At 60.4% G+C, this 57,671-nt stretch carries 46 protein-coding genes and 2 tRNA genes (2 of these 48 cut by a window edge); 26 read left to right on the top strand and 22 right to left on the bottom strand.

The window, feature by feature from the left end; genetic code table 11:
• Positions 1 to 6, top strand: partial view of a ubiquinone biosynthesis regulatory protein kinase UbiB gene (gene ubiB / locus F7P80_RS01840; RefSeq protein WP_054067408.1) — the 3' end only. The gene continues 1,560 nt to the left of window position 1, outside the view; the window shows 6 of its 1,566 coding nt (coding positions 1,561-1,566); its start codon lies beyond the left edge, outside the window; it ends in the stop codon at positions 4 to 6.
• Between the two features lie 256 nt (positions 7 to 262).
• On the top strand, positions 263 to 1,717 hold the full coding sequence (locus F7P80_RS01835) for a high affinity choline transporter 1 (RefSeq protein WP_054067409.1): 1,455 nt from the start codon (positions 263 to 265) through the stop codon (positions 1,715 to 1,717).
• Between the two features lie 189 nt (positions 1,718 to 1,906).
• Here the strand turns inward: F7P80_RS01835 and F7P80_RS01830 are convergent, their stop codons facing one another.
• Both F7P80_RS01830 and F7P80_RS01825 read right to left on the bottom strand, forming a co-directional pair.
• Positions 1,907 to 2,959: a porin gene (locus F7P80_RS01830; protein WP_151042337.1), complete on the bottom strand. Its 1,053-nt coding sequence runs from the start codon at positions 2,957 to 2,959 to the stop codon at positions 1,907 to 1,909.
• Between the two features lie 208 nt (positions 2,960 to 3,167).
• The gene (locus F7P80_RS01825) at positions 3,168 to 4,145 is read right to left on the bottom strand and encodes a GMP reductase (RefSeq protein ID WP_151042668.1); all 978 of its coding nucleotides are present in this window, start codon (positions 4,143 to 4,145) and stop codon (positions 3,168 to 3,170) included.
• A gap of 280 nt (positions 4,146 to 4,425) precedes the next feature.
• On the opposite strand from F7P80_RS01825, the gene F7P80_RS01820 reads away from it, so the two are divergent.
• Entirely contained in the window at positions 4,426 to 6,855 is a 2,430-nt protein-coding gene (locus tag F7P80_RS01820) for a UvrD-helicase domain-containing protein (protein WP_151042335.1), read from the top strand.
• A gap of 58 nt (positions 6,856 to 6,913) precedes the next feature.
• Here F7P80_RS01820 and F7P80_RS01815 read toward each other — a convergent pair whose 3' ends face one another.
• The 3 genes from F7P80_RS01815 to F7P80_RS01805 all read right to left on the bottom strand — a co-directional run bounded on the left by F7P80_RS01815 (position 6,914) and on the right by F7P80_RS01805 (position 9,318).
• The gene (locus F7P80_RS01815) at positions 6,914 to 7,756 is read right to left on the bottom strand and encodes a BPSS1780 family membrane protein (RefSeq protein WP_151042333.1); all 843 of its coding nucleotides are present in this window, start codon (positions 7,754 to 7,756) and stop codon (positions 6,914 to 6,916) included.
• A 202-nt stretch (positions 7,757 to 7,958) separates the two neighbouring features.
• Complete coding sequence (locus F7P80_RS01810; protein WP_151042331.1) at positions 7,959 to 8,915, bottom strand: homoserine kinase; 957 nt, start codon at positions 8,913 to 8,915, stop codon at positions 7,959 to 7,961.
• A gap of 61 nt (positions 8,916 to 8,976) precedes the next feature.
• Positions 8,977 to 9,318 (bottom strand): hypothetical protein, encoded by a 342-nt coding sequence (locus F7P80_RS01805; protein ID WP_151042329.1) that lies wholly within the window; start codon positions 9,316 to 9,318, stop codon positions 8,977 to 8,979.
• Positions 9,319 to 9,417: 99 nt separating this feature from the next.
• On the opposite strand from F7P80_RS01805, the gene polA reads away from it, so the two are divergent.
• From polA to F7P80_RS01780, 5 genes are all read left to right on the top strand, one after another.
• Positions 9,418 to 12,228 carry a DNA polymerase I gene (gene polA, locus F7P80_RS01800; protein ID WP_151042327.1) on the top strand — a complete coding sequence of 937 codons (2,811 nt, stop codon included), beginning with the start codon at positions 9,418 to 9,420 and terminating at the stop codon, positions 12,226 to 12,228.
• Positions 12,229 to 12,346: 118 nt separating this feature from the next.
• A complete protein-coding gene (locus F7P80_RS01795; RefSeq protein WP_249041348.1) occupies positions 12,347 to 13,036 on the top strand; it encodes an AzlC family ABC transporter permease in 690 nt (229 codons plus the stop codon).
• The gene (locus tag F7P80_RS01790) at positions 13,033 to 13,341 is read left to right on the top strand and encodes an AzlD domain-containing protein (RefSeq protein WP_151042325.1); all 309 of its coding nucleotides are present in this window, start codon (positions 13,033 to 13,035) and stop codon (positions 13,339 to 13,341) included. The genes F7P80_RS01795 and F7P80_RS01790 overlap by 4 nt, the downstream gene beginning before the upstream one ends.
• Before the next feature lie 417 nt (positions 13,342 to 13,758).
• On the top strand, positions 13,759 to 14,454 hold the full coding sequence (locus F7P80_RS01785; protein ID WP_151042323.1) for a type 2 periplasmic-binding domain-containing protein: 696 nt from the start codon (positions 13,759 to 13,761) through the stop codon (positions 14,452 to 14,454).
• A 187-nt stretch (positions 14,455 to 14,641) separates the two neighbouring features.
• Positions 14,642 to 15,463, top strand: coding sequence for a ZIP family metal transporter (locus F7P80_RS01780; RefSeq protein WP_151042321.1), 822 nt, complete (start codon positions 14,642 to 14,644; stop codon positions 15,461 to 15,463).
• 59 nt (positions 15,464 to 15,522) lie between these two features.
• Here the strand turns inward: F7P80_RS01780 and F7P80_RS01775 are convergent, their stop codons facing one another.
• Both F7P80_RS01775 and F7P80_RS01770 read right to left on the bottom strand, forming a co-directional pair.
• Positions 15,523 to 16,305 (bottom strand): LytR/AlgR family response regulator transcription factor, encoded by a 783-nt coding sequence (locus F7P80_RS01775; protein WP_054065478.1) that lies wholly within the window; start codon positions 16,303 to 16,305, stop codon positions 15,523 to 15,525.
• A gap of 21 nt (positions 16,306 to 16,326) precedes the next feature.
• Complete coding sequence (locus F7P80_RS01770; RefSeq protein ID WP_151042319.1) at positions 16,327 to 17,406, bottom strand: sensor histidine kinase; 1,080 nt, start codon at positions 17,404 to 17,406, stop codon at positions 16,327 to 16,329.
• Between the two features lie 52 nt (positions 17,407 to 17,458).
• Here F7P80_RS01770 and argH point away from each other — a divergent pair, with 52 nt between their 5' ends.
• Genes argH through F7P80_RS01760 form a run of 3 tightly spaced genes read left to right on the top strand, consistent with a single transcriptional unit; the run spans position 17,459 to position 20,103 of the window.
• The gene (gene argH / locus F7P80_RS01765) at positions 17,459 to 18,913 is read left to right on the top strand and encodes an argininosuccinate lyase (protein ID WP_054065480.1); all 1,455 of its coding nucleotides are present in this window, start codon (positions 17,459 to 17,461) and stop codon (positions 18,911 to 18,913) included.
• A gap of 17 nt (positions 18,914 to 18,930) precedes the next feature.
• Positions 18,931 to 19,104 carry a hypothetical protein gene (locus tag F7P80_RS16690; RefSeq protein WP_162777370.1) on the top strand — a complete coding sequence of 58 codons (174 nt, stop codon included), beginning with the start codon at positions 18,931 to 18,933 and terminating at the stop codon, positions 19,102 to 19,104.
• Positions 19,105 to 19,107: 3 nt separating this feature from the next.
• Complete coding sequence (locus F7P80_RS01760; protein ID WP_151042317.1) at positions 19,108 to 20,103, top strand: Bug family tripartite tricarboxylate transporter substrate binding protein; 996 nt, start codon at positions 19,108 to 19,110, stop codon at positions 20,101 to 20,103.
• Positions 20,104 to 20,207: 104 nt separating this feature from the next.
• Here F7P80_RS01760 and tenA read toward each other — a convergent pair whose 3' ends face one another.
• Positions 20,208 to 20,885: a thiaminase II gene (tenA, locus tag F7P80_RS01755; RefSeq protein ID WP_151042315.1), complete on the bottom strand. Its 678-nt coding sequence runs from the start codon at positions 20,883 to 20,885 to the stop codon at positions 20,208 to 20,210.
• A 275-nt stretch (positions 20,886 to 21,160) separates the two neighbouring features.
• On the opposite strand from tenA, the gene F7P80_RS01750 reads away from it, so the two are divergent.
• The 3 genes from F7P80_RS01750 to pbpC all read left to right on the top strand — a co-directional run bounded on the left by F7P80_RS01750 (position 21,161) and on the right by pbpC (position 30,438).
• Entirely contained in the window at positions 21,161 to 26,998 is a 5,838-nt protein-coding gene (locus tag F7P80_RS01750; RefSeq protein ID WP_346265180.1) for an alpha-2-macroglobulin family protein, read from the top strand.
• 233 nt (positions 26,999 to 27,231) lie between these two features.
• A complete protein-coding gene (locus F7P80_RS01745) occupies positions 27,232 to 28,116 on the top strand; it encodes an endonuclease/exonuclease/phosphatase family protein (RefSeq protein ID WP_151042313.1) in 885 nt (294 codons plus the stop codon).
• Positions 28,117 to 28,125: 9 nt separating this feature from the next.
• Positions 28,126 to 30,438: a penicillin-binding protein 1C gene (pbpC, locus tag F7P80_RS01740; protein WP_428840845.1), complete on the top strand. Its 2,313-nt coding sequence runs from the start codon at positions 28,126 to 28,128 to the stop codon at positions 30,436 to 30,438.
• Between the two features lie 13 nt (positions 30,439 to 30,451).
• Here pbpC and lldD read toward each other — a convergent pair whose 3' ends face one another.
• The 3 genes from lldD to F7P80_RS01725 form a co-directional block, all read right to left on the bottom strand.
• A complete protein-coding gene (gene lldD, locus F7P80_RS01735) occupies positions 30,452 to 31,591 on the bottom strand; it encodes an FMN-dependent L-lactate dehydrogenase LldD (RefSeq protein WP_054065486.1) in 1,140 nt (379 codons plus the stop codon).
• A 10-nt stretch (positions 31,592 to 31,601) separates the two neighbouring features.
• The gene (locus tag F7P80_RS01730) at positions 31,602 to 32,360 is read right to left on the bottom strand and encodes an FCD domain-containing protein (protein WP_151042309.1); all 759 of its coding nucleotides are present in this window, start codon (positions 32,358 to 32,360) and stop codon (positions 31,602 to 31,604) included.
• A 71-nt stretch (positions 32,361 to 32,431) separates the two neighbouring features.
• Positions 32,432 to 34,144 carry an L-lactate permease gene (locus F7P80_RS01725; protein ID WP_249041357.1) on the bottom strand — a complete coding sequence of 571 codons (1,713 nt, stop codon included), beginning with the start codon at positions 34,142 to 34,144 and terminating at the stop codon, positions 32,432 to 32,434.
• Positions 34,145 to 34,581: 437 nt separating this feature from the next.
• On the opposite strand from F7P80_RS01725, the gene F7P80_RS01720 reads away from it, so the two are divergent.
• Positions 34,582 to 35,760, top strand: a complete 1,179-nt coding sequence (locus F7P80_RS01720; protein WP_151042305.1) for an alpha-hydroxy acid oxidase — start codon at positions 34,582 to 34,584, stop codon at positions 35,758 to 35,760.
• Here the strand turns inward: F7P80_RS01720 and F7P80_RS01715 are convergent.
• Positions 35,757 to 37,172, bottom strand: a complete 1,416-nt coding sequence (locus F7P80_RS01715; RefSeq protein WP_151042303.1) for a sensor histidine kinase — start codon at positions 37,170 to 37,172, stop codon at positions 35,757 to 35,759. The two genes, F7P80_RS01720 and F7P80_RS01715, sit on opposite strands and share 4 nt — an antisense overlap.
• Entirely contained in the window at positions 37,165 to 37,851 is a 687-nt protein-coding gene (locus tag F7P80_RS01710; protein WP_077345517.1) for a response regulator transcription factor, read from the bottom strand. Before F7P80_RS01710 ends, F7P80_RS01715 begins: the two co-directional genes overlap by 8 nt.
• A gap of 213 nt (positions 37,852 to 38,064) precedes the next feature.
• Between F7P80_RS01710 and phnD the strand changes: the two genes are divergently transcribed.
• The 8 genes from phnD to F7P80_RS01670 all read left to right on the top strand — a co-directional run bounded on the left by phnD (position 38,065) and on the right by F7P80_RS01670 (position 48,259).
• The gene (gene phnD, locus F7P80_RS01705) at positions 38,065 to 39,057 is read left to right on the top strand and encodes a phosphate/phosphite/phosphonate ABC transporter substrate-binding protein (RefSeq protein ID WP_054065491.1); all 993 of its coding nucleotides are present in this window, start codon (positions 38,065 to 38,067) and stop codon (positions 39,055 to 39,057) included.
• A gap of 100 nt (positions 39,058 to 39,157) precedes the next feature.
• The gene (phnC, locus tag F7P80_RS01700; protein ID WP_054065492.1) at positions 39,158 to 39,943 is read left to right on the top strand and encodes a phosphonate ABC transporter ATP-binding protein; all 786 of its coding nucleotides are present in this window, start codon (positions 39,158 to 39,160) and stop codon (positions 39,941 to 39,943) included.
• Positions 39,931 to 40,728, top strand: coding sequence for a phosphonate ABC transporter, permease protein PhnE (gene phnE / locus F7P80_RS01695; protein WP_151042301.1), 798 nt, complete (start codon positions 39,931 to 39,933; stop codon positions 40,726 to 40,728). The genes phnC and phnE (F7P80_RS01695) overlap by 13 nt, the downstream gene beginning before the upstream one ends.
• Complete coding sequence (gene phnE / locus F7P80_RS01690; protein WP_054065494.1) at positions 40,721 to 41,542, top strand: phosphonate ABC transporter, permease protein PhnE; 822 nt, start codon at positions 40,721 to 40,723, stop codon at positions 41,540 to 41,542. Before phnE (F7P80_RS01695) ends, phnE (F7P80_RS01690) begins: the two co-directional genes overlap by 8 nt.
• Before the next feature lie 229 nt (positions 41,543 to 41,771).
• Entirely contained in the window at positions 41,772 to 42,707 is a 936-nt protein-coding gene (locus F7P80_RS01685) for a DMT family transporter (RefSeq protein WP_054065499.1), read from the top strand.
• A gap of 60 nt (positions 42,708 to 42,767) precedes the next feature.
• Entirely contained in the window at positions 42,768 to 43,976 is a 1,209-nt protein-coding gene (gene dinB, locus F7P80_RS01680; RefSeq protein ID WP_151042659.1) for a DNA polymerase IV, read from the top strand.
• A 228-nt stretch (positions 43,977 to 44,204) separates the two neighbouring features.
• Entirely contained in the window at positions 44,205 to 45,770 is a 1,566-nt protein-coding gene (locus tag F7P80_RS01675) for a methyl-accepting chemotaxis protein (protein ID WP_151042299.1), read from the top strand.
• Positions 45,771 to 46,123: 353 nt separating this feature from the next.
• Positions 46,124 to 48,259 carry a hypothetical protein gene (locus F7P80_RS01670; RefSeq protein WP_151042297.1) on the top strand — a complete coding sequence of 712 codons (2,136 nt, stop codon included), beginning with the start codon at positions 46,124 to 46,126 and terminating at the stop codon, positions 48,257 to 48,259.
• Between the two features lie 49 nt (positions 48,260 to 48,308).
• Here the strand turns inward: F7P80_RS01670 and F7P80_RS01665 are convergent, their stop codons facing one another.
• The 6 genes from F7P80_RS01665 to F7P80_RS01640 form a co-directional block, all read right to left on the bottom strand.
• Positions 48,309 to 49,211: a hypothetical protein gene (locus F7P80_RS01665; protein ID WP_151042295.1), complete on the bottom strand. Its 903-nt coding sequence runs from the start codon at positions 49,209 to 49,211 to the stop codon at positions 48,309 to 48,311.
• 328 nt (positions 49,212 to 49,539) lie between these two features.
• Complete coding sequence (gene ampD, locus F7P80_RS01660) at positions 49,540 to 50,121, bottom strand: 1,6-anhydro-N-acetylmuramyl-L-alanine amidase AmpD (protein ID WP_211371982.1); 582 nt, start codon at positions 50,119 to 50,121, stop codon at positions 49,540 to 49,542.
• Complete coding sequence (locus tag F7P80_RS01655; RefSeq protein ID WP_151042291.1) at positions 50,105 to 51,556, bottom strand: sigma-54-dependent transcriptional regulator; 1,452 nt, start codon at positions 51,554 to 51,556, stop codon at positions 50,105 to 50,107. The genes ampD and F7P80_RS01655 overlap by 17 nt, the downstream gene beginning before the upstream one ends.
• Before the next feature lie 23 nt (positions 51,557 to 51,579).
• Complete coding sequence (locus F7P80_RS01650; protein ID WP_249041346.1) at positions 51,580 to 53,280, bottom strand: ATP-binding protein; 1,701 nt, start codon at positions 53,278 to 53,280, stop codon at positions 51,580 to 51,582.
• A gap of 27 nt (positions 53,281 to 53,307) precedes the next feature.
• Positions 53,308 to 53,538, bottom strand: coding sequence for a PP0621 family protein (locus tag F7P80_RS01645; protein WP_151042287.1), 231 nt, complete (start codon positions 53,536 to 53,538; stop codon positions 53,308 to 53,310).
• Positions 53,535 to 54,350, bottom strand: coding sequence for a cytochrome C assembly family protein (locus tag F7P80_RS01640; RefSeq protein ID WP_054065113.1), 816 nt, complete (start codon positions 54,348 to 54,350; stop codon positions 53,535 to 53,537). Before F7P80_RS01640 ends, F7P80_RS01645 begins: the two co-directional genes overlap by 4 nt.
• A 258-nt stretch (positions 54,351 to 54,608) precedes the next feature.
• Between F7P80_RS01640 and ffh the strand changes: the two genes are divergently transcribed.
• The 3 genes from ffh to F7P80_RS01625 all read left to right on the top strand — a co-directional run bounded on the left by ffh (position 54,609) and on the right by F7P80_RS01625 (position 57,306).
• A complete protein-coding gene (gene ffh / locus F7P80_RS01635) occupies positions 54,609 to 56,000 on the top strand; it encodes a signal recognition particle protein (protein ID WP_054065061.1) in 1,392 nt (463 codons plus the stop codon).
• A 198-nt stretch (positions 56,001 to 56,198) separates the two neighbouring features.
• Entirely contained in the window at positions 56,199 to 56,798 is a 600-nt protein-coding gene (locus F7P80_RS01630; RefSeq protein WP_054065062.1) for a C40 family peptidase, read from the top strand.
• A 103-nt stretch (positions 56,799 to 56,901) separates the two neighbouring features.
• Positions 56,902 to 57,306 (top strand): hypothetical protein, encoded by a 405-nt coding sequence (locus F7P80_RS01625; protein WP_151042285.1) that lies wholly within the window; start codon positions 56,902 to 56,904, stop codon positions 57,304 to 57,306.
• Positions 57,307 to 57,379: 73 nt separating this feature from the next.
• Here F7P80_RS01625 and F7P80_RS01620 read toward each other — a convergent pair.
• The 3 genes from F7P80_RS01620 to F7P80_RS01610 all read right to left on the bottom strand — a co-directional run.
• A tRNA-Met gene (locus F7P80_RS01620) sits at positions 57,380 to 57,456 on the bottom strand.
• Between the two features lie 6 nt (positions 57,457 to 57,462).
• A tRNA-Met gene (locus F7P80_RS01615) sits at positions 57,463 to 57,539 on the bottom strand.
• Positions 57,540 to 57,566: 27 nt separating this feature from the next.
• Positions 57,567 to 57,671: the 3' portion of an enoyl-CoA hydratase gene (locus F7P80_RS01610; protein WP_151042283.1), read on the bottom strand. 675 nt of this gene lie beyond the right edge of the window; 105 of the gene's 780 nt are visible here — the last part of the coding sequence; the start codon falls outside the window, past its right edge; the stop codon is at positions 57,567 to 57,569.

The raw sequence follows: 57,671 nt of genomic DNA, 5'->3' as shown, positions 1-57,671 counted from the left end.
TTCTGAGGAGTTGGCCTGCAGCCCTGGCGTTCAGCAAGGGGCTGGCGTATCAATAAAGAGAGCGCCTAGCGCTTGTACTTCCTTACTTTGAGTGAGTTTTCGCTTTCAAACTAAGGCAGTGCTTGCGCTAGGTGCTCTGTTTTTTTTGTGGCCTGAAGCAGACAGCGCCGCATTTTTTTCCATGCAGGCGCTGTGACGTGTCCATAATCGCGCCTCAATTTTTTCCATTCACACTTTTTTCATCTCCGGAGGGGCAGCAACCATGCTGATTACCTTTATCGCCGTGTACCTGCTGGTGTCTGTCGCCATTGGGCTGTACGCAGCGCGTCGCGTAAACAATACGGCGGACTACGCCGTGGCAGGCCGTAACCTGCCGCTGTACATCGTGGTGGCGACCACGTTCGCGACCTGGTTCGGTTCGGAGCTGGTGCTGGGGGTGTCTGCGCAGTTTGTGCAGGAAGGGCTGGGCGGTGTGGTGGAAGACCCGTTCGGCGCGGGGTTCTGTCTGATCCTGGTGGGTCTGTTCTTTGCCTACAAGCTCTACAAGAAGAACCTGATCACCATCGGTGACTACTACCGCCTGCGCTATGGCAAGGCGGTGGAGATGCTGTGCTCCTTCATCATCATCTTCAGCTATCTGGGCTGGGTGGCGGCGCAAATCGCGGCGCTGGGCATTGTGTTCAACATGCTCACCGCTGGCGGGCTGTCCATCACGCAGGGCATGATTCTGGGTACCTTCATCGTGCTGATCTACACCTTGTTTGGTGGCATGTGGTCGGTCGCGCTGACCGATCTGATCCAGATGGTGGTGATCTGCGGCGGTCTGATCGTGATTGCCTGGTTTGCTGCCGATCTGGCTGGCGGTGCCGACAAGGTGATCGACTACGCCGTGACCGAAGGCAAGATGCAGTTCCTGCCCAAGGATGCGGATAGCAAGACCTGGCTGTTCTTCATTGCCTCGGCCATCACCATGATGTTGGGTTCCATCCCGCAGCAGGACGTGTTCCAGCGCGTGATGTCTTCCAAGGACAGCAATGTGGCGCGTCTGGGCCCCATCATTGGCGGTGCGCTCTACATTCTGTTTGCGTTTATCCCCATGTTCACGGTGACAGCGGCAGTGCTGGTCATGCCTGAAGTGACGGCGGCGCTGATGGACGATGACCCCCAGAAGATTCTGCCTACGCTGGTTATGGAGCGCATGCCTTTTGCCGTGCAGATTGCCTTCTTTGGTGCGCTGCTGTCTGCCATTACCTCGACTGCTTCTGCCACCATGCTGGCGCCTTCTACCTCGTTTGTGGAAAACATTCTGCGTAACTTCAAGCCTGGCTTGACCGATGCGCAAACCCTGAAGGCCATGCGTATTTCTGTGGTGGTATTCACGCTGTGCGTGCTGGTCTACGCCATCACCATGCAGGACAGCTCCATCTATGAAATGGTTTCTGGCGCCTATCAGGTGCCGCTGGTGGGTGCGTTCATTCCACTGGTGTTTGGTCTGTACTGGAAGGGCGCAACCACCCAGGGCGCTATTGCTGCCGTGGTCATGGGCCTGGGGACCTGGCTGCTGTTCATCATCGTGCCCGGCTGGTCGGATGCCTTCCCGCAGCAGCTGGCAGGTCTGATTGGTGCGACCACGGGTATGGTGTTCGGTTCTCTGCTGCCCCAGTGGATGCGCAATACGCAGGCACAGGTCATGCATTACCAGGGCTCTGCCGTCTAAGCACTGGCCTCTTGCCCATGAAAAAGGAGCTTGAAAAAGCTCCTTTTTTTATGTCTGCGGCAAGCGCCCAGCATGGCGATCGCACCCAGCAGAAAAACAGCCAGCACGACCGAAGTGGAGCTGGCTGTGACAGGCGAGAAAAAGGAGCCTTGTGAAAGGCTCCTTTCCCCACCAGGAGGTCAACCGACCTTAGAAAGCGTGGCGCAGACCAATCTGCACGCCATGCTGCTTGCCGTTGTCATCAGGGGTAGCGCCAGCGTCAGCCACCAGGCTCATGGTGCCGCCATTCTTGTTCTTCAGGTACGAGTAGGTACCGTACAGCGCAGTGCGCTTGGACAGGTTGTGCTCGTAGCCCAGCGCAATCTGGTCCGCCTTGAACTCGGTGGCAGCGCCTGGGGTGTGGTACTCGTAGCGGTTGTACGAGGCTTTCACCAGACCTGCTGCGCCCACGGGAGCGGAGGCACCCAGGGTGTAAGTCTTGTCCTTGTAGTCAGACTGGCCGGCAGGCTGGTTATTGGCCTGGCGATAGGCCGCAGCCACCTTGGCTACCCCAAAGTCATAGGAACCACCCAGCGAGTAAGCGCGCTGGCGGATGTTGCTGGTGTCGTAGTCGATGTTGTTTTGCTGCTCAGCGGCAAAAGCAGCCGACCATGGGCCGTTCTCATAGGACACGGCCGCGTTGTAGTAGGCCTTGGTCTTCCAGGTGCTGTTGCCCTGCTCACCAAAGGCGTAGTTGGCTGCAAACGTCAGACCGCCGAAGTTGGGCGAGACGTAGGCAATCATATTGTCCTTGCGCTCGTCGTCACGGTCGTTATGCAGCGTCCAGGCGCGCGAGCCGCCAATGCCGGCGTGGTTGAACACGTCGTAGCGATCCATGGCCTTGTAGGCAGCAGTTTCGTCACGGCCCAGGTGGACTTCACCGAAGTTCCCCAGCACGCCCACGGTAGCGCGGCGCTTGAAATCCAGGCCGCTGCCGTTTTCGCCAGTGCCAGTGTCAGCATTGATGCCGGATTCCAGCACAAACTGGGCCTTCAGGCCGTTGCCCAGATCTTCCTGACCGCGCAGACCGAAGTAGCTGTCAGAGCTGCCGCCGGAGTTCAGACCCGACCATGTCTTCTTGCCATCGATCACGGTCACAGCTTCGTCCAGATTACCGTAGAGGTTGACGGACGACTGTGCAAACACGGCACCGGTGGAAGCCATCGCGATCAAAGGCAGCGAAGCGATGATTTTTTTCTTCATGTAGGAACTCCAATCTAAGGGAAATGTACTTACATAGGGTTAGTACTTGCTTTCGATATGAAGTTCGCCATAGCTACAAACTGTTGCTCGAGCTTGCATTTTGTTTGCATAGCTTTACACAGCTTTGTGGAACTTTCTCTGGGCAGCAGGCGTAAAAAAGGCTGCCTCAAGGGCAGCCTGCTCTAAGTTGACAAACCGTGCCGCTGAATTACATCAGCAGATGTTCGCCAGCATTGTCACCGCCGAGGATGACGTAGTTGACCTTGCGGATGTCCATGAGCTTCTTGCCACCGGAGTAGCTGATGGAAGACTGCACGTCCTGCTGCATTTCGATCAGCGTATCGGCCAGCTTGCCCTTGACGGGTTCCAGAATGCGCTTGCCTTCCACGTGCTTGTATTCGCCCTTGTTGAAGTCCGAAGCCGAGCCGTAGTACTCCTTGTACAGCTGGCCGTCCACTTCCACGGTCTTGCCGGGAGACTCTTCATGGCCAGCAAACAGCGAACCAATCATCACCATGGTGGCGCCAAAGCGGATGCTCTTGGCAATGTCGCCATGGCTGCGGATGCCGCCGTCGGCAATGATGGGCTTGGTCGCCACGCGGGCACACCACTTCAGGGCCGACAGCTGCCAGCCGCCCGTGCCAAAGCCGGTCTTGAGCTTGGTAATGCACACCTTGCCGGGGCCAATCCCCACCTTGGTGGCATCTGCACCCCAGTTTTCCAGGTCGATCACGGCTTCGGGCGTGCCCACATTGCCGGCGATGACGAAGGCCGCAGGGATTTGGGCCTTCAGGTACTGGATCATGTTGCGCACGCTGTCGGCATGGCCGTGGGCGATGTCGATGGTGATGTATTCAGGGCAGATGCCTTCGGCCACAAAGCGGTCTACGGTGTCGTAGTCGGGTTGCTTCACGCCCAGCGAGATCGAGGCGAACAAGCCCTTGGCTTGCATTTCCTTGGTGAATGCCACGTTGTCGATGTCGAAACGGTGCATCACATAGAAGTAGCCGTTTTCGGCCAGGAAAGTGCAGATCTTCTCATCCAACACCGTCTTCATGTTGGCAGGTACGACAGGCAGCTTGAAGGTGCGGCCACCCAGCTCGACGCTGGTGTCACATTCAGAACGGCTTTCCACACGGCACTTGCGGGGCAGCAGCAGAATGTTGTCGTAGTCGAAGATTTCCATGATGTTCCAAGCTCCAGAAAAGGTCATGGGTGGGAATCTCACCCACCTCCATTTTTTTCAACAGAAAGGCGCTTGGCTTGTTGCCGGTTTCAGGCTTGGCAGATTTTGGCCAAAAAAAACCGGACCACAAAAACTTGGGCCCGGTGATTGATTCTATACGGCCAGCCCATGGGGTACAGGTGTAGATATGGAATGAGGGGTATATGCTTGGGCGTATACCGCCTGCCGCATGATGCACCTGCAAGCCGCTGGCATGCAGGTGACTTTCTACAATGCCACCATGTTTCCAATTGACCTGCTCGATGGTGCCGATGCTGGCACACCGCCCTCCCAGAACTCTCCCTTGCTGCAAGGCCTGAATGACGAACAGCGCGCGGCTGTGACCTTGCCGCAGGGCCATGCGCTGGTGCTGGCGGGCGCTGGTTCGGGCAAGACGCGGGTGCTGACCACGCGCATTGCCTGGCTGCTGCAGACCGGGCAGGTCTCGCCCGGCGGCATCATGGCCGTGACCTTCACCAACAAGGCTGCCAAGGAAATGACGGCACGCCTGTCTGCCATGCTGCCTTACAACGTGCGTGGCATGTGGATTGGAACCTTCCACGGCCTGTGCAACCGCCTGCTGCGGGCGCACCATGTGGCAGCGGGGCTGCCAGCGACTTTTCAGATCCTGGACACGCAGGACCAGCTCTCGGCCGTCAAGCGCCTGTGCAAGCAGTTCAATGTGGATGAGGAGCGCTTCCCGCCCAAGCAGCTGACCTGGTTTATCGCCGGCTGCAAGGAAGAGGGCATGCGGCCCAAGGATGTGCCGGTCACAGACCCGGATACCAAGAAGAAGGTCGAGCTCTACCAGCTCTACGAAGACCAGTGCCAGCGCGAAGGCGTGGTGGACTTTGGCGAGTTGATGCTGCGCAGCTTTGAGCTGCTGCGTGACGATGCCGCCCTGCGTGCCCACTACCAGCGGCGCTTTCGCTTCATTCTGGTGGATGAGTTTCAGGACACCAACAAGCTGCAGTACGCCTGGCTCAAGCAGCTGGCAGGTGAGGTGGTGGGCGGCAAGCTGCAGTCCACATCGAGCGTGCTGGCCGTGGGCGATGATGACCAGAGCATCTACGCCTTCCGCGGTGCGCGCGTGGGCAATATGAGCGACTTTGTGCACGAGTTTGATGTGCAGCACCAGATCAAGCTGGAGCAGAACTACCGCAGCTACGGCAACATCCTCGACTGTGCCAATGCGCTGATTGAGCACAACAGCCAGCGTCTGGGCAAGAACCTGCGCACCAGCCAGGGTGCGGGCGAGCCTGTGCGCGTGATGGAGTCGCCCACGGATCTGGACGAAGCGAGCTGGATCGTCGGCGAGATCAAGGATCTGGTGAAGAACGACGGCTTTAGCCGCCAGGAAATTGCCGTGCTCTACCGCAGCAATGCGCAAAGCCGGGTGATTGAGTCCAAGCTGTTCAACGCAGGCATTCCGTACCGTGTGTATGGCGGCATGCGCTTTTTTGAGCGTGCCGAAATCAAGCATGCACTGGCCTATCTGCGCCTGATTGAGAACCCGCACGACGACACCAGCTTCCTGCGCGTGGTGAACTTCCCCGCACGTGGCATTGGCGCACGCAGTGTGGAGACACTGCAGGAAACCGCGCGTGCCGCAGGCTGCTCGCTCAGCGATGCGGTCACGGCGGTGAGCGGCGCGGCTGGTGCCAAGCTGCAGGGCTTTGTGGCCAAGATCCAGGTACTGCGCGAAGAGACCGAGGGCAAGACGCTGCGCCAGACCATTGAGCGCATGCTGGAAGTCAGCGGTCTGATCGACCACTACAGCTCGGAAAAAGAAGGCCAGGACCGTATTGAAAACTTGAAGGAGCTGATCAACGCAGCCGAGAGCTTTGTCACGCAGGAAGGCTTTGGCAAGGATGCCGTGGCGCTGCCCGTGGATGAAACCGGCCAGGCGCTGACCCAGAGCCCAGCCAGCCAGGGGCTGGATTTTTCGCTGCCCGTGCTGGATGCCCCGCTCAATGGCACCGATGCTGAAACGGGTGAGACGCTGTCGCCCTTGCAGGCCTTCCTGGTGCATGCCGCACTGGAAGCCGGTGACAACCAGGCGCAGGCCGGGCAGGACGCCGTGCAGCTCATGACCGTGCACGCTTCCAAGGGGCTGGAGTTTGACTGCGTCTTTATTGGCGGTCTGGAAGAAGGCCTGTTCCCCCATGAGAACTCCATGAGCGACCGGGGGGGGCTGGAGGAAGAGCGCCGCCTGATGTATGTGGCCATCACCCGTGCCCGTAAGCGCCTGTACCTGAGCCATGCGCAAAGCCGCATGCTGCACGGGCGCACCACCTTTAACCTGCCCAGCCGCTTTATTGATGAATTGCCGGAAGGTGCACTCAAGTGGCTCAGCGCCAAGGGCGGTTTTGGTAGTTTTGCGCCTAAGAGTGGAGCTGCCAGCACTTGGGGGATGGGCGCCAGAGGCCAATTTGGCTCATATTCGCCCAAAGGGCCAGAAGTCTTCAAGAGCCCTGAAGTGCCGGTGCAAAAGGCTGCGCCTGCGCATGGCATCACCAAAGGCAAGACGGTGTTTCACACCAAGTTTGGTGAAGGCAAGGTACTGGCCGTGGAAGGTACGGGCGATGATGCGCGCGCCCAGATCAACTTCCCACGCCATGGCACCAAGTGGCTGGCGCTGGCGATTGCCAAGCTGACCATTGTGGAGTGAGGCACTTCAACAAAAAAGGGACGCAGATAGCGTCCCTTTTTTTGATACAGCTTACGGCTTATTTGTAGTCGTACGTCACATCGTCTACATGCAGCTTGCGCTCCTGATCCGGTGGCGAGAAGCAGTCGCGGAAGGTAAACACCGCAGAACTCAGGAACATGGTCACCAGGGCCATGCCCAGCATGATGGTCAGAATGTTGGCCGCAATGGCGGCGGAGCTGCCGATCAGGCCGGAGAGCAGCAGGGTGAGCAAAGACAGCGCAAGACCTGCCGCAATGGTCAGGCCAAACCAGCCCAGGGCATACATCAGAAAGGCGCGGAAGTTGCGCAGACAGGCCACGATGCTGAAGAAAATGGCCTTGACGGGAGACACGCCGTGCCACTGCACCAGCGCAGGGGCATGCCACATCAGCATGGCCAGCAGGTTGTAGAGCACAAAGCCCCCCCACAGCGCAATCTGAAAGCCGGGCTGCTGCACGATTTGCTCCGCCAGCTCGGGTGTCATGGGCTCATTGCCCAGTGAGAGCTTGGCCAGTGTGCCGTCATCAAACAGCGAGGTCAGCGCGGCAATCAGCAAGATGCCTGCCGTGTAGAACAAACCCAGAATGGCCAGTGCCTGGATGCGTGACTTGCCAGCCTTGAAGGGGGCGAGCACCAGCCCGGGATGGGGCGTGCGGCCTTGATGGGCTTCGGCAGCACCGAGCATCATCACCAGGAACACGGTGGGCATGAACACCAGCGCAACATAGGTGCCAATGAAGGGAAACAGACCAATCAGCGATACGGCTGCCATGCTCAGAAAAAGCAGGGCCGTCAGCGCCATGGGCTGGCGCCAGAACGTCTGTATTCCCAGCTTGACCCAGTGTATTCCAGTGCTGGCGGGAACGATATGAAGTTTCATAGTGGTGAAAACGCAAGAAAAAAGCTGCAGGGCGCAGCGCTTGCAGGGAGCTCCACTGTACCCCAGGGCTGGGGGTGATGCTGCCCGGAGAAGGGTGGCATCACCGGGGTATTTGCATCCGCTCGTCCAGCTGCGGGCAGGGGCAGAGAGCGTGGAGGCAAGCCATGCATGTGACCGGCATGGCTTGCAGGGGGCTGATGGCTCAGTCCAGGCTGATGGGGTGGTGCAGGCGCTGACGCAGCACACGTTCAAAGTGGGCGGGGTCGTGAGGCACGAGCATGGAGGCCTCGCGCGGCAGGTAGTAGTCCCACAGGCGCGAGATCCAGAAGCGAAGTGCACCGGCGCGCAGCATGGCGTTCAGCAGCTGGCGCTCGGCCGCCTCCAGCGGCCGCACGGCCTGGTAGGCATCGAGCATGGCCTGTGCCTTGGCCGCGTGGTGAGCGCCGCTGGCGTGGTCAATACACCAGTCGTTCAGGCAGACGCACAGGTCAAACAAAAAGGTGTCGCAGCCTGCAAAGTAGAAGTCGAAAAAGCCTGTGAGCTCTTCGTCGTCAAACATGACGTTGTCGCGGAACAGATCGGCATGCACGGGGCCGCGTGGCAGGGCCTTGTAGGCACTGGATGCTGCCGTGTGGTTCTGGAAGGCCAGCTCGGCCTGCAGCAGGTCAGCCTGTTCGGCATTCAGATGGGGCAGCACGGTGGGCACGGTCTCGTTCCACCAGGCCAGGCCGCGCAGATTGGGCTGCTCGCGTTCATAGTCACGCCCTGCCAGATGCATGCGGGCCAGCATGTCGCCCACGGCAGCGCAGTGCACGGGCCCGGGCTGCAGCTGGCTCTTGCCGCGCAGCTTTTGCACGATGGCTGCTGGCTTGCCGCAGACCTTGTGCAGGATGTCGCCCGTTTTGGCATCGGCCTGGGGTGCAGGCACAGGAATGCCTTTGTGGGCCAGATGCTGCATCAGATACAGGTAAAAGGGCAGCTGCTCAGCGCGCAGGCGCTCGAACAGGGTCAGTACCCATTCGCCCTGGTCGGTGGTCAGAAAGTAGTTGGTGTTTTCAATACCACCCTGAATGCCACGCAGTTCGGTCAGCTGACCCAGGGGAACACGACGCAGCAACTCGCGCGCGTCTTTGTCGGAGACTTCGGTAAAAACGGCCATGCTTGGGCTAAAAAAGTCCAGCTGCTGCAGTCATGCAGCAGTCAGAGAAAGAGTTGCGGTATCAGAACTGGATGGCGCGCCAGACGCGGCGGCCATTGGTGCCGTCAGCCCCTTCGATATTCTGGGGCTGAACCTCATAGGCGGGCAGGTTGCCCACCTTGGGCTGCACCATGATGTTCTTGGTTTCACCACCTACGCGCAGTTCGTCTACGCGGCTGCCACCGTCTTCGTGCTGGATGCGCTCAATGCGCTGGTTGTGGCGGTCGCCTTGCTTGGCAGGCTCTTGCGTTGCAGCTGCTTCGGGCTGGGCCGCAGAGGGTGAAGAAGCTGCGTCGCTGCCCTCCTGTGCAAGCACAGGGGCAGAGATGAACAGGGCGGTGAGGAGGAGGGTGGCTGCGCGCATGGCTGCATTGTATTTCTGTTACGCACAGCAGGCGAATTTGTGACACCTGCAAAACCATGTCTGTTCCTGCAGCGGAGCGTGCAGGCACAATCAGCAGCTATGACGAATTCCAAGACATTGGTGCTGGTAGACGGCTCCAGTTACCTGTACCGCGCCTACCACGCCATGCCCGATCTGCGTGCCGTGCCCGGAGATCCTTCCAGCCCTGCGACCGGGGCCATTCGCGGCATGATCAATATGCTGCAGTCGCTGCGCAAGGACATCACGGCAGACTACGCCGTGTGTGTGTTTGATGCCTCCGGCCCCACGTTCCGTGATGCCATGTACGACCAGTACAAGGCCACGCGATCGCCCATGCCGGATGACCTGCGCAGCCAGATTGAACCCATCCACGCCGTGGTGGACATGCTGGGCTGGAAGGTGGTGGCCGTGCCCGGGGTCGAAGCCGACGATGTCATTGCCACGCTGGCACACATGGCCGCAGCGCAGGGCATGGAGGTGATCGTCTCCAGCGGTGACAAGGATTTGTCGCAGCTGGTGAACGAGCGCATCACCATCATCGACACCATGAATGGCAAGCGCCGTGACGTGGCTGGTGTCACCGCCGAGTTTGGTGTGCCGCCCGAGAAGATGATTGATTACCAGGCCTTGATTGGTGACACCGTGGACAACGTGCCCGGTGTGACCAAGGTCGGCCCCAAGACCGCTGCCAAGTGGCTGGAAGAATACGGCACGCTGGACAATCTGATTGCCAACGCCGCAGCCATCAAGGGCGTGGCTGGCAACAACCTGCGCGAGGCGATTGCCTCGGGCCAGCTGGCGCTGAGCCGCCAGCTGGTCACGATGAAAACCGATTGCGACTTGGCTGACTACATTCCTGGTCTCCCTGCCTTTGATGACATCACACTGGACGAGCCAGATAACGCCAGACTGCAGTCGTTTTATGAGCAATATGGCTTCAAGGGCCTGGCGCGCGCTCTGGCCAGCCATGCTGTGCCAGCCGCAGAGACGTCGTCAACTGCCACCAAGCCTGCTTCTGCTCAGGGCGATATGTTTGATCTGGATGATGCGGCCAGCACGGAAGTGGCCGTGGCTGCTCAGCAGCGTGATGTGGTCTACACCACCATCCTGACCGAAGAGCAGTTCCACAGCTGGCTGGACAAGATCCACGCGGCCAGGCTGACGGCCATTGACACCGAGACCGATTCGCTGGACGAAATGCGTGCGCAGATTGTTGGCATTTCGCTGAGCGTCAAGGTCGGCGAGGCCGCCTATATCCCGCTGCGCCACGAAGGCATGGAGGTGCCCCAGCAGCTGCCCATGGACTGGGTGCTGGCGCAGCTCAAGCCATGGCTGGAAGACGCTTCCAAGAAAAAGCTGGGCCAGCATGTGAAGTACGACCAGCACGTGTTTGCCAACCACGGCATCACCGTGCGCGGCTATGCGCACGACACCATGCTGCAGTCCTATGTGCTGGAAGTGCATCGCCCGCACAACCTGACGAGTCTTGCACTGCGCCATACGGGCCGCACCGGCATCAGCTACGAAGACCTCTGTGGCAAGGGCAAGAACCAGATCCCCTTTGCCCAGGTGCCGGTGGACAAGGCGGCAGCCTACTCCTGCGAAGACTCGGACCAGACGCTGAACGTGCACGAGGTGCTGTGGCCGCAGATTGAGGCAGACGCCAAGCTGCGCCATATCTATGAACTGGAAATGGCCACCAGTGAAGCCTTGTTCCGCATTGAGCGTAACGGTGTGCGCATTGATGCCGGTGAGCTGGCTCGCCAGAGCAATGATCTGGGGGCGCGCATTCTGCAGCTGGAAAACGAGGCTTATGAGATTGCAGGCCAGCCCTTTAATCTGGCTTCTCCCAAACAGCTGGGCGAAATCTTTTTCGACAAGCTGGGCCTGCCCGTGGTAAAGAAAACCGCCACCGGTGCGCGCAGCACGGACGAAGAAGTGCTGGAAAAGCTGGCCGAGGACTATCCGCTGCCTGCCAAGATTCTGGAGCACCGCAGCCTTTCCAAGCTCAAGGGCACCTATACCGACAAGCTGGCGCAGATGGCGCTGCCGCGCACCGGCCGTGTGCACACGCACTATGCGCAGGCTGTGGCCGTGACGGGGCGGTTGTCGAGCAACGATCCCAATCTGCAGAACATTCCCGTGCGCACGCCCGAAGGCCGTCGCATCCGCGAAGCCTTTGTGGCACCGGAAGGCCGGCTGATTGCCAGCGCCGACTACTCACAGATTGAGCTGCGCATCATGGCCCACCTCTCGGGCGATGAGGCGCTGCTCAAGGCCTTCCGCGAAGGGCTGGACGTACACAAGGCCACAGCCGCCGAAGTGTTTGGCGTGAGCGTGGAAGACGTGACGAGCGAGCAGCGTCGCTATGCCAAGGTCATCAACTTTGGCCTGATCTACGGCATGAGCAGCTTTGGTTTGGCCAAGAATCTGGGCATTGAGACCAAGGCCGCAGCGGCTTACATCGACAAGTACTTCCAGCGTTACCCCGGCGTGAAGCGCTACATGGACGAAACCGTGGAGCTGGCACATAGCCAAGGCTATGTGGAAACCGTGTTTGGCCGCCGCCTGTATCTGCCGGAAATCAACGGTGGCAACGGCCCGCGCAAGAAGGCGGCAGAGCGCGCAGCGATCAACGCGCCCATGCAGGGCACGGCAGCAGATCTGATCAAAAAGGCCATGGTGGCCGTGCAGTCCATGCTCGATGCCGAAAAGCCTGAGATCCAAGTCATCATGCAGGTGCATGACGAACTGGTGTTTGAGCTGCCCGCAGGGGATGCCGATTGGCTGCGTGCGCGCATCCCGGCGGTCATGGCCAGCGTGGCCCAGCTGTCTGTGCCTTTGCTGGCGGAGGTAGGCATAGGCAACAATTGGGAAGAAGCCCATTAATCATGGCTATTGAAAAAATAGCTGCTAGCGCTTGATTTACAAAGGTTTCAGATAGTTTTCTATTTGAAACCTTTGTTTTATCAGCGCTGGCAGCTATAGAAAAAACATAGAGGGACACGTGATCGCACCATCATCCTGGACGCCTGCCATGCGCATGGGGCTGTCCATTTCGATTGCCACCGGTCTGTATGGCATCTCCTTTGGGGCGCTGTCAGTGGGGGCCGGGCTGAATCTCTGGCAGACCATGGCGCTGAGCGCACTGATGTTCACCGGCGGCTCGCAGTTTGCTTTTATTGGCGTCATCGCCGGTGGCGGCACAGGTGCTGCGGCGCTGGGGGCCGCCAGTTTGCTGGGCGTGCGCAATGCCGTCTATGGCATGCAGATGAACCGCATGCTGCAGCCACGTGGCTGGCGCAAGGCTGCGGCGGCGCAGCTGACGATTGATGAGTCCGCCGCCACGGCATCTGGCCAGCTGGAGCCGCAGGAGCAGCAGCGCGGCTTCTGGACGGCAGGGCTGGGGGTGTTTGTGCTGTGGAATGCTTTCACCCTGCTGGGAGCCTTGCTGGGCGATGCGCTGGGTGATCCGCGCAAATGGGGACTGGATGGTGCTGCTGTGGCGGCATTCCTGGGCCTGCTGTGGCCACGCCTGAGGCAGCGTGAGCCGGTGGCGCTGGCCGTGCTGTGCGGCGTTGTGACCATGCTCGCCGTTCCGCTGCTGCCACCGGGGCTGCCCATTCTGGTGGCGGCCGTTGTAGGGGCAGCATGGGGCTGGTGGCGCAGCGCGCGCCTGATCAGGGAGCAGGCATGAGCATGTGGCACTGGATTTTGCTGGCCTGCGCCGTAGCCTTTGCCACCAAGTTTCTGGGTTATGCGATTCCGGCGAGCTATTTGCAGAACCCGCGCATGGCGCATATTGCAGCCTGCATGACGGTGGCCTTGCTGACATCCTTGACAGTGATGAATACCTTTGCCGCAGGGCAGGCGCTGGCGCTGGATGCACGCCTGGCTGCCTTGGTGGTGGCCGCCATCGCTTTGCTGCTGCGTGCACCATTTTTGCTGGTTGTGGTGCTGGGGGCCGTAACTGCTGCATTATGGCGATGGGTTCGGATATAACAATTTCTTCAAAATTACGCTTGCGCTGATAGGTAGTAAGGGTTTTTGCTTATAAAGCTGAGTGTCTGCAAGGGGGGATACATGTTCAGTTCCATGAATGTATGGACGCGTTGGCGTGCGAGGGCCGCATGTCTATCCATTGCAGCGCTTGTTTCACACGTCTGTGCAGAGGAGAAGCTCAGCATCGGACAGCCCCTGCAGAGCCAAGCAAACTGGGTGATCGTGCAACCCGCGTTTGCTCAGGGCTTCCGGTTTGATACAGCACAAGCTTTGGCTCATGAGCTTTCACGCATGTTGGGGCGGCAGATCGTGGTGGATGCTGCAACTCGTGGCCAGGGTGATGCAGCTTTTCGCTGGAGCTTGTCAGGTGCAGCGCAACAGTACGCTGTACTGGTTGCACCCGAGGAATCTCTGCGAGTGAGTACGTCCAGCCTGGCACACCCTGCCCATATTGCCAATTTTGAGCCTTTGCTGTTGCTTGGGTTTAAGCGCTGGTGCGCGTTTGTGCATTCGGAATCGCCCTTGCAAGCTGCTGGGCAATTGCACAGCTGGGTAGCGCAGCTGGACCGTCCTGTTCGCATTGCATTGCCGTTTTCTGAAGGGCGTATGCAGCTGTGGGTGCATGGCATGGAACAAGCCACCAATCATGCATGGCAGGTGCAGCCCTACAGTGTCAACGGCGATTTTGCAGCGGTGCTGGAGCAAGGCGCAGACCTGGCATTGGCGCGCTGTGATCGCATAGGTGCCTCAAGCACACAGGTGCGAACACTGGTGCAAAGTGGCAGAAAACCATTCGCGGGGCAGTCGGAGACGCCGACATTTGAAGAGGCAGGCTGGCTACCGTTTGAGCATGGCTGGACGGCTTTGTTTGTTCCGAAAGCGGTGCCTGAGCAAGAACGATCCGTGATGGAGCAGGCTTTGCAGCGCATTGCTAGCACTTCAAAGATGCGCGATGGGCTCAAGTTGGCGGGTTTTGAGCCCGCTGATTTATCTCCCGGTGCATCTCGCATCTACCTTGAGCGCTTTGTGAGCGGCTGGGCGATGGTCGAGCAGTTTTTGCTGGATGAGCATGTGGTTGACGCCTGGCGGCGCAAGGCTTCGGTCAAGCACTGATGCGCTGGGGGATTCCCAGGGGCTTGACAGGTGGTGTAGCGTGTTTTGATAAGGGCGTTCTTGAAAGCCCGCAAGCACCCATGCAGGCAATGCAGTTTGTCCGAAAAGCTCGCAAAGCGCGCATGGGCTTTCATGGACAATCAGGCATCGGTCAGCCCTGTCTGACCACAGAACATCGTAGTGAGCTATGACATTGGTCGCCATCATTCTGGCCACCCTTGCTGCTGGTATCGGCAGCGTCTGGGTGGCTAACTTTCTTTTGCAGCTTGGTTTTGGCAAGGGCCACACAGGCAGTGGGCAGCAGGGACTGCTGAGTCTGGCCGCAGGTGCGCTGCTGGCCACGGCCTTCATGCACCTCTTGCCCGAAGCCTTTAACAGCGAGGCCAGCGCACATGACCTGTTCATGACGCTGCTGATCGGTGTGGTGTTCTTCTTTCTGCTGACCAAGGCGGAGCTGTGGCACCACGGCCATGAGCACAGCCATGAGGCACATGGGCATCACCACCATGCACACGCACATGGGCACGACCATGATCATGATCACCACGTACACAGCAAGGGCTGGTCGCTGCTGACGGGCGACAGCGTGCACTGCTTTGGCGACGGGATTCTGATCGCCTCGGCATTCATGGCAGACATGCGTCTGGGCATGATTGCCGCCGTGTCTGTGCTGGCCCACGAAGTGCCTCACCACATTGGCGATCTGGTGGTGCTGCGCAATAGCAGCCACCGCAGTCTGGCGGTGCTCAAAGTCTCGCTGGCAGGTGCGGTGACGGCGCTGGGCGGCGTGACAGGTTACTTCCTCGTCGGCCACCTGGAAGACTGGCAGCCTTACTTTCTGACCGTGGCATCCAGCAGCTTTGTCTATGTGGCGCTGTCAGACCTGATTCCGCAACTGCAAAAGCGACTGTCTGCGCGTGAAAGTCTGGTGCAGATCGCCTGGCTGGTGATGGGCATTGTGCTGGTCACCGTAGTCAGTGGGCTGGCCCATGGCGGGCATGCGCACTGAAGGCTGAAGGCACAAAAAAAACGGCACCAGAAAACGGTGCCGTTTTTTATGTCCAGGTCTCAGGCTGGCTCGGCCTGGGGCGTTGCTGCGCAGTGGCTCATGCTGTGCAGCACATGGCGCACAGATGCGAGCTGGCGGCGCGACACCTGCAGCGTCTCTGGCACGCTGTGCAGGCGCAGCACCCAGCATTCCATGTCGTCATCGGTGTAGTGCTTGTCCAGCGCGCGCATCTGTGATGGCGCCACCAGTGCATTGCGGTGAATGCGCACGAACTGGCTGGGGAAGCGGTTTTCCAGCTCGCTCAGTGAGTTGTCGTAGATGTAGGTGCGAGAGGCAGTACGCACCGTGACGTATTTCTGTTCGGCCTTGAAATAAATGATCTGGTGCAGCGGCACGCGCTCGGCACGGCCACGGTCGCGTATGACCAGCGCTGGCAGGTGATCCGTAGCATCACCCAGCCCTTCCAGTGCGCGAATGCGGCGTATCTTGGCCAGCGTCTGCTGCAGGCGCTCCAGTCGCACGGGCTTGGTGAGGTAGTCCGTTGCCTCCAGCTCAAAGGCGTTGGCTGCATACATGGCATGGGCAGTGACGAAGACGACGGCAGGTGGCTTGCTCATGCTGCGCACGGTCTGTGCCAGCACCAGGCCGTTGGGGCCAGGCATCTGCACGTCGAGAAAGAGAATGTTTACTGGAATGGGGCTGCGCTGCAGGAATTCCAGCGCCTGAGCGGTGCTCGCAGCCTCTTCAATGACAAAGGGTGATGCGGGATCTTCACATTCGCTCAAAAGGACGCGCAGGCGGTTTCGAGCCAACAATTCATCATCGACAATCAGCACATGCATGGCTTATCTCCGAGTGGTCTGTTAACTGGATGGAAGCAAAATCTTGACCTCGAAGACACGGTCTTTGGGGCCTGCGCTGAAAGTGGCCTGGACATCATGTAACAAGCGCAAACGCCGCTCGACGTTCGCAAGCGCCATGCCCTGGCCAAGGCGGCTGGCGGCTCTGTCTCCTCGGTGCTCCTCCTGGGGCAGTGTATTGGTGACCGTGAGCAAAATGAATTTTTTTCGCGTTAACTGCGCTGAAATTGTTACTTTTGTGCCAATTTCTGAGGGTTCTACCCCGTGTTTGACCGCATTTTCCACCAAGGGCTGCAGCAGAAGTGGGGGCAGACGGGCGTGCAGAGCAGCCGGGTCGAGCAGCCATTCCACCTGCAGCCGGTCGCCAAACCGTACCTGCTCAATATCCAGATAGCGCTGGGCCAGCTCGATCTCTTCCTGCAGGGAAATGGTGCTGCGTGGATTGCGCAAGGTGGCACGAAACAGGTCGCTCAGATCGGTGAGCAGCTGCTCGGCCTTGGAGGGCTGTTCGCGCACCAGCGCCACCGCGCTGTTGAGGGCGTTGAACAGAAAGTGTGGGCGGATGTGTGCCTGCAGCGCCGTGAGTTGCGCGGTGGTGGCAGCAGGAGTCCTGCCTTCGGCGCGCAGCACCAGGTAGCCGACCAGCACGGCGGCAAACAGGCCGCCGACGATGGCATTGGCCAGCCAGTGCAAGGCTGTGATCTCGCCGGAGATGGCCAGCATGGCACTGGCATACAGCCCGGCCCCCACCCCGAGCCCCACGCCGCTGGCGTATTGCAGGGGGGCATCCATGCGGTGCAGCACGCGCTTGAGGCTGCAGGCCAGCAGCAGCCAGACGAGTGTGCCGGGCAGGCCGCCACTGGTGAGCCAGGCCATGTGCAGCAGCCAGTCCTGTGCGTCTGCACTGGTGTACAGGGCGGCAATGGCCAGCGTCAATTCCACCCCGAGCACGGCGCGCAAGACCACGCCCAGATGGCAGGCATCGAAGATCAGCACCGGGGGCGCTGAAGCAGTCTGAGGGGTCGTCTGCTCGGAAGATGCGGGGAAAGTGGATTGGCTCGATAGAATTTGCGGATTGTGCATAGGGCATCCGGCTATTCCGGGTGTCTGTCATTTCTGGAAATTTTGCCCTCCCATGTCTGATAACACCACCCAGCCTTCCCACAACCAACTCGATGCCAAGGCGCAGGCATGGTCTGCGTTGTTTTCCGAGCCCATGAGCGACTTGGTCAAGCGCTACACCTCCAGCGTCTTTTTTGACAAGCGCATGTGGAAGGCCGACATCACAGGCTCTCTGGCCCACGCTGAAATGCTGGCTGCCCAGGGCGTCATCAGCCAGGACGACTACGCAGCCATCCAGAAGGGCATGGCGCAGATCAAGCAGGAAATTGAATCCGGCGCCTTTGACTGGAAGCTGGATCTGGAAGACGTGCACCTGAACATCGAGGCACGCCTGACCCAGCTGGTGGGCGATGCTGGCAAGCGTCTGCACACCGGCCGCAGCCGCAACGACCAGGTGGCTACCGACGTGCGCCTGTGGCTGCGTGATGAGATCGACCTGATCGAAGGCCTGCTCAAGGAGCTGCAACTGTCGCTGGTGGAAGTGGCAGAAAAGAACGTGGACGTGATCCTGCCTGGCTTCACCCACCTGCAAGTGGCGCAGCCCGTGAGCTTTGCCCACCACCTGCTGGCCTATGTGGAAATGTTCAAGCGCGATGCCGAGCGCATGCTGGACGTGCGCAAACGCGTGAATGTGCTGCCGCTGGGCTCTGCGGCGCTGGCAGGCACCACCTACCCGCTGGACCGTGAGCGTGTAGCCAGGACGCTGGGCATGGAAGGCGTGTGCCAGAACTCGCTGGACGGTGTGTCCGACCGCGACTTTGCGATCGAATTCACCTCGGCTGCCTCGCTGTGCATGGTGCACATCTCGCGCCTGTCGGAAGAGCTGATCGTGTGGATGAGCCAGAACTTTGGCTTCATCAAGATTGCCGACCGCTTCACCACCGGCTCGTCCATCATGCCGCAGAAGAAGAACCCCGACGTGCCTGAACTGGCGCGCGGCAAGACCGGCCGTGTGGTGGGTCACCTGATGGGCCTGATCACCCTGATGAAGGGCCAGCCGTTGGCCTACAACAAGGACAACCAGGAAGACAAAGAGCCGCTGTTCGACACCGTCGATACGCTCAAGGACACCCTGCGCATCTTTGCGGAAATGATTGGCGGCCAGTTCAACCCTGTCACCGGCCAGAAGGAAGGCGGCATCACCGTCAACGCCGCCAATATGCGCGCTGCTGCGCTCAAGGGCTATGCCACGGCCACCGACCTGGCTGACTACCTGGTCAAGAAGGGCTTGCCTTTCCGCGATGCCCACGAAACCGTGGCGCACGCCGTGAAGCTGGCAACCCAAAAGGGCGTGGACCTGAGCGAGCTGCCACTGGAAGAGCTGCAATCGTTCAACCCCAATGTAGAGGCCGATGTGTTTGAGGTGCTGAGCCTGGAAGGCTCGCTGAACGCGCGCAATACGCTGGGTGGTACTGCGCCTGCGCAGGTGCGTATCCAGCTGGCCAAGCACCGCACACGCCTGGCCTAAAGTGCTTCTGGCAGCTTGTGCTGCACGCCATCAAGGGACGCCTCGGCGTCCCTTTTTCTTTGTCTTTCTGCGGTGTTCACGATGTGATGCATCGCCATATGCTTGGTGTTTATTCATTTTTCGATGCATTTCGTCCGGTAGGCTGGCAGATGGCCGTGTATGGCTTTTTCTTTATTTCACTACCGGAGTAATTTGTGACCCATCCCTCCCGCCGTCGCTTCCTCGCCCAAACTGCCACCCAAGCAGCAGTGCTGGCTACCGCCAGCGTGGCAGGCTGGCGCTGGTCGTGGGCGTCGGAGCGCCCGATTCGCATTCTGGTGGGCTTTCCTCCCGGTGGTGGCACGGACGTGATTGCGCGCCTGCTGCAGGAGCCGCTGAGCCAGCGCCTGGGCCGCACGGTCATCATCGAAAACAAACCAGGCGCTGGTGGCCAGATTGCTGCCCAGTTGCTTAAAAGTTCTCCGGCCGATGGCACGACGCTGTTTTTGACGCACGACCACAGCATTTCCATCCTGCCGCAGGTGGTGCGCCATGCAGGTTTTGACCCCGAGCAGGACTTCACGCCCATGGGCGGTTTTGCCTCGTTCGTGAACACCTTTGCCGTCTCCGGCATGCACCCCGCCAAGACCTTTGAGGAGTATCTGCAATGGGTGCGCAAAGACGCGGAGGGCCGCAGCGCCGTGGGCATTCCTGCACCTGCATCGACGCCCGAGTTTCTGGTCAAGCAGCTGGCGCAGCGTTACCAGCTGGATCTGATCTCTGCGCCTTACAAGGGCAGTGGCCCCATGATTGGTGACATGCTGGGCCGCCAGATCGAGGCTGGCATTGGCTCGGTGCAGGACTTTGTGAACTACCACAAGGAAGGCAAGGTGCGCGTACTGGCCGTGCTGGGCGGCAAGCGCCAGCCCCTGCTGCCCGAAGTGCCTACCTTTGCCGAACTGGGTATGAAGGGGCTGGAAGACATGCCGTACTACGGTATTTACGCGCCCAAGGGTGTGCCTGCAGCGTTTCAGCAGCGCTTTGCGCACGCGCTGGCAGACAGCGTGCAGGAACCCCATATCCGTGAGCAGCTCGAAGCCATCGGGCTGGTCGTCGACCCCATGACGCCTGCACAGCTGCACCAGCGTGAGCGTGATTACACGGCAGTGTGGAAGCGCATCATTGTCGAAAGTGGTTTTCAGCCTCAGTAAGCATCGATTAAAAAACAATAGCTGTTAGCGCTTGAAAAATAAGGACTTCAGATAGAAAACTATCTGAAGTCCTTTATATATATGCGCTAGCAGCTATGAATTATTTAGCAGGCCCAGGTCTGCATGCGGTAGGCGCTGTCCCAGAACATCCACTCCAGCCGCGCAGCATCGGTGTAGGCGGCATGCATTTCCGCCAGGGTACGCGTATCGGCCTGTGCGGCGACAGCGTCAATGGTGTTGCGCACGGCGTGCACATGGGCATGGAAGTCTTCGCCGCCATAGGTATCAATCCAGCTCTGGTACGGGTTGCCAGCGGCCGTGCGCTTTTGCAGGTCAACGCCGACTTCGGCATAAATCCAGAAGCAGGGCAGCAGGGCAGCCAGTGCGACGGGGTAGGAGCGGCTCCAGGCGACGGACTGCAGAAAGTGGCAGTAGTGGTGGCAGGTGGGTGACAGCGGCGTGCTGGCAAATTCCTCGGGCGTGATGGCGTATTCACGCATGAAGCTGTGGTGCAGTTCGCGTTCGGCCACCACGGCTTCCTGGGCAGCAGCGGCAAACTGCACCACGCCGTCGGCATCATCGGCCTTGGCGGCAGCGGCAGCCAGCGCACGGCCAAAGGCCACCAGGTAGTGCGCATCCTGAATCATGTAGTGGCGAAAGACATCGCGCGGCAGCGTGCCAGCGGCCAGTTCGCGGTTAAAGGGCAGATCCAGTGTGGCCTGGAACAGGAGCAGATTGCGTTCCCAGGCTTGGTCACAAAAACTGCCAGTATGGTGCTGCATGCAAAAACCTCCGATTGCGTCAAAACATCAAGCCATGCGCCAGCGCGACAGACGCTGGCGTGCGCAGTGTAGGTGCTGCGCACGCAAATGACGCAGAAACCGGCACGGCGGCCTGCGGTATCTGGCGGTGGGTGTCGCCTGCCTGATGACAGGCCTGCTGGCAGGCAGTGTTAGGCTTGTGGCATTCGCATCAGACGTGAGGTTGCAGCGTGGCGCAGTTTTCTTTATCTCGATCGTGGTGGCTGGGTCTCGGGGGGATGGTGGGAGCCTGCGCTGTGCATGCAGCCAGCATCTCGCAAGTGACACCCCAGGGGGCGAGTCCGGATGTGCAGCAGGTGGTGGTACAGACCAGTGCAGATGCCGTGCGCCTGGGCAACCCGCAAGCCACCGCGCCCGTGCAGATCCAGTGCACGCCAGAAGCTGCTGCCCAAGGCAGTGGCCGCTGGAATGATGCGCGGGAGTGGGTCTGGCAGTTTGCGCAGCCGCTGCCTGCGGGTTCGCGCTGTACCGTAGCGCGTAATTCAGGCTTTAAATTGCCCTCTGGCGCAGCATTGACGGGCGCTGGCAGCTATCAGTTTTTTGTGCCTGGGCCTGCGGTGCTCAACACCTGGCCTGGCACATATGCCGCCATTGATGAGGTGCAGACCTTTGTGCTGCAGCTCAATGGTCAGCCGACGACAGAAAGCCTGCAGCAGCATGTCTACTGCCGCGCGCAGGATGTGGGCGAGCGCATCCCCGTGCGGGTGCAGGATGCCGCGCAGACCCAGCAGCTGCTTCAGGCGCTGCAGATCGAGGAGCGCGGCCACTACATCGCACTGAGCTGCAACCGCCGCCTGACGGCAGGCACGGACATGCAGCTGGTCTACGGCGAAGGTGTGGCCATGGCCAATGGCGTGCGCAATGGCAGCACGCAGACCTTTGACTTCCAGGTGCGCGAAGCCTTTACCGCCCAGCTGCAATGCCAGCGCGAGCGTGCGAATGCGGGCTGTCTGCCTGTTCGCGATGTGCTGCTGTCTTTCACTGCCCCCGTGCCCAAGGCGCAGGCAGCGCAGGTGTATCTGCAGCACGATGGCAAAAAGATCGCACCAGACCTGACGCAGGAGACGACAGACGCCGTCAGCGAACTGCGCTTCAAGCAGCCTTTTGTGCCTTTGGCCACCTACCAGTTGGTGCTTCCTGCAGACCTGGAGGACGACGCGCAGCGGCGCCTGGCCAATGCGGCTTCTTTCCCCTTGCAGGTAAAGATGGGTGACACACCGCCACTGTTCAAATTTGCTGCAGCCCCCTTCGGTGTGCTGGAGCGCTTTGCCGAGGGTGAGGATGGCGTGGCGGTCTTGCCCGTGACCGTGCGCAAGGTGGAGGCCATGGACGGTCAGCATCAGGCGCAGGATGGCAAGGCAAAGCTGCGCACATTGCGGCTGGAGAGTGACGCCGACATCATCCACTGGTGGGATCTGGTGCAGCGCTATGACCGTGGCTGGATCGGCCGCAAGCAGGCGCAGCGAGAACTGTCCGCGGCACTGCCACCCCGGCTGGAGCAGGACAGCAGTTCCGTGGAAACGCGCATGCTGTCGCTGCTCAAAGGCAAGCCTCAGGTTCAGGATCAGCAGCTGCCCAGGGCGGATGCTGGTGATCCACGTCCTTTTGAGGTGGTAGGCATTCCGCTGGCTGCGCCGGGCTTTTATGTGGTGGAGGCTGAGTCTCCCCGGCTGGGGGCAGCGCTGCTGGACGAGCGACTGGGCTCGCCACGCAGCATGTTTGTACGTACCTCTGCGCTGGTGACCAATCTGGCGGTGCATCTGAAGCTCGGGCGCGAAGGTTCGGCCGTGTGGGTGACGTCGCTGGACAAAGGCCAGCCTGTGGCAGGTGCCAAAGTACAGGTGTCGGACTGCAGAGGGCGTGTGCACGCTTCTGGCATCACGGGTGCTGATGGTGTGCTGCTGTTGCCCAATCTGGACAAGGAAGCGCCGCGCTGTGATGGCCATGAAGGCAGCGGCCAGTGGTTTGTGAGCGCGCGCCATACTGACGACGGCGTGCAGGATGTGGCTTTTGTGTGGAGCGACTGGCAGCGTGGCATTGAGCCCTGGCGCTTCAATCTGCCCACATCCTGGGGCAGTGGGCCGGAGCTGGTGGCACACACCGTGCTGGACCGCAATCTGGTGCGTGCGGGCGAGACCGTGTCCATGAAGCATTTTGTGCGTGCCCAGACTTTGCAGGGGCTGGCGCTCCCTGAAGACTGGCCGGTGGAAGTGCTGATCACCCACGTGGGCAGCAACCAGCAGTACAGACAGCGCCTGCAGTGGAGCGATACCCACAACGGTGGCCGCAATGCCACCAGCAGTTTTGACGTACCGCCTGCGGCGAAGCTGGGACAGTACACGGTGGAGCTGCGCTGGCCTGAGTCGGCCGATGGCGGCCAGCGTGTGCAGCAGTCCGGCAGCTTCCGCGTAGAGGCTTTCCGCCTGCCCGTGTTCCAGGGCAGCGTGCAGCCGCTCAGCAAGGGTGCATTGATTGCACCGCAGCAGCTCGCTGTGGATGTGCACCTGAGCTTTATCAACGGCGGTGCAGCCAGCGGTACGCCGGTGCAGCTCAGTGCCTTGCTGCGCACGCAGGACGTGTCCTTTGCACGCTGGAGTGGCTACAGCTTCAGCGCACCGCGTGCACCCGAGCAGGCAGACCGTGAGGCAGAAGCTGCCAGCGACAGCTCCCGCCTGATTGCCGACAAGCTGCCACTGACGCTGGACAAGCAGGGGCAGGGCCAGGTGGTGCTGCAGCACTTTCCCGCCATCAAAGCCGCACAGCAATTGCTGCTGGAGGCGAGTTTTTCGGATCCTAACGGTGAAATTCAGACCCTGCGCAGCACGCACACCGTCTGGCCTGCGGCGGTGGTGGCAGGCTTGCGCACGGAGGGCTGGATGTCTGTGGGACGCAAGATGCGCATGCAGGCGCTGGCCGTGGACGTGGCTGGCAATCCGCAGGCCCATGTGCCACTGAAGGTGGAGGCGATTCACCACACCACCACCAGCACACGCAAGCGCCTGGTAGGCGGTTTTTACAGCTATGACAACCAGCGCAGCAGCAAATCGCTGGGCCAGGTGTGCAGCGGCAAGAGCGATGCGCGCGGCCTGTTGCTGTGCGAAGTGCAGGTGCTGGAGGCTGGAGAGGTCGAGCTGATTGTCTCTGCCGAAGACAGCAAGGGCCGTACATCGCAGGCGGCCGACACGGTCTGGGTGACTGGCCAGGGCGAGCTGTGGTTTGGTGGTCAGGACCATGACCGCATGGATGTGCTGGCAGAAAAGCCCAGCTATGCACCGGGCGACATCGCCAGGCTGCAGGTGCGCATGCCTTTCCGTGAAGCTACGGCGCTGGTGAGCGTGGAGCGCGAAGGCGTGCTGCACACGGAAGTGGTGCAGCTGCAGGGCAAGGACCCCACCATCGAGCTGAAAGTGCAGCCTGGCTGGGGGCCAAACGTCTATGTGAGTGTGCTGGCGCTGCGTGGGCGGCTCTATGAAGTGCCGTGGTACAGCTTCTTCACCTGGGGCTACAAGGCACCGCGCCAGTGGTGGAATGCTTTCTGGCATGGCGGCAAGGAATATGTGGCGCCTACGGCCATGGTGGACTTGAGCAAGCCCTCGTTCCGCTTTGGCGTGGCAGAGCTGCAGGTGCAAGACAAGTCGCAGCAGCTGGCGGTCAGCGTAGAAGCAGACAAGCCGCGCTACCAGATCCGGGACAAGGCCAAGGTCACCATCCGTGCCACGCTGCCTGATGGGTCTCCGGCTGCCCATGCCGAAGTGGCGGTGGCGGCGGTGGACAAGGCTTTGCTGGAACTGTCGCCCAATCTGAGCTGGCAGCTGCGTGATGCCATGTGGCAGCGCCGCGACTGGGGCGTGGAAACGGCCACTGCGCAGATGGAAGTGGTGGGCCGTCGCCACTACGGGCGCAAGGCGGCAGCGCCGGGCGGTGGTGGTGGGGTTGGTGCTCCTACGCGTGAGCTGCTGGACACCTTGCTGCTGTGGCAGCCGCGTGTGCAGCTTGATGCCCAGGGGCGAGCAGAGATCGAGGTACCGCTCAATGACGCACTGAGCAGTTTCACCATCGTGGCCGTGGCGGATGACGGTGTGCAACGCTTTGGCACCGGCAGTGTAGACATTGCAACCACCCAGGATCTGCAGCTCATCAGCGGTCTGCCGCCTGTGGTGCGCGAGGGCGATCAGTTCCAGGCCATGTTGACGCTGCGCAACAGCACGGACGCCCTCATGCGTGTGCAGCTGCAGCCCAAGGCCACAGGCGTGAGCCTGACGGAACAGACGGTGGAGATTCCCCCGCATGCAGCGCGTGCGCTGAACTGGGAAGTGACCGTGCCTACGCTGCTGGAGCAGGCTGCGCAGGGTGAATGGTCGTGGCAGCTGGATGCCAGAGATACCGTCTCTGGTGCACAGGACAGCCTGGCCCTGAGCCTGCGTCTGTTGCCTGCCGTGCCGCTGGGAGTGCAACAGGCGGCGTTGGTGCAGATTGACGGGCACTGGATGCAGCAGCTCGAGTGGCCCAGAGAGGCACTGCCCAGGCAGGGTGGCGTGCGCCTGACCTTCAGCGACAAGCTGGCCGACCCTGTGCAGGGCGTGCCCGGTTTGCGTGACTGGTGGGCAGCTTACCCCTATGTGTGTCTGGAGCAGACCGTGGGCAAGGCCATTGGTCTGGGGGATATGGCGCTGTGGGAGCGCACCATGGCTGCGCTGCCCACCTATCTGGACGATGACGGGCTGGCCATGTACTTCCCGCCGCAGCGTGCGCATCAGGCGCGGGGTAGCGACAGTCTCACCGCCTACTTGCTGGCAGTGGATCGCAGTCTGCAGTCCATAGACCCGCGGTTCCAGTTGCCGCAGGCCGAGCGAGACCGTATGGAGGCTGGGCTGGTGGCTTTTGTGCAAGGCCGTATTGAGCGCGATTTCTGGAGCCCGCGTCAGGATCTGGATGTACGCAAGCTCGCCGCCATTGCCGCACTGGCTGACAGCGGCAAGGCCCGCCCTGCCATGCTGGAGAGCATCCGTATTGCCCCTCAGGACTGGCCGACCCATGCGGTGATTGACTGGCTGCGCATCCTGCAGCGCATGCCGCAATTGCCCGGACAGGCAGAGCATCTGGCGCAAGCGCAGCAGGTGCTCAAGACGCGCCTTTTCTATACCGGCTCACAAGTAGGTTTTCGCACTGATGCCAGCGACCACTGGTGGTGGCTGATGCAGGGCACGGATGTGAATGTGGCCAGGCTGCTGCTGACCACCATGGAGGAGCCGGAGTGGGCGGCCGAGCGGGCACGTCTGGTCACAGGCCTGCTGGCACGCCAAAAACAGGGCAGCTGGCAGACCACGGTGGCCAACACCTGGGCAGGGTTGGCATTGCGGCAGTTCTCGCAGCGCTATGAGCGTGATGCCGTGACTGGTAACACCACGGCATTGCTGGAAACTGCAACACAGACCGTGCACTGGGCAGAGGTGTCCACGCAGGAGGGATCTGCCAGTAGCAGTGCACTGCAGCAGCCCATAGAGCCGCAGCGCAGTCTGTTCTTTCCGTGGGGTGAAGGACGCACCGCGTCATTGAGCGTGCAGCACCGTGGGGCAGGTCAGCCTTGGATGGCTTTCCAGTCTGTAGCGGCTGTTCCTCGCACACAGCCTGTGCAGGCGGGCTATGCCATCCGCAAGACTTTGACGGCGGGGCCGGGGGCGCAAGCAGGGCGCTGGCAGCGCGGCGATATCGTGCATGTACGCCTGGAGCTGCAGGCCAGCGCTGACATGACCTGGGTGGTGCTCAATGACCCCATCCCGGCAGGAGCCAGCATTCTGGGCGGTGGCCTGGGGCGGGATTCCGCCATCGCATTGCAGGCGCAGGAACGCAGCGATGGGCAAGGGGTGAGTCCCACATTTGTGGAGCGTGCGCAGGATGGCTATCGCGTGTACTGGGACTATCTGCCACAAGGCACGACAGTGGTGCAATACACCATGCGTCTGAATAATGCGGGCGATTTTGTGCTGCCGCCTACGCGTGCAGAAGCGCTGTATGCCCCGGAGATGTTTGGCGAGTTGCCCAATGCACGCTGGAAAGTTGAGGACGCACAGTAAGCTTGTGTGCAAATGTTTGCACTTCAGCAATATTTGGTGCTTGCTGAAGATGCAGGCAAACTTTTGATTATGTGAGGGTTGGTGGCTCTATATTTAGAGCCTGTAGGTAAATTGTGAAAAATTATGCAGATAAAGGCTTAACACTTGGGATTGCGCAAAAGAGCCGCTATCTTTGGCGCTCTTGTCAGAAATTACTGATGCTCTGTAGGAATCTTTTCTAGAAGGCTCTTTTCATGCAACTGGTCACATGGAATACGCAATGGTGCTGTGGAGTGGACGGAGTCGTCAGCCCAGAGCGTATTGTGCAAACCGCACAGGCAATGGGTGCGTTTGATGTGCTGTGCTTGCAGGAGATAGCTGTCAACTACCCCAAGCTGCAAGGCGGTCCTGAGCACCAGCTGCAGCAGTTGCAGGACTTGCTGCCCGGCTGGTCGTTCTGCTTTGGTCCCTCTGTACATGAGTGGACTGCCGCAGGCGAGCAGCAGTTCGGCAATCTGATTGCTACGCAGTTGCCCGTACTGCAGGTGCAGCACTATCCTCTGCCATATCCCGCGGACGAAAACATTCGCAGCATGCCGCGCATGTGCACGGTGGTGACCGTACAAGACCCCAAACTTGGCCCGGTGCGTGTGATGACCACGCATCTGGAATACCACTCGCAGTGCCAGCGTCTGGCTCAGGCTCGCTACCTGCGACGCATGCATTTTGAAGCGCTGTCACACACTTATTCCCAGCCGCAGTTTGCGCAGGATGGCTCGCCCTATCAGGCCAAGGCGCATACCGGTCATGCCGTACTGTGCGGCGACTTTAACTTTGGGGTGGGGCAAGCTGAATACGAAGCGCTCATGGCCAAGGCGCAGCCCATGGAGTGTCTGGAAGCAGGCTGGCCGGAGCGCGTGGTGGGCGCACGCTGGCACGATGCATGGACGGTGCTGCATGCGCAGCAGCCTCATGCACCGACTTTTGGTGTGTATGACAACACGTATGCGCCTGAGCCCATGGCCTGTGATTTTGTCTGGCTCAGCGACAGCCTGCGCAGCCAGATTCGCAGCATGCAGGTCGATACGCAGACACAGGCTTCGGACCATCAGCCTATTCGCGTGGTGATCGGCGGCTGAATGGGGGGGATGGCAATGCGCCGCCTTGCTCTGGTCATTGGCCTGTGCTGGCCTTTGCTGGTGAGTGCGCTGCCATCGTTCCAAGAGGTTCGCAGCAGCCATCAGTCCTCCGAAACACTGTTTCTTTCGCGAGAAGGCGAGGTGCTGCAGCGACAGCGCACGGACTTCAGTGTGCGCCGTGGACAGTGGATCGCACTCCAGGATGTATCTCCAGCCTTGCTGTTGGCACTGCTGGTGAGTGAAGACCAGCGTTTTTATGCCCACAGCGGGGTGGACTGGAAGTCGGTATCCGCTGCTGCGTGGGCCAATGTCTGGCACCAGAAAACGCGGGGGGCGAGCACCATCACCATGCAGCTGGTCGGGCTGCTGCAAGAGGACTTGCGTGCGCGCAATCAAGGGCGCAGCGTAGGACAAAAAATCAGCCAGGCCTGGGGAGCCACGCAGCTGGAGCGCCAGTGGCGCAAGGATGAAATTCTGGAGGCCTATCTCAATCTGCTGCCGTTTCGTGGTGAGCTGGTGGGAATTGATGCGCTGAGTCGTACCCTGTTTGGCAAGGCCGTGCATGGGCTGGATGCCATGGAAGCGTCCATCGCCGCAGCACTGGTGCGAGGCCCCAATGCCAGTGCACAGGTGGTGGCACAGCGTGCCTGCCAGGTGTGGCAGGAGCTGGTGACGCAAAAGCTGATCGTGTCTCAGGCAGACTGTGCCGCCTTGCAGTGGCGCACACCACAGCTGCTGCAGGCCAGGCGCTGGCCTGCCAGCGAAGGCATGGCTCCACACTGGGCGCAGCGCGTCTGGGCGGCGCGTGATTCAGCAGCGCCGCAGCCCGCATCGGGCATGCGCACCACCGTCAGTGCCGCGGTACAGAGCCTGGCGCTGGAGAGTGTGCAGCGCCATCTGCGTGAGCTGCAGGGCCGCAATGTGGAAGATGCAGCGGCGGTGGTGCTGGACAACCGCAGTGGCGAAGTGCTGGCATGGGTGGGCTCTTCGGGCGGCCTGAGTCAGGCAATGGAAGTCGATGGTGTACTGGCCTGGCGTCAGCCTGGCTCAACGCTCAAGCCCTTTCTGTACGCACAGGCGCTCGATGAGCAGCGCCTGACCGCCGCGTCCTTGCTGGAAGACTCGGCAGCCCAGATTGCGACAGGCGCTGGGCTGTACATCCCGCAGAACTATGACCGGCGCTTCAAGGGCTGGGTGTCGGTGCGCATGGCGCTGGCATCGTCGTTGAATGTGCCGGCCGTGCGCACGCTGGTGATGGTGACGCCCGATGCTTTCTTTGAGCAACTGCAAGCGCTGGGGCTGCCGCTGCGTGAGAGCGCGGGTTTTTATGGCTACAGCTTGGCGCTGGGCAGTGCCGAGGTGCCGCTGTTGCACCTGACCAATGCCTACCGGGCGCTGGCCAATGGCGGGCAGTTTTCTGCGGTAGCGCCAGCGTTGCAAGGGCTGGGTACGCAGGCACCAGCGGTGAAAGCTGTGTCGCCACAAGCAGCATTTATCGTCGCCGATATCTTGTCGGACCCGCACGCACGCGCGCCGACGTTTGGGCTGGACAGTGTGCTGGCAACACGCTTTTGGACTGCCGTGAAGACGGGCACCAGCAAGGATATGCGCGACAACTGGGCGGTAGGTTGGTCGCAGCGCTACACGGTGGGCGTGTGGGTGGGCAATGCCTCGGGCGCAGCCATGCATGGCGTGAGTGGCAGCAGCGGCGCAGCGCCCATTTGGGCCGACATCATGGCCGGGCTGCATGCCAAGCAGGGCAGCCACGCGCCTCAAGCGCCGCAAAGCGTGCGCCGCGAAGCGGTGCGTTTTGTCAGTGACAGCCATGCCCAAGCACTGGAGCCAGCGCGCCAAGAGTGGTTCATTGACGGTACACAGCAGTCGGTATTTGCTATTAATAAAAAAGCTGCTAGCGCTGCATCATCAAGGAATTCAAATGGTTTTGTAGCTGAAAACCAGCATGTGTCAGCCAGAGCAGCTATTAAAAAAGATAGTAGCCTCTTGCGCGCGCAGATCACGCAACCTGTGAGCGGCACGATTTTGGCGCTGGACCCAGACATTCCACCGCAGCACCAGCGCGTGCCATTGCAGCTGCGTTGGTTGGGCGCTGCCCAAGCACCGCAGACGGGGAGCCAACGTGTGCGTTGGGTGCTGGTGACGCGCCAGCCGCAGCCTGCGCGCCAAGAGATTGGGCGCGGCAACTCCGTCGATTGGTTGCCGTGGCCGGGGCGGCATCGTTTGGAGTTGCAAGATGCTGCAGGCCGCGTGCTTGACAGCGTAGAACTGGAAGTGCGCGGTGCTGCAGCCCGTGCAGCACCGTAAAGGCTGCAGCTTGTTAGCCCTCGCGCACCAACAGGTCGCCAGTAATTTCAGCCACGTTTTTCACACTGGTCAGCGTCATGGCCACGCGCATTTCTTTTTCCAGCAGGTTTAACAGGTTGGTCACGCCAGCGCCGCCTTCTGCTGCCAAGGCGTAGATGTAGGCGCGGCCAATCATGGTGCAGTCTGCCCCCAAGGCCAGCATGCGCACGATGTCCAAACCATTGCGAATGCCGGAGTCCGCCAAGATTTTGATCTGGCCTTTGACCGCATCGGCAATCGCTGGCAGCGCGCGGGCCGAGGATAGAACGCCATCGAGCTGGCGGCCGCCGTGGTTGGAGACGATGATGCCGTCCGCGCCAAAGCGCACCGCGTCTTTGGCGTCTTCAGGGTCGAGAATGCCTTTGATGACCATGGGCCCTTTCCAGAAGTCGCGAATCCACTCCAAGTCTTTCCAAGAAATGGAAGGGTCAAAGTTCGCGCCCAGATAGCCCATGTAGTCTTCGAGGCTCACGTTTTTACTCAGATAGGTCGAGATATTGCCCAGCGTGTGGGGGCGGCCCAGCAGGCCCACATCCAAAGCCCACTGCGGGTGCGTGACCGATTGCAGGTAGCGGCGCATGGCAGCGTTGGGGCCGCTCATGCCCGAATGCGCATCGCGGTAGCGCGCGCCGGGCACCGGCATATCGACGGTGAACACCAAGGTCGAGACGCCCGCTGCCTGCGCACGCTCCAAGGCGTTTTTCATAAAGCCGCGGTCTTTGAGCACGTACAGCTGAAACCACATGGGGCGGCCTAGCTTGGGCGCCACTTCTTCAATCGGGCAGACCGAGACGCTGGACATGGTGAACGGAATGCCCTTGGCATCCGCTGCCGTGGCGGCTTGCACTTCACCGCGGCGGGCGTACATGCCCGTCAAACCCACGGGCGAGAGCGCCACGGGCAGGGCCAGCTTTTCGCCAAACAGCTCAATGCTGGTGTCTAGCTGGCTCATGTCTTTGAGCACGCGCTGGCGCAATGCCACGTCCGCCAAGTCATCCACATTGCGTGCCAGCGTTTTTTCAGCGTAAGCACCGCCGTCGATGTAGTGAAACAAAAAAGGCGGCAGGCGCTTTTGGGCTGCGGCGCGGTAGTCGGTGGTCGAAGAGATGATCATGACAATGGCTCTAATGGGGAAGTGACAGGCGATTCAAGCGCTGCTGCCGTGCGGCATCTGCATCGGCTTGCATGAGCTTGTCGCGCACAAAATTCAGGTGTACCAGCATCACACTGCGTGCTTGCTGGGCTTCACCGGCGAGGATGGCTTGCATGAGGTCGTAGTGATGCTGGGTGAGGTGCTCCAAAACATCGCTGCTGTCTTGCGCAAACATGCGTTGGCGGTTTTCAGCCACGGTGCCCAGCACCAGCTCAAACAAGCTGCCCATGACCTGCACAATCACGGCGTTGTGCGAAGCCTGGGCTATGCACAAATGAAAGCGTGCATCTGCACGGGCAGCGCTTTCAGTGTCTTGGATGCTTTGGTAATGCAGCAGTTCATCAAAACGGCGTTGCAGGCGCTGCTTGTCTTCATCGGTCGCGCGTTGTGCGGCATACCATGCAGTGCTCACTTCCAGGCTCTCTCGCGTCTCCAGCACGTCATACAGGTACTGCGCATCTGTGCGGATCAAGGGCTCTAGTGCCGAGATCGCTTGTAAGGTGCCGCCTATGGGGTGAGGAACTGTGGTTTGCACAAAGGTGCCAGCCCCAGCACGGCTGACCAAAATACCCTGGCTTGAGAGCTTTTGGATGGCTTCACGCAGCGCGGTGCGTGAAACCTTCATTTCTTCGGCCAGCTGCCGCTCTGCGGGCAAACGCTGGCCGGGTTGCAACTGACGCTGTTGCACCAGTTGATACAGCTGCTCGGCGATCTGATCAGAAATTCGCATAGGAGTGGCTTCACACAAGAGCTTGCACAGCGGCGAAATGAGTGACCTTGTTCGAGCGCCGAGGCTGCTCTTTAGTGGGCAGCAGCCAAAGGCTTGCCCTTGGATGCGCCCAACACGCCAAACACGATGACCAGCCAAGCCGCAGCAGCAGCCCACCACAGCACGTTGCCTGTGATCAGCGCTTGGCCAATCAGACCAGCTTGCACGCAGTAGTAAGTCATGGGCACCAAGGTCTTGCGAATCACTTCGCCTTCGCGGTTCATCAGACCCACCACAGCGCCAGCTGCCACCACGTTGTGCACGCAGATCATGTTGCCTGCAGCGCCGCCTACGGCTTGCAGTGCCACCACGATGGCAGATTGGTCCAGATTCAGGCCAATTTGCTGGGCAGTCGAGAACTGGAAGTAAGCAAACATCATGTTGCTGACGGTGTTCGAGCCTGCGATGAACGCACCCAAGCTACCCACCCATGGTGATACGTTAGGCCAAGCACTGCCTGCCAAAGCTGCTGCGCCTTGCGCCAGCATCACAGGCATGCTGACCATCGAGCCGTCGGCCGAGCCAGAGTTCACAAACACTTGCACCATGGGCACAGCCAGCAGCAGGGCAGGGGCTGCGTCCACCATGGTAGAAGCGGAAGACTTCACCGCGCGACCGTACTGACCTTGCTTCATGCCGAAGATGAAGATACACGCCAAAGAGGCCAAGATCAGGATGAAGCCGGGCGAGTACAAGAACTGTGCAGTTGCAGCGATCTTGGTGCCAAACAACTCAGAGAAACGCAGCGTGGTCATGGGGCCAGTCAAGAAGGCCTTCAGGGGAGCCACGGTGCGAGTCAAGATCAGCAGCGCAATCACCAGCACATAGGGAGAGAAGGCACGCAGTACCGAAAACTTGGGGGCAGTGGCTGCCGCACTGTCGTCGGTGTCGGCCAAAGTACCCAGCCAGTTCTTCTCCCACTGAGCGCGAGGAGGGAAGTCAAAGGTTTCCTTGGGCAGGAACAAGCCCTTCTTCGCAGCGGTCACCACGATGAACAGGCCGATCATGGCGCCCACCATCGATGGGAACTCAGGGCCTAGCGTACGGGCGATCAGCAGGTAAGGCACGGTGAATGCCAAACCGGCAAACAGCGCAAACTTCCAAGCCTTCAAACCTTCTGTGAAGGATTGGCGCGCGCCAAAAAAGCGTGTGAGCAAACCGCTCAGGAACAGCGGGATCACCACGCCTACCAAGGCATGGATCAGAGCAACGTCATTGACGATGTGCAGCAGGTAGTCCCAAGGCTGTATGGGAGCCAGCAATTCAGCGACATCGGTTTTGTTGTCGATGCCAGAGCGCACACCGACCAACATGGGAGTGCCCACAGCGCCGAAGGACACAGGGGTGGATTGGATCACCAGCACCGACATCACGGCAGCCATGGCAGGAAAGCCCAGCGCCAGCAGCAAAGGAGCGCCCACGGCGGACGGGGTGCCGAAGCCCGAGGAGCCTTCAATCAGCGAGCCAAACAGCCATGCCACGATGATGACTTGCACGCGGCGGTCAGGGGAGATATCGGTGAAACCACGGCGAATCGCCGACAGAGCGCCGCTTTCTTTGAGCGTGTTGAGCAACAACACAGCACCAAACACGATGAAAAGCAGGGTGATGGCCGTCACCACACCATTGACGGAAGCCGCTGCCACAACGGCGCCGGGCGCTTGCCAGACAAACAGTGCCAGCAAAGCTGTCACGATGTAAGCCACGCTCATGGATAGCTTGGCTGACCTTTCCAAAACCACCATTAACAAGAACACCACCGCAATCGGGGTGAGCGCTAAAAGCGTATGTCCGAGATTCATGTCGTTTGTCTCCTCTCAATGGACAAGCTTGGCGCGGCTAAGAAGCGTGGCAAGCTGCCATCATCTGATTGGTATTACCAAATTTTTGAAAAATGCCGAAGCGCCGATTGTCAATTCGCTTGTGCTGACATATGTATCGGGTTTTCCCCGGTTTTGTCTATTAAATTGGTCGTACCAATTCAGAAGAGCGGTTGCCGAGGCAATAGATCGCAGTTGTTCCTTGCGTGAGTCAAGCCGGTGTTCTGATCGGTGAAGAGAGGCATGCTGATGCGCGCAGGCCGGTGCTTGCAAATTTCATGCTTTGGTGTGGCTGCACGCAAAGAGGCCGCCTTAGGCCGTACTACGATATGCAGCTTGAACCATGAGCGAGGGATGGCACTGTGGCTGACTTGTCCAAAATTACCTGTATTGAAGATCTGCGCGTGATTGCCAAGCGCCGCGTGCCGCGCATGTTTTATGACTATGCGGACTCGGGCTCCTACACCCAAGGCACTTACCGCGAAAACGAAGCACAGTTCCAAAAGATCAAGCTGCGCCAGCGTGTGGCCGTGAACATGGAAGGACGTACCACCCGCACCACCATGATTGGTCAAGACGTGGCCATGCCCGTGGCCATAGCGCCCACAGGGCTGACCGGCATGCAGCATGCGGATGGAGAGATTCTGGCGGCCAAAGCGGCCAAGGAATTTGGCATTCCTTTCACCCTGTCCACCATGAGCATTTGCTCGCTGGAAGATATTGCCGAGCACACAGATCGCCACCCCTTCTGGTTTCAGTTGTACGTGATGCGCGACAAGGCTTTCATGGAGCGCCTGATTGACCGTGCCAAGGCTGCGAACTGCTCGGCACTGCAGTTGACGCTGGACCTGCAGATCCTGGGGCAGCGCCACAAGGACATCAAGAACGGCCTGACCACGCCGCCTAAGCCCACACTGAAAAACCTCATCAACCTGGCCACCAAGCCCCGCTGGTGTCTGGGCATGCTGGGCACCAAGCGTCGCAGCTTCGGGAACATCGTGGGTCACGTAGACGGTGTGGAAGACATGAGCTCACTCTCGTCCTGGACGGCGGATCAGTTCGACCCCACCCTCAACTGGAACGATGTGGAGTGGATCAAGCAGCGCTGGGGCGGCAAGCTTATCCTCAAGGGGTTGATGGATGCTGAGGACGCACGCCTGGCCGCGCAGAGCGGAGCGGATGCGATGGTGGTGAGCAACCATGGTGGTCGCCAGCTGGATGGCGCACCGGCTTCGATTGATGCCCTGCCCAGCATGGTGGAAGCGGCAGGTCAGCACCTGGAAGTCTGGATGGATGGCGGCGTTCGCAGCGGGCAGGATGTGCTCAAGGCCCGTGCACTGGGTGCGCAGGGGGTGCTGATCGGGCGCAGTTTCCTCTACGGTCTCGGTGCCTTTGGTCAGGCGGGCGTGAGCAAGGCGCTGCAGATCATCCAGAAGGAGCTTGATACCTCCATGGCTTTCTGTGGCCATACCAACATCAATACGGTAGATAAGAACATCTTGGTGCCGGGTACCTACCCCACCCCGTTTGAAGCACGTTAAGCCCGTGCGGTATGGGGCAGCCAGAGCAGGGCATCGACGCCTGCGATTTTGCCCTGCACCACGCGGTTGCGAATCACCAGGCTGCCGCCGCAGGCCTGCGCCAGATCACGGCTGATGGTCAGGCCCAGCCCCACGCCTTGGTGGCTTTCGCTCACAAAGGGTGTGAACAGTTCCTGCTGCATCTGAGGGGACAGGCCGGGGCCACTGTCCCACACGCAAATTGCAACGGCCTTTTCCTGCAGGGTCAGGCGTATGCCCAGCGCACCCTGTGCAGGGGTGTGCGTGATGGCATTGCGCAGCAGGTTCATCACTATCTCCTGCAGCATCCATTCCTCTCCATGCCATGTGACAGGCTGTGCATCGAGCGCAAAATCCAGCCCTTTCTGGGCCAGCAGGGGGGATTGTTCCACCACCACATCCTGCAGCAGGGCGCACAGATCCACGGTGTCGGCTGCCGCGTGCGCGGTTTGCTGGGCGCGGTTCCACATCAGCAGCTGGTGAATCAGGCGGGTGGTGCGCTGTGTGGTTCTGGCAATGTCCTGCAGGGCTTCCTGGGCGGAAATATCGCCCTTAAGGCCTGCTTCCGCATGCAGCTGCAGCACGGCCAGCGGTGTACGCATCTGGTGCGAGGCATCGGCCACAAAGCGCTGCTGCTGCTGGCGCGCCAGCCCGATGCGGGCAATCAGGCCATTGAAAGCCTGCACCATGGGCTGCATTTCCCGTGGGGCTTGCTGCTCGGGCAGCGGGGTGATGTCATCGGCCTTGCGCTGCTCTAGCCGACGCGCCAGCTGGTGCAGGGGGCGCAGCGTCATGGTACTACCCACCCACAGCGTCAGCAGCACCAGCAGCAGCAATGCGCTTTGCTGCCACAGGTTCTGCCAGAGAATTTGCCGCCCGATGGCATAGCGGTGTGCCGCGTACTCGCCCACTTGCACCACCACATATTGCAGACCCTGGGCCGATTCCACCGGTTGCCACAGTGCGGCCATGCGCATGGGCTGCTCATGCAGCTCGGTGTCGTACAGCTTCAGGCGTGCGGCGTGGCCATTGTCAAACGCAGGCAGTCCCTGATAGGGCGGAATGGCGGCTTCACCGGCCAGAAAACTGCCATCCAGAAAACTCACGCGGTAGATCAGCGGGCTGCGCTCCGCAGCGGCCGTGTTGCCGGGCAGGGCATCGGCATACATCTCCAGCGCGGCATGGGGCAGGGTGACTTGCAGTTCTCCATCTTCGAGCCAGATCAGGTCTGCCAGCGCATGGGCGGCTGTCACCAGCAGGCGGTCATACGCTGTCTGGGCTGTTTGCAAGGCTGCGCGGTATGAGGCCCAGGCATTGATCAGTACCAGCGCCAGCAAAGGAATGGCCACCCACACCAGCAGGCGCTGGCGCATGCTGGGCGTGCGCTCAGGCATGGACAGCGGCGCCTGGTGTGGTGGCTTGCAGCAGATAGCCCAGGCCGCGCAAGGTGGTCAGCTGCACGCCGGTGCCGTCCAGCTTTTTGCGCAGCCGGTGGACGACGACTTCGACGGCATCGGTCTGTGGGTAGTGGCCTGCGGGAAAGACCAGGGCGGTCAGGCGCTCCTTGGTCACTGCGTAACCGGGGCGCTCCATCAGGGCGCAGAGCAAAGCGTTCTCGCGCGGGGTCAGCTGCAGGGGCAAATCGTTCACATAGCACACACCCGTGGCACGGTCCAGGCGCAGGGGGCCGCAGTTGGCATGGGCCGAGCCAGAGCCCGCGCGGCGGCACAGGGCACGCAGGCGCGCTTCCAGTTCATCCAGGTCAAAGGGCTTGGCCAGGTAGTCATCAGCGCCTGCATTCAGGCCTGCTACCTTGTCACCCACACCACCGCGTGCGGTCACTACCAGCACGGGAAGATTCAATCCCCGCGCACGAATGCGCAGGAGTAAGTGCAAACCATCAACGACAGGGAGCCCCAGATCCAGCATGAGCACATCGAACTGTTCGGTGGCCAGCCGTTCCAGCGCCTGGGCACCGTCGCTGCAGTGCTCAACTACCATGCCTCGGCGGGTGAGCACGCGCAGCAAGGCTGTGCTGAGGTCCAGATCATCTTCGACCAGTAAAACTTTCATGGGGGGCACAGAGGGCTGGGCAGAGACTGTATCGTTCCCGTTGCGTAGTTACAGAGAAGTTACCGGGAAAGCCGCCCAAAAAGGTGAAAACAGGTATTTTGAAAGTAATCTGAAAGTTTGGTGAAGGCAGAGGGAAAGCAAGAGCATTTCAGAACGGATTGTCCTTTTTATAGTTGCGGCAGTTTCAAAACCACCCGCTCAAAGCGCATAGTGATGACCCTCAAATCTACGACACGTGGTGCTCTGGCCGCAGCAGCTGTGCTGGCTTCTTTCGCGGCCTACGCGGCCGAGGATGCCTGCCCCAACCGTGGTGATCTGGACGCGCAGTATTGCGACGCCAACAAGGATCTGGTTGCCGACACCCCTACCGATCCCAAGAAGCTCAAGAACCCCAGCACGCTGGTGTTTGCTTTCACCCCCGTGGAAGACCCCGCGATCTACGAAAAGCTGTTCCGCCCCTTCATGAGCCACCTGTCGCAGTGTGTGGGCAAGAAGGTCGTGTTCTTCCCTGTGCAGTCCAATGCTGCGCAGATTGAAGCCATGCGCTCGGGCCGTCTGCACATTGCGGCTTTCTCGCCCGGCCCCGTGAACTTTGCCGTGAACCTGTCTGGCGCTGTGCCTTTTGCCATCCGTGGCAATGAGCAAGGCCCCGTGGGCATGCACCTGAAGATGATCGTCAAGAAGGACAGCCCCTACCAGTCGCTGGAAGACCTGAAGGGCAAGCGCATTGCGCACACATCGCCTTCGTCCAACTCCGGCAACCTGGCACCTCGTGCGCTGTTCCCCAAGCTGGGCCTGACACCTGATACCGACTACAAGGTGGTGTACTCGGGCAAGCACGACCAGTCCATTCTGGGTGTGAAGACCGGTGACTACGACGCCGCTCCTGTGGCCAGCGACGTGCTGGGCCACATGACCGAGCGCGGCGTGGTGGGCAAGGACGAGTTCCGCGTGCTCTACACCAGCGAGATGTTCCCGACCGACGCCTACGCTTACGCCCACAACCTGGCGCCTGAGCTGCAGGACAAGATCAAGTCCTGCTTCTTTGAATACAAGGTACCCGCCGAGATGGCCAAGGGCCTGGGTGGCGACCGCTTCCTGCCTATTACCTACCAGAAGGACTGGGAACTGGTGCGTACCGTGGCGCAAGCTTCGGGCGAATCTTTCACCCGTGAAGCCTTCGACAAGTCGGCCAAGAAAAAATAATTTTTGACAGCTTGTCAGCGGGCCGACGTCTCCAGCGCGTCGGCCCGCTTTGTCGTTTTTGTCAGGGTGCCTGTGAGCACCTGCCCCAGAGAAAATTGCTATGTCCCCCTCCCAAGCTTCCGGCGCGATTGAAATCCAGCGCCTGGTCAAGGAATACCGCAGCGGCCAGCCCGTGCTCAAGTCCATTGACCTGACCATTCCCAACACCGGCCTGACCAGCATCATTGGCCCCTCGGGCACGGGTAAGTCCACCATGCTGCGCTGTATCAACCGCCTGGTGGATCCCACCTCGGGCAGCATCTGGCTGAACCTCAATGGCCAGCGCGTAGATATGGCTCAGCTCAGGGGCAAGGAACTGCGCCAGGCACGCCGCCATATCGGCATGGTGTTCCAGGAGTACAACCTGGTGGACCGCCTTACGGTGATGGAAAACGTGCTGACCGGCCGCCTGGGCTATCTGTCGGCCTGGCGCGCATGGCGCCGCAAATTTGACGAGCAGGACTTTGCCGATGCCGAGCAGCTGCTCCAGGAAGTGGGCCTGGGCGACTTCATCAACCGCCGTGCCGATGCCCTGAGTGGCGGCCAGCGCCAGCGCGTGGGCATTGCCCGTGCGCTGATGCAACGCCCCTCCGTGCTGCTGGCGGACGAGCCTACTTCGTCGCTGGACCCCAAGACTTCCATCGAAATCATTCAGCTGCTGCGTGAGCAGGGCGTGCAGCGCAACATCCCCGTCATGGTCAATATCCACGACGTGGAATTGGCACGCAAGTACTCGGACCGCATTGTCGGCATGACAGGCGGCCATGTGGTCTATGACGGTGCACCAGAAGGTCTGACCGAAGATCACCTGACAACCATTTACGGTGGCAAAGCATGGCTGGAGTAAGTCGTCACGATACCGGCCGCAAGGCCTTTACGCTGGGCTGGAGCCAGAAGGTGCTGATTGCGCTGACTGTGGTCTATGTGCTGTGGTCGCTGTCCACCATGGGCGTGTCGGCAGAACGTCTGTCTGCAGGCTGGGCGCAGGGTGCGCGTTTTATCGCGCAGATGTTTCCGCCTGAGATGGGCAAGATGGAGGAGCTGTGGCAGGGCATCAAGGAAACCCTGCAGATTGCTGTGCTGGCCACCGTCATCGGTCTGCTGCTGAGTCTGCCTGTGGGCCTGATGTCAGCCTCGAATATGGCTCCCGCCCCTGTGCGTGCCGTGGGCCGCACCATCATTGCCGTGTGCCGCGCGCTGCACCCTGTGATCAGCGCCATTCTGTTTGTGAAGGCCGTGGGCTTTGGTCCGCTGGCCGGCATTCTGGCGCTGGTGGTGGCGACCGTGGGTTTTGTGGGCAAGCTGTTTGCGGATGCCATTGAGGAAATCTCGCCCAAGCCCATTGAAGCCATCCGTGCGACGGGCGCTTCCTTCATGAACGTGGTGCTGTTTGGTGTGCTGCCCCAGGTGATCAGCCGCTTTGTGGGTTTCTCTACCTACCAGCTCGACTCCAACCTGCGCAACTCCACCATGGTCGGCATCGTGGGTGCCGGTGGTATTGGTGGCGTGCTGTTTGCCGCCTTCCTGCGTTACGAATACAACTTTGTGTTCACCATTTTGTTCACCGTGATCGCCATCATTGTGGTGGGCGAACTGGTGGTGGGCGCTGTGCGAAAGGCCCTCAATGTCTGAGATGCCCACTTTGGCTGCTGCCACCGCTCCCGTGAAGTGGGAGCGCTTTACCTTCGGTCAGCGCATGTTGCGTTATGCGCTATGGATCTTCTGCGTCTGGGCCATCGTGCAGTCAGCCGCTTCGATCGAAATCATCCCAGAGTTCCTGTACGACGCGCCGGAACAGATGGCGGACATGCTCAGCCGCATGTGGCCCGTGGACTGGGCGTACTACCAGCCGGACGTGCACATCGGCCTGATGGAAACCATCCAGATGGCCACGCTGGGCACGATTTTGTCGCTGGTCATGGCGCTGCCGCTGGGCGTGATGGTGGCTCCCAATGTCACGCGCAGCAAGCTGCTGAACGTGATTGCCCGCGTGATTCTGGTGACCAGCCGCTCGGTGAATTCGCTGGTCTGGGCCATGCTGTTTGTGGCTATTTTCGGCCCCGGTCCTCTGGCCGGCATGTTTGCCATCGCGCTGCGCTCTGTGGGCTTTGTGGGCAAGCTGGTCGGTGAGGCGCTGGAGCAAATGCCCAAGGGCCCTATCGAAGCCCTGCAGGCCGCCGGTGCCAGCAAGTTCTCGCAGCTGTGGTATGGCTACTGGCCCCAGATCAAACCCGCCTTCTGGTCGGTCACGCTGCTGCGCTGGGACATCAATGTGCGTGAGTCCGGCGTGCTGGGTCTGGTCGGTGCGGGGGGTATCGGTGTGGTGCTCAACACCTGCATCGACCTGTTCCAGTGGGACCGCGTGGCACTGGTGCTGATTTCGATTTTTGCCGTGGTGGCACTGGCAGAAATCGTGGTGCTGCAAATCCGCAAGCGTCTGCTGTGAACGGATTGGGCGTCTGATCGCTGCATGCAGCAAGCCACAGTCCGTCAAGGCTGTGGCTTTTTTTATAGCTGCCAGCGCTTGAAATATATGGATTTCAGATAGTTTTCTATCTGAATTCATTGAAATTCAAGCTCTGGCAGCTATTGTTTTGTTTGCATCGTCAGCCAGAGCCCCTATCTTCGCCATTCAGCGCGAGACGCTGGCGCACGGGCTTCGTATGCTGCTGGACATGACTGATGCAATGGTTTCGTGGGCATGGCTGTGGGTGCCCTTCACCGTATTTGCGGCGCTGGCGCAGACGGTGCGCAACACCGCGCAGCGTTCGCTGACGGCGGAGGTGGGCACGCTCTCTGCCACCTGGGTACGTTTTCTCTTTGGTCTGCCGTTTGCGGCACTGGTGCTGGTGCTGCTGTATGCCGTGCCGGATCAGCCTCCGGCTGTGCCGCATTTCAGCCTGGCTTATGCGTGGTGGATCAGCATAGGTGCGCTGTTTCAGGTGGCGGCCACGGCAGCCCTGCTGCTGGCCATGAAAGAGCGCAACTTTGCCGTGGCCGTGACCTTTTCCAAGACCGAAATCCTGCAGGTGGCGCTGTTCGGCGCGGTCTTTCTGGGTGAGCTGCCCAGCCAACTGGCCTTGCTGGCCATGGTCGTCGCCACCGTGGGTGTGTTGCTGCTGTCACTGCCGCCACGTGGCCAGCTGCTTTCGCTGCAGGCGTGGCTGAGCAAATCGGCCCTGTATGGTCTGGTGTGCGGGGCCTGCTTTGCCATTGCCGTGATTGGTTTTCGCGGTGCAGCGCTGGCGCTGCAGGCCGAAACGCCCTGGCTGTCTGGCGCTTGGGGCGTGACGGTGGCGCAGGCCATGCAAAGTGTGGTGCTGGGCGTGTGGGTTGCGTGGAAGACGCCGCAGGGCATACGCCCCGTGCTGCGTGCCTGGAAGGTGTCGCTGCTCGCTGGCTCCATGGGCGCAGCGGCGTCGCTCGCCTGGTTTACGGCCTATGCCATGCAGGATGCCGCCGTGGTGCGCACACTGGGCATGGTGGAAGTGCTGTTCAGCTACATCGTGTCGCGGCGCATCTTCAGCGAAAGCTTCAGCCTGGCCGAAAAGCTGGGCATGGGGCTGATGGTGCTGGGCCTGGTGCTCATCTGCCTGCAGGGCTGGGGCTAAGGCAAGACAATAGGCAGCGTGACCCTGCCTGATCTGCCCCGCCGCATTGCCCATCTGGACATGGATGCTTTTTTTGCATCCGTGGAACTACTGCGCTATCCGCAGCTGCAGGGCCTGCCCGTGGTCATTGGCGGCAGCCGCCACACGCCTGAGCACGAAGCGGAGTTGATAGCGCGCTGGGGGGCGCTGGATCGCATTCCGGTGCAAGCCTTTCCAAAGCTGGGCAGCTATGTGGGGCGCGGCGTCATCACCACCGCCACCTATGCCGCCCGCCAGTTTGGTGTGGGCTCGGCCATGGGCATGATGAAGGCAGCACAGCTGTGCCCACAGGCCATCCTGCTGCCCATCGACTTTGTGCGCTACCGCCAGTATTCACGCGCGTTCAAGGACGTGATTCTGTCCATGGCACCGCTCATGGAAGATCGCGGCATTGATGAGGTCTATATCGACTTCACCCATGTACCCGGCGGGCAGGAGGAAGGCGGCCGCGTGCTGGCAGCGCGTATCCAGCAGGCCATTCATGCGCGTACCCAGTTGACCTGCTCCGTTGGTGTTGCACCAAACAAGCTGCTGGCCAAAATGGCCAGCGAGTTCAACAAGCCGCGCGGTATTTCCATCGTGCAGCCGCAGGATCTGGAAACGCTGATCTGGCCGCTGCCGTGCCGCAAGATCAACGGCATAGGCCCCAAGGCCGGGGCCAAGCTGCAGGCGCTGGGCATTGGCACCATTGGGCAGCTGGCCCAGTGCAGCTTGCCCTGGCTGGTGCAGCACTTTGGCAAGTCCTACGGTGCCTGGTTGCATGCGGCAGCCCATGGCCAGGATGCGCGCCCCGTGGTGACGGAGAGCGAGCCCGTCAGCATGAGTCGTGAAACCACGTTTGCGCGGAACTTGCATGCCGTGCACGACAGGGCAGAGTTGGGCACCATCTTTACCCACCTGTGCGAACGCGTGGCCGAAGACTTACAGCGCAAGGGCTATGCCGGGCGCACCATTGGTGTGAAGCTGCGCTATGCCAGCTTCAAGAGTGTGACGCGGGAGATCAGCATCGATACCTTCACGCAGGATGCGCGCCTGATCCGCCAGGTGGCAGGCCAGTGTCTCAAGCGTGTGCCACTGGAGCAAAGCATCCGGCTGCTGGGCGTGCGCGTAGGCAGCCTCGTGCACTGGAATGCGCACACGCAGCAGGCTGAGGGCGAAGTGGCCACCGCAAGCCGCAGAACTGCAGGAAAAACCGATCCGCTGACTTTGCCGCTGTTTGACGAGCATTGATGCTGGCAGATGGCGCTGGGCCAGTCTGCACAGGGCTTGGCGATCGCCTCCTCACATCCATTGCTCTTAGTATGGTTTGTGGGTATTTCCTGCTGGTTTGTGCAGAAAGCTAGTGAGGTATCCGGGAATGAAGGCTTGTGAGCGAATGTGTCTTTGTTTATGGGATGATCTGCGGCCTTGCCGATTGCATCTTTGCGATGCATGAACGCCGTTAGCTTGGAGATGTGTGTGCGTTTGAACCTCCCCGTAACCCAAAATAATTACGATTTCCCGGGCGATGAATTGCTGGTGTCCGTGACAAACACCAAAGGCGAAATTACCCACTGCAACCCCGCGTTCATTCGCGTCAGCGGCTATCAGTATGAAGAGCTGATCGGGCAGCCCCATAACATGATCCGGCATCCAGACATGCCGGAGGCTGCCTTCAAGGACATGTGGCGCACCATTGCGCATGGCTATCCCTGGTCGGGCATTGTGAAGAACCGTCGCAAAAACGGTGATCACTACTGGGTCAAGGCCAATGTCACCCCCATCATGGAAAACGGCAAGCCCAAGGGCTATCTGTCGGTGCGAACCAAGCCTGCGGTAGAGGAAGTGCAGGCCGCGCAGGCGCTGTATGCACATATGAATGAAGAGGCCAAGTCCGGCCATCTGACCATGCGCCTGCGTGCTGGCAAGGTGCGGCGACTGGGGCTGGCGGGGCTGGGCGCACAGCTCAGCGATATCGATCTGTTGCCACGCATGGTGCTCATGCTGGCCATCATGGCGCTGGTGACCATGCTGCCAGACCTGCTGGGCTGGCAGGGTGTGCAGGCATGGGGGCTGCGCCTAGCGGCACTGGTGCTGGGCAGCGCATGGATTGCATGGCGCTTCAAGTCCCGCTGTGTAGATGGCATTGAAAAGGCCAATGCCTGGGCCGCACAGATGGCCAGCTGTAATCTGACGAGCAGCTACGACCATAACTACACCGGCGCGGTAGGCACCTTGATGGCGCGCCTGCAGCAGATTCAGATCAACCTGCTGGCCGTGGTGGGGGATGTGCTCTCCGAAGTGCGTGGCTTTACGGCCATGTCCCATGAGATGAGTAGCAGCAACCAGGATCTGGCCAAGCGCACGGAAGCGCAGGCCTCTGATCTGGAAGAAACCGCTGCCTCGATGGAACAGATTGCTGGCACCGTACTGCATACGGCTGACATGGCGCAGCAGATGGAGCAGGAAAGTAACCAGAGCAAAGAAGTGGTCAGCCGCAGCGGCGAAGCCATTCAGGAAGTGGGCGTGGCCATGGAGCGTATTCGCCAGTCCTCGACCCGCATGCGCGAAATCATTGGTGTGATTGAAAGCATTGCCTTCCAGACCAACCTGCTGGCGCTCAACGCCGCGGTGGAAGCGGCGCGTGCTGGCGAGCAAGGCCGTGGCTTTGCCGTGGTGGCCGGGGAAGTGCGCGCACTGGCGCAGCGCAGCGCCAGCGCAGCCAAGGAAATTGGGGCGCTGATCAACCATACGGTAGACGGCATCAATGACGGCAATGCACGCATGCAGGCTGCGGGCAAGACCATTGAAGGCATGGTCGAAGCGGTGGAGCGTGTGGGGGAGCTGGTGCACCAGATCAGCCTGGCCACGCGCGAGCAGTCACTGGGTATTTCGCATGTGAATGAGGCTGTGGCTTCGCTCGAGGTGATGACACAGCAGAACACGGCGCTGGTGGAAGAGTCCACCAGCTCGGCGGAAGCACTGAATGCACGGGCACAAAGCCTGCAGCGGTCGGTAGCTTTCTTCAACCTGACAGCCTCATAAGCAGCAGATGTGCGCAATGCGCAGACATGACATGCCGTTCACTCCGCGGGGTGAGCGGCATTTTTTATGGCAGCGTCCCGCCACCTTCGTGGTGTGCATGGGCACTGGTATGGGTAATGGCCTATTTGTGCAACAGCTTATCGTGCACAAAGGTCCAGCTTGGTTAGCATGCAGGGATGCAAGTTTTGTTTATTGTTCTGGCGATCATTGTTTTGCTGCTGTGGGGCTGGAGGCAACTTCGTCGCCACAGCAAGCAGGGCACAGCTCAGACCCAGGCAAAACAGCCTCTAATCCAGAAATCAGAGACTGAGGACGCTGCAGCCTCGGCGCCGGAGCCTGAAGAGCCCAGCAGCATGCCTGCCGATGTGAAGTTTCGCATGCAGGGTGAGCGCGGTATGGGCGGCCCTGTCTATGGTGATGTGCTGTGCAGCGATGGGGTGTATCTGCCACAGGTTTGGGAGTCTGATTTCCACACTTCCTTTGATGGACGCTGGATTCGTACAGGCTCGTACGGCGGGGCAACGCCGCGCCTGCTCGATCGCAAAAGCCGTCGTTCCTGGCAGCTCAGTGTGGCAGAAGCTGCGCTGGTGGACGATCTGCACTGGCGCCTGCCGCGCTGGAGTGGAGAAAGCGAAGGGGGCAATGGCATTGCTGCAGATACGCACAGTGTGCTGACGGATACCGCCTTTGAAGCATGGCTGAGCAAGCATGTCAGCCAGAAAGCTCAGGCACTGGTGCCAGTGTGTGATCTGTGGGTGCCTGTGGAATACATCCCTGACGAGGCACAGGCCCCCGCACTGCAGATTCCACAGCCAGACAATGCCGTGGTGCAGGTGACGGTACAGCGATTCTGGCCTGCTTCCCTGCGCGAGCTGGAGCATCCGCTGGAGCCCTTGTTTACTCCTTACTGGCAGCTGCAGATCAATGGCGAGACGCAATCGTGGGTGATTGACTGCAAGAGCCCCTGTGTATGGCGTCCCGATGGTCAGGCCTTTGCCTGCTATGGCTATCCCATCACCAAGGATGGGCGAAAACCCAGTCTGCGTCTGGGGGTGTGGAGCCAGGCATTTGGTGGGCAGCAATGGTCGGAATGGCTACCTCAGGATCGCAAGCCCTGGGCTGTGATGCCATGCCTGCCAGCAGAAACGGAAACCGAGCAGGCATTGCCTGCCCTGATGTGGGATGTCGGCGAGCTGCTGCAGCGCGTGGAAATGGATACGCCGGAACTGGAGCGGCTGCATGACGGCAGGCATCTGAGCTGTGTCATGTCTCAGCTGTATGCAACGTCCAGACACCTTGATGACGGGCGTGTCAGGCTCAAGCCCATTCCTGCACGCCAGTTTCTCTGGCGCAGGGATCTGCATCACCCGAATAACTGGGTAGCGCAGAGTGAGCCCGTCGCAGGCTTGCCGCTGCTGTGGACGCTGGTGCACGACGCGCAGGATGAACGGGGTGCGACGGCGGCCTATACCGTGCAGTGGGGAGAGCAGCAGCTGCCAGGCCTGTGGGAGCTGGAACATGTGGTGGTGGATGGCCGCTGGGCGCTGCTGTGCCCATGGGGGGAGTCACCCCTCAAGGGTGGCAAGCCTGTGCCCTGGGTCTGGGATGGCAAACAGCTCAACACCATTGAAATGAACTGGCCTGTGCTGCGCATGCGCCCACATGTCAAGCCAGGGCATGCACAGGCGCTGGTGATTGTGGGGTGTGGCCCCGACAACAGCAATCTGAGCAGCAGTGGTCTGTGGCGCTGGCCCCTGCAGTTGGCCGATGCCACCAATCTGAGCAAACAGGGCTGGATGCCGGCCTATGAGTGGCGCGATCTGGCTGTCAATGCACAGGGCATCTGGCAGCTGCTGCCTCGCTGGCGGGAGGTGCAGCAGATTCAGCACCCCAGCGCAGACGGAGACTATGTCTGGCGCTATCCAGCAGTGCGTGATGCCGTGTGGTGGTGGGGTGGCTTGCATAACACCATGAGCAGCCAGTGGCGCCCTAAGGCACCGCGTTGTGAAGGTGTGCTGGTGACGCAGTCCGGGGCCGTGCTCTGTGGGGTTGGTCCTAGCATTTGCCCGCACTATGCGGGTGATGGCTGGCTGGTGCTGGAGTGGCTGGCTCGCGGTCAGAATGATGAAGCCAATCACTGGAAGGTGCACTGGCTGCGGCCCAAAAAACATGAGGTGCTGACGTTGGAGCTGCGTGCCTATCTGCCAGTGCTGCAATCCTGGAATGCACAGCAAGGCGTGACGTGGATAGACACAGGTTTGCCTGCGCCTGATACCCAGACAGATGACGCCACAGCCAGCCCGCACTTGCCCAGCAGTGAACAGGTGATAGCTCCCATGCGCTGGGAAGAGGCTCAGCTGGAGGTACTCAAGCAAAGCCCTGTGGGGCTGTGGGTCAGAAAGCAGGATGCGGTCTATGCCGATGCCATCGTGCTGCGTGATGATTGGCCGTGGAACAAGCCCCAGCCTCCGGCTGCGCAGCGCACATAAAAAAAACCGGCACGCAGCCGGTTTTTTTATGTCAGCAGACCAGGCCTGTTCAGGGCTTGTTGCCGGTAGGGAATGGCCATGCCGCTTGAGGTGCCAGCACAGTTTGTGCGACAGGTGCAGTGGTTGCAGCGGTCTTCTTGGCGGGAACCGCAGCTTTCTTTGCAGGAGCAGCGGCCTTCTTGGCGGGGGCTGCAGCTTTCTTCGCAGGAGCAGCGGCCTTCTTGGCGGGAGCAGCAGCTTTCTTTGCAGGGGCAGCGGCCTTCTTGGCGGGGGCAGCGGCCTTCTTGGCGGGGGCAGCGGCCTTCTTGGTGGGGGCTGCAGCTTTCTTCGCAGGAGCAGCGGCCTTCTTGGCGGGAGCAGCAGCTTTCTTTGCAGGGGCAGCGGCCTTCTTGGCGGGAGCAGCAGCTTTCTTTGCAGGGGCAGCGGCCTTCTTGGCGGGAGCAGCAGCCTTCTTGGCTGTAGTGGTCGCAGCCTTGGCAGTGCTTGCTGCAGCTTTCTTGGCAGGAGCAGCAGCCTTCTTGGCGGTGGTGCTTGCTGGCTTCTTGGCCGCAGTGGTTGCAGCCTTGGCAGTGCTTGCTGCAGCCTTGGCAGTGCTTGCTGCAGCCTTCTTGGCAGGAGCAGCAGCCTTCTTGGCGGTGGTGCTTGCTGGCTTCTTGGCCGCAGTGGTTGCAGCCTTGGCGGTGCTTGCCTCAGCCTTCTTGGCAGGAGCGGCAGCCTTCTTGGCGGTGGTGCTTGCTGGCTTCTTGGCAGCAGTAGTTGCAGCCTTGGCAGTGCTTGCTGCAGCTTTCTTGGCAGGAGCAGCAGCCTTCTTGGCGGTGGCTGTGCTTGTCTTCTTGGCAGCAGTTGCAGTCTTGGTGGCTGCAGCTACTTTTTTGGTTGTTTCGGTCTTGGCGGTATCAGCCTTGCTTGCTGGGGTGGCTTTTTTATCAGCCGCTTTTTTTGCAGTTGCCATCGTTTTCTCCTTTATCGGTTTGTACACAGCGTTTTCGTGTTCTCACCGAAGTGCGATCACTGGCCATTGCGACGTGGAGTAGTTCGACGCATGGACATACAAACGCCCCATGCCAGCACAGAAAAATATTTGTGATGGCATGGGGCGCATTATGAATTCCATTGAGAGAGTTTGCGAGGCTTTGTGGTGACTAACCCCCAGAAAGTAAGCCGTTGCATGGGTATTCGATCACCCTTGTCTCCAAGAAGTTACGTTCTCTCTCATTCATGGTCCGTGCATGCTGTGTGATGCAGTTGCGGTGCCATGTCTGTGCATGCAGAAAAACCATCTATGGAAACTGCAATGGCAGGTGCTGCAGCTGTGCATGCAGCAACTCCCAGGCAAAGCCTGCACCGGGGTCTTGTTTGCGGCCCGGTGCAATGTGTTCATGCCCTGCGATGTGCGTGAGTGGATAGTGTGCTGCAAGCTGCATGCAAAGCTGGCTCAGGGTCTGGTATTGCGGAGCTTCAAAGTGCAGGCCTTCAAGCCCTTCCAGCTCGATGCCGATGGAATAGTCATTGCAGTTTTCACGGCCACACCATTGCGATTTGCCGGCATGCCAGGCACGGTCGTCACAGCTGACAAACTGCCAGAGCTCACCTTCGCGGGTGATGAAAAAGTGCGAGGAAACTTCAAGCCCGCGAATGCCTTGAAAGTAGGGGTGCGCATCCCAGTTGAGCTGGTTGGTGAACAGCTGCTGCACGCAGCCAGTGCCGTATTGGCCGGGAGGCAGACTGATGGAGTGCACCACGGCCAGCGTGATGGGCGTATCAGCTGGGCGTGGGCCAAAGTTGGGGGAGGGCTGCTGGCGTGCGCAGGACAGCCAGCCCTGATGCCAGGTAGCTGCGGAAAAATCAGTGCTGTGCGTCATACAGCACATTGTCGCTGTGGCTGTGTATCTCTTCGGGTGACAGAGGAATCTGCAGGCGTTCGATGCGGTAGCGCATCTGGCGCAAGCTGATGCCCAGACGCGCGGCGGCTGCGGTGCGGTTGTAGCCATAGGCCTGCAGGGCGCGAATCAGCATGCAGCGCTCCTGCTGGTCCAGCCAGGCCTGCAGGTCATGCGGCAGCTCATCGTTGCTCAGCTGCGCATGGGCGGGATCGCTGTCGTCACAGCATGCAGCAGGTGTGGGTTCCAGCTCGTCATTCAGTGCAATCGCACGGTGCAGCAGATTTTCCAGTTCACGTACATTGCCATGCAGTGGGTGCTGCTGCAGCTGCTGCAGCACGTGTGGCGACAGGGCAGGCACGCTGCTCATGCTTTCCCCTGCAATACGCTGGAGCAGGGCATGACAGAGCGCGGGAATATCTTCCCTGCGTTCACGCAGCGGAGGAATGGGAATGTCGATCACATTGAGGCGGTAGTACAGATCCTGGCGGAAACGGCCGCTTTGTACATCCACCGCCAGATTACGGTGTGTGGCGCTGACGATGCGCACATCTACAGCCTCTTCCTGTGTAGCACCGAGGGGGCGGATGCAGCGCTCCTGAATGGCGCGCAGCAGCTTGGCTTGCATGGACAGCGGCAACTCACCAATTTCATCCAGAAACAGCGTGCCGCCGCGTGCAGCACTGAAAAAACCTTCGCGGTCTGCTGTAGCGCCGGTGTAGGCACCTTTGCGGGCGCCAAAGAATTCGGCTTCGAGCAGGTGCTCAGGAATGGCGCCACAGTTCACTGCGACCCAAGGGGCATTGGCGCGATGGCTGCAGGCATGCAGCGCGCGTGCCACCAGTTCCTTGCCTGTGCCGGATTCGCCTGTGATGAGCACAGGCGCCATGCTGGGGGCTACTTTCTGGATACGCTGCTTGACCTGCTGCATGACGGCGGATGTGCCCACCAGTCGATCCAGTGCAGCAGATGCATTGAGCAGCTGGGAACTACCGCCCATGGAGGCAGGCGCTGCGCTGCGCAGTCCGGGGGCGGCAGACGAGGGCTGCTGCTCCATCGCAGAAGCCACCACGGCGCGGAACTGCTTGAGGTCCACTGGCTTGGTCAGATAGTCAAAAGCCCCGTAGCGCAAGGCTTCCACCGCATTTTCTGCAGAGCCATACGCGGTCATGACAATGGCGCGTTCCTTGCGCTGCTGACTGCGCAGATCATGCAGCAGCTCCATGCCCAGCCCGTCGGGCAGGCGCATGTCGGTGATCAGCACATCAAAACGGCAGACTTGCAGATGCGCGCGTGCTTCGGCCAGCGAGCCAGCAGTCTCCACGCGGTGACCTTCGCGCAGCAAGGTCAGCTCGTAGAGCATGCGCAGATCTGGCTCGTCATCGACCACCAAAATAGATGCAACAGAGGTTCCCATAGGCGTGATCAGATCACAATTGGCTAGAACAAGGAAGGGCTGGATGGCAGCTGCTGGCTGCGAAAACGCACGGTGAAGGCATGGCCCATCTGCATGCCGCGTGCGGTCCAGCGTTCGCAGCGCGAGTACTCGATGGTGGCCCCATGGCGCTGGCAGAGTTCACGGCAGATATAAAGGCCAAGCCCTGTAGAGCGGCTTTGGGAAGAGAAAAAAGGCTCAAACAGGTGCTTGTGCACAGAAGCTTCCAGCGGCGGGCCTTCATTCCAGACCTGCAGCCAGGCCTGCTGCTTGTCGGTGCCGGACAGCAGCTGCAGCGCATCTTCATGGCAGCCCTGGCAGTGGCGCGCGGCATTGTCCAGCAGATTGATGACGATGCGGCGCAGGTGTTCACTGTCAAACGCAATGTGGGTGTGCGCGCAGTCAGGCTGGAAGCAGCCTTGCTGCACGGTGGCGTTCTGCGCACGCCATTCTTGCCAGATGTGCTGCAGCTCTGCATCCAGTGGCAGCAGCCGCGCCTCACCGTGTGAGAGCTGCTGCTGCTGTGCACGGGCAATGTCCAGCACATCTTCGGCAATGCGTGCCAGGCGCTGGGCGTTCTGCTCCACCATCTGGCTCAGACGTTGCTGGGCCGGGTGGCTGAGGTCTTCTGCCAGCAGGGCATTGGCCTGCATGATGGCAGCCAGCGGGTTGCGGATTTCATGGGCCACAGCGGCAGACATGCGCCCCATGGCCGCCATTTTTTCGGTGCGAATGCGTGCTTCTTCTTCGCGCAGATCATGCAGAAACATCACGCACAGCCAGGTGTCGGTGGGCTGTTGCTCAGCCAGCTTGTGGGCCAGTGCCGCGGCGGCATCCTGCTCCTGGTGCGAGGCCAGACAGGTGCGTACATGCAGCCCTGCGCTGCTCTGGTTCAGGGTCATGATCTGCAGCTGCTGGCACTGAGGCTGACCGCTGGCATAGGTCTGGTCGACCAGGTCCCGCAGCGCCTGCCAGTCTGGATGGTGCAGGTCGTACAGGCCCAGAGGCTGAGGCAGGCCCAGCAGCTCGCAGGCTGCTGGGTTGGTCATGCGTACCTGATAGTCCTGGCCGACCACAACCACGCCTTCGGACAGGTGATCAATGATCAGGCTGTTGACCAGCGCCTGCATGCGCGCTGCCTGCCGGTGCTGCTGGGCCTGCAGTTCCTGCTGTGCCAGGCGTAGTGACAGCTGGTGCGTCAGGTAGGCCACCACAAAGAACACGACGCACACCAGTGCGGTCTGCACAAAGTCGTCACTGGGAATGGGGTGGCCGTACCAGGCGTGGACCACATCGATGCCGAGCAAAATCAAGGTGATGCTGGCTGTGGTGGCCAGCGCCAGTCGCATGGTGCCAAGCACGGAGACCGTGAGAATCGGCAGCGCCAGCAATGGTGTGAACTGCATCTTGCCGGTCTGTGCTTCCTGCAGAAAACAGACGACAAAGACGTCAGAAGCCAGCAGCAGCAGCCATGGCTGGTGCCAGAACTTGTCCGGTGTCTTGTTGTGCAGCAGCACCCAGCCAAAGAATGCAACCAGCAGATAGCAGCCCAGGCACAGCCACAGCCAGTAGGAGTTGGGCTGCAGCCCGTTGGACTTCCAGGTCTGTGTGGCCAGCAGTGCAATAAAGAACACTGCCACCAGAATGCGGATCGAAAGAAAGGCCTGCCAGAGCCGGCGTGCACTGTGATGGGGAAGTGTGGTCACGTCAGGCAGGGAGCATGGAGTGGATCTCTAGTGGGGACCGAGGCGGCGGTGCTCGCTGCAGCAGTAGTGCAGCTGATCCTTGCTGGCGACGGCATCGCTGGCAGGCAGGTGCAGGCCACAGTGTGCGCAGGTCACCATCTGCTCCACCTGGCGCTGTTTGCTGCGGCGTGGTGGCGGAGCATCGTCTGCCTTGCGGCGGTTGTTGCGCCAGATGCCAATGGCAATCATGACGACCAGGGCGACGAGCAAATACTTCATAGATGACGACCCAGCAACACCACTTCGAGCACAAAACGGGAACCTGCATAAGCCAGCAGCAGCAGGGCAGCACCTGCATAGATCAGGTGCACGGCATGGCGGCCACGCAGACCAAAGCGTGAGCGTGCAATCAGCAGGCCCGCAAAGGCAAACCAGGCCAGCAGCGAGAACACGGTTTTATGGTCCCAGTGCCAGGCGCGGCCATAGAGGACTTCGCCAAAGAACCAGCCGGCGAGCAAGGTGGCCGTCAGCAGCACAAAGCTGGCGGTGACAAAGCGGAAAGTCAGGCGCTCGAGCATCAGCAGCGGCATGCCGTTTTCCTCCTGGCTGGCGCTGCGCATGCGGCGCTCCGCACGGGACATCAGCCCGGCATGCACCACGGCGGCGGCACACAGACCGTAAGAGGCAATGCCCAGCGCCAGGTGCAGCGGCAGCCATGCCGATGCCGAGACGGCCATGGGCTTGCCCGGAAACAGCTGTGCCAGCAGTACGGCCAGTGCCCCCAGCATGGACAGCACGCCCACCACGCGCATCTTGGGGTAGAGCTGCTGCTCGATGGCATAGACGGTCAGCATCAGCCATGCCGTCATGGACAGTGCGGGCGCAAAACCAAAGCGTGCGGGCTCGGCCAGCAGACCATCGGCCAGCGTCAGCAGATGCAGGAACCATGCAGCGCGCATGGCCAGGCGAATGCGTGCATCGCTGAGCCGATGCGCGCCCAAGGCGGGAATGAGATAGGCCACGATGGCAGCCAGGGCCAGCGCCAAGGTCCAGACCGGTGTGCCTGCAAAAAAATGGGTGGAAGACTCCATGTCCGCAATCATAGCGGTCTGCCCTGTGGCATGGCGGCGCTGCGGCCGTCCATCCTTGCGCCTTGTCAGTGCTTGTGTGCTCTTGGCGTTGAAGGGGCGCAGCATGTGCACAGCAGGTAGAATGAACGCCTCGTTTGTACAGGGCTGCACGCGGCACGCAGCACGGGCAGGCAGCAGTGCCGCCCCCTGATCCAAGCGCCGGGCCTGTACAGGCCAAGCCGCAATCGGCGCAGCTTCTCTCATCGGACACACCTGCTTATGGCATCCGCACTTACCGACAAACTCTCGCGACTCGTCAAGGAGATGCGTGGCCAGGCCCGCATCACTGAATCCAATGTGCAGGACATGCTGCGCGAAGTGCGCATGGCATTGCTGGAAGCCGACGTGGCCCTGCCCGTTGTGCGTGACTTCATCGCGCGGGTGAAGGAAAAGGCGCTGGGCCAGGAGGTGCTGGGCAGCCTCAAGCCCGGTCAGGCGCTGGTCGGCATTGTGAATGCGGAGCTGGCCGCCACCATGGGCGAAGGCGTAGCAGACATCAATCTGAATGCGCAGCCCCCAGCGATCATCCTGATGGCTGGTCTGCAAGGTGCGGGTAAAACCACCACCACTGCCAAGCTGGCCAAACACCTGATTGAAAAGCGCAAGAAGAAGGTGCTGACCGTATCGGGTGACGTGTACCGCCCTGCGGCGATTGAGCAGCTCAAAACCGTGACCGCGCAAGCGGGTGCGGAGTGGTTCCCATCCACCCCAGACCAGAAGCCACGCGATATCGCGCTGGCGGCGCTGGACTATGCCAAGAAGCACTACTTTGACGTGCTGCTGGTGGACACGGCCGGTCGTCTGGCGATTGACGAAGTGCTGATGCAGGAAATCAAAGACCTGCACGCCACGCTCAATCCGGTGGAAACCCTGTTTGTGGTCGATGCCATGCAGGGTCAGGACGCGATCAATACGGCCAAGGCCTTCAAGGAAGCACTGCCGCTCACGGGTATCGTGCTGACCAAGCTCGACGGTGACTCGCGCGGTGGTGCGGCACTGTCCGTGCGCCAGATCACGGGCGCGCCCATCAAGTTTGCCGGTGTTTCCGAAAAGCTCGATGGCCTGGAGGTATTCGATGCCAACCGCCACGCACAGCGCGTGCTGGGTATGGGGGACATCGTGGCGCTGGTGGAGCAGGTCACCAAGGGCGTGGACATGGAAGCCGCGCAGAAGATGGCTGAAAAGCTCAAGAGCGGTGACGGCTTTGACCTGAATGACTTCCTGGCCCAGCTGCAGCAGATGAAGCAAATGGGCGGGCTGTCCACGCTGATGGACAAGCTGCCTACTGAGCTGACGGCCAAGGCCGGTCAGGTGGACATGGACAAGGCCGAGCGCGAAATCCGCCGCAAGGAGGGCATCATCTGCTCCATGACGCTCAAGGAGCGCAAGCACCCCGCCCTCATCAAGGCGACGCGCAAAAAGCGTATTGCCGACGGCGCAGGTGTGCAGGTGCAGGACGTGAACCGCCTGCTCAAGGAGTTTGAGCAGATGCAGACCATGATGAAGAAGATGAAGGGCGGCGGTCTGATGAAGATGATGAAGCGCATGGGCGGCATGAAAGCCATGAAGGGCATGATGGGTGGCGGTGGCATGCCCAAGCTGCCGTTCTGAAGTCTGCGCTGCAGTGCATGAAACCACCGCATGAGCCTCAGGCCATGCGGTTTTTTATGTTCTGAAACTATGAAAAATATAGCTTTTTGCGCTTGATTTATAAGCATTTCAAATATAAATAACCTTCAAATCAAGCATTGATGAGCGCAGGCAGCTCATCTTTTTGTGAGCACGCACAACATGCACATAATCCGGCCTATGCGTGCATCTACCACCACTTCTTCGTTTTCTTCTGAACTGCAGGCGCGCCGGGCCTGGCTGGGGCTGGCGGTCGCTGCCGCTGCTGCCGTCGTGCTGGCTGGCTGCTCCAGCGCACCGCGCTCTGCTTCCAGTTCACGCAGCAGTGCAGTCAGTGCGCCACGCGGCAGTGGTGGTGGGGGAGGCAGCGTGGCACCGGTTCAGCCCTTGCGCCTGCAAGGCGACTTGCGCGAAGCCCTGCTGGCGCGCGCCATGCTGGTGGTCAATACGCCTTATACCTATGGCGGCAATACGCCTGAAGGCGGTTTTGACTGCAGTGGGCTGATCCAGTGGGCCGTGCGTGGCATTCATGAAGGGCGCCTGCCGCGCACCACGGCGCAGTGGGCGCAGTCCAGCGTGCCTGTCAAAGGCCGCAGGCTGGAGCGCGGAGACTTTGTGTTCTTCAACACCATGGGCGGGCGCTATTCGCACATGGGCATTTTTGTGGGCAATGGCCAGTTTGTGCATGCGCCATCCAAGGGCGGCACCGTGCAGCGCGTGCGCATGGACAACCCATATTTCGCCAAACGCTTTACCGAGGCGCGCAGCATTTTTGCCTAGAGCGTGCGCGTTTCAGTGCTTGCGTGTGCTGTAGGTTTTGCCTGATAGACACAGCCAGAAGTGTCACGCACCATGGCGGCATGTTTTGATGGAGGACATTGCCATGTCTGTGCAACCAGCGTTTCGTCTGTCTCTGTGTGGTGCTGCAGCGGCTTTGCTGCTGCTGGCTGGCTGTGATGGCAGTCCGCAGAGTAATGCGTTTCCTATGGCTGAAATCTCACGCTTTGACCAGCCTCCTCCCAAGCAGCCGCTGTTTGGATCCGATCAGTACCTGCGCAGCCATGATGTCATGCCGCCGTCCAAACCCGATCTGGGTGAGCCCTTGCCGCCTGCCGTGCTCTTGACCGTGGTACAGGCCAATATCGAGGTGATTCAGCCTGATGCCAGTACGGGCGAGGCAGCAGAAACCCAGGGCGGAGCCAACCCTGCATCGGGCATGGCGCAGGGCATTACCAGTGCGCAAGGTGATGGGGAGAAAAATCAGCTCGATGGTGGCAAGTCCCAGTAGCTGTTACAAGTACAGGCCTTGATGCACCAAAGAAAAACCCCGTAGCACTTGCGTGCTGCGGGGTTTTGAATTTTGGTGGTCGTAGTGGGACTTGAACCTACGACATCAGCATTATGAATGCTGCGCTCTAACCAACTGAGCTATACGACCGAACTCTGGTGGTCGTAGTGGGACTTGAACCTACGACATCAGCATTATGAATGCTGCGCTCTAACCAACTGAGCTATACGACCAAGAGACCGATATTGTATATCAATTTTTTACTGGTTGGAAAAAACTGCAGGACGTTTGTTGATGAAGGCGTCCATGCCTTCCTTCTGGTCCTGGGTGGCGAACAGCGCATGGAACAGGCGGCGCTCGAACAT

It is taken from the genome of Comamonas kerstersii, assembly GCF_008801935.1.
Taxonomy (GTDB): domain Bacteria; phylum Pseudomonadota; class Gammaproteobacteria; order Burkholderiales; family Burkholderiaceae_C; genus Comamonas; species Comamonas kerstersii.
This window is presented reverse-complemented; position numbering and strand designations above follow the sequence as displayed.

Bases quoted from the DNA above. Each gene is read 5' to 3' on its own strand.
- F7P80_RS01710 (WP_077345517.1), bottom strand. From the start codon at position 37,851: ATGAAAGTTTTACTGGTCGAAGATGATCTGGACCTCAGCACAGCCTTG.
- pbpC (WP_428840845.1), top strand. From the start codon at position 28,126: ATGGCAATGCGCCGCCTTGCTCTGGTCATTGGCCTGTGCTGGCCTTTG.
- F7P80_RS01630 (WP_054065062.1), top strand. From the start codon at position 56,199: ATGCGTGCATCTACCACCACTTCTTCGTTTTCTTCTGAACTGCAGGCG.
- F7P80_RS01830 (WP_151042337.1), bottom strand. From the start codon at position 2,959: ATGAAGAAAAAAATCATCGCTTCGCTGCCTTTGATCGCGATGGCTTCC.
- F7P80_RS01625 (WP_151042285.1), top strand. From the start codon at position 56,902: ATGTCTGTGCAACCAGCGTTTCGTCTGTCTCTGTGTGGTGCTGCAGCG.
- F7P80_RS01820 (WP_151042335.1), top strand. From the start codon at position 4,426: ATGTTTCCAATTGACCTGCTCGATGGTGCCGATGCTGGCACACCGCCC.
- polA (WP_151042327.1), top strand. From the start codon at position 9,418: ATGACGAATTCCAAGACATTGGTGCTGGTAGACGGCTCCAGTTACCTG.
- tenA (WP_151042315.1), bottom strand. From the start codon at position 20,885: ATGCAGCACCATACTGGCAGTTTTTGTGACCAAGCCTGGGAACGCAAT.
- F7P80_RS01815 (WP_151042333.1), bottom strand. From the start codon at position 7,756: ATGAAACTTCATATCGTTCCCGCCAGCACTGGAATACACTGGGTCAAG.
- phnE (WP_054065494.1), top strand. From the start codon at position 40,721: ATGTCTGAGATGCCCACTTTGGCTGCTGCCACCGCTCCCGTGAAGTGG.
- F7P80_RS01825 (WP_151042668.1), bottom strand. From the start codon at position 4,145: ATGGAAATCTTCGACTACGACAACATTCTGCTGCTGCCCCGCAAGTGC.
- F7P80_RS01645 (WP_151042287.1), bottom strand. From the start codon at position 53,538: ATGAAGTATTTGCTCGTCGCCCTGGTCGTCATGATTGCCATTGGCATC.
- F7P80_RS01805 (WP_151042329.1), bottom strand. From the start codon at position 9,318: ATGCGCGCAGCCACCCTCCTCCTCACCGCCCTGTTCATCTCTGCCCCT.
- lldD (WP_054065486.1), bottom strand. From the start codon at position 31,591: ATGATCATCTCTTCGACCACCGACTACCGCGCCGCAGCCCAAAAGCGC.
- phnD (WP_054065491.1), top strand. From the start codon at position 38,065: ATGACCCTCAAATCTACGACACGTGGTGCTCTGGCCGCAGCAGCTGTG.
- F7P80_RS01655 (WP_151042291.1), bottom strand. From the start codon at position 51,556: ATGGGAACCTCTGTTGCATCTATTTTGGTGGTCGATGACGAGCCAGAT.
- F7P80_RS01775 (WP_054065478.1), bottom strand. From the start codon at position 16,305: ATGCATGTGCTGATTGTCGATGATGAATTGTTGGCTCGAAACCGCCTG.
- F7P80_RS01725 (WP_249041357.1), bottom strand. From the start codon at position 34,144: ATGGTGGTTTTGGAAAGGTCAGCCAAGCTATCCATGAGCGTGGCTTAC.
- F7P80_RS01730 (WP_151042309.1), bottom strand. From the start codon at position 32,360: ATGCGAATTTCTGATCAGATCGCCGAGCAGCTGTATCAACTGGTGCAA.
- F7P80_RS01640 (WP_054065113.1), bottom strand. From the start codon at position 54,350: ATGGAGTCTTCCACCCATTTTTTTGCAGGCACACCGGTCTGGACCTTG.
- F7P80_RS01715 (WP_151042303.1), bottom strand. From the start codon at position 37,172: ATGCCTGAGCGCACGCCCAGCATGCGCCAGCGCCTGCTGGTGTGGGTG.
- F7P80_RS01790 (WP_151042325.1), top strand. From the start codon at position 13,033: ATGAGCATGTGGCACTGGATTTTGCTGGCCTGCGCCGTAGCCTTTGCC.
- F7P80_RS01780 (WP_151042321.1), top strand. From the start codon at position 14,642: ATGACATTGGTCGCCATCATTCTGGCCACCCTTGCTGCTGGTATCGGC.
- F7P80_RS01665 (WP_151042295.1), bottom strand. From the start codon at position 49,211: ATGGCAACTGCAAAAAAAGCGGCTGATAAAAAAGCCACCCCAGCAAGC.
- F7P80_RS01670 (WP_151042297.1), top strand. From the start codon at position 46,124: ATGCCTGCCGATGTGAAGTTTCGCATGCAGGGTGAGCGCGGTATGGGC.
- F7P80_RS01685 (WP_054065499.1), top strand. From the start codon at position 41,772: ATGACTGATGCAATGGTTTCGTGGGCATGGCTGTGGGTGCCCTTCACC.
- ampD (WP_211371982.1), bottom strand. From the start codon at position 50,121: ATGACGCACAGCACTGATTTTTCCGCAGCTACCTGGCATCAGGGCTGG.
- F7P80_RS01810 (WP_151042331.1), bottom strand. From the start codon at position 8,915: ATGGCCGTTTTTACCGAAGTCTCCGACAAAGACGCGCGCGAGTTGCTG.
- phnC (WP_054065492.1), top strand. From the start codon at position 39,158: ATGTCCCCCTCCCAAGCTTCCGGCGCGATTGAAATCCAGCGCCTGGTC.
- F7P80_RS01770 (WP_151042319.1), bottom strand. From the start codon at position 17,406: ATGCACAATCCGCAAATTCTATCGAGCCAATCCACTTTCCCCGCATCT.
- F7P80_RS01835 (WP_054067409.1), top strand. From the start codon at position 263: ATGCTGATTACCTTTATCGCCGTGTACCTGCTGGTGTCTGTCGCCATT.
- phnE (WP_151042301.1), top strand. From the start codon at position 39,931: ATGGCTGGAGTAAGTCGTCACGATACCGGCCGCAAGGCCTTTACGCTG.
- F7P80_RS01745 (WP_151042313.1), top strand. From the start codon at position 27,232: ATGCAACTGGTCACATGGAATACGCAATGGTGCTGTGGAGTGGACGGA.
- ffh (WP_054065061.1), top strand. From the start codon at position 54,609: ATGGCATCCGCACTTACCGACAAACTCTCGCGACTCGTCAAGGAGATG.
- argH (WP_054065480.1), top strand. From the start codon at position 17,459: ATGTCTGATAACACCACCCAGCCTTCCCACAACCAACTCGATGCCAAG.
- dinB (WP_151042659.1), top strand. From the start codon at position 42,768: ATGGATGCTTTTTTTGCATCCGTGGAACTACTGCGCTATCCGCAGCTG.